The 56,168-nt window shown below is 74.9% G+C and carries 58 protein-coding genes and 2 tRNA genes (2 of these 60 only partly in view); 15 read left to right on the top strand and 45 right to left on the bottom strand.

The window, feature by feature from the left end:
- The 3 genes in view from rimM to rpsP are tightly spaced (at most 26 nt apart) and all read right to left on the bottom strand, a layout consistent with a single transcriptional unit that may run on beyond the window.
- Positions 1 to 278, bottom strand: partial view of a ribosome maturation factor RimM gene (gene rimM, locus ASG41_RS00285; protein WP_082556428.1) — the 5' portion only. Its footprint begins 265 nt before the window's first position; 278 of the gene's 543 nt are visible here — the first part of the coding sequence; its start codon is at positions 276 to 278; its stop codon lies off the left edge, out of view.
- Between the two features lie 26 nt (positions 279 to 304).
- A complete protein-coding gene (locus ASG41_RS00290; protein ID WP_056288107.1) occupies positions 305 to 541 on the bottom strand; it encodes an RNA-binding protein in 237 nt (78 codons plus the stop codon).
- 2 nt (positions 542 to 543) lie between these two features.
- Positions 544 to 1,017 (bottom strand): 30S ribosomal protein S16, encoded by a 474-nt coding sequence (rpsP, locus tag ASG41_RS00295; protein WP_056288112.1) that lies wholly within the window; start codon positions 1,015 to 1,017, stop codon positions 544 to 546.
- A gap of 143 nt (positions 1,018 to 1,160) precedes the next feature.
- On the opposite strand from rpsP, the gene ASG41_RS00300 reads away from it, so the two are divergent.
- Complete coding sequence (locus ASG41_RS00300) at positions 1,161 to 1,601, top strand: VOC family protein (protein WP_235564248.1); 441 nt, start codon at positions 1,161 to 1,163, stop codon at positions 1,599 to 1,601.
- Here the strand turns inward: ASG41_RS00300 and ASG41_RS00305 are convergent.
- From ASG41_RS00305 to ASG41_RS00330, 7 genes are all read right to left on the bottom strand, one after another.
- Positions 1,591 to 3,327: a proline--tRNA ligase gene (locus ASG41_RS00305; protein WP_235564252.1), complete on the bottom strand. Its 1,737-nt coding sequence runs from the start codon at positions 3,325 to 3,327 to the stop codon at positions 1,591 to 1,593. The two genes, ASG41_RS00300 and ASG41_RS00305, sit on opposite strands and share 11 nt — an antisense overlap.
- A 46-nt stretch (positions 3,328 to 3,373) precedes the next feature.
- Entirely contained in the window at positions 3,374 to 4,459 is a 1,086-nt protein-coding gene (locus ASG41_RS00310) for an amidohydrolase family protein (RefSeq protein ID WP_235564253.1), read from the bottom strand.
- A gap of 4 nt (positions 4,460 to 4,463) precedes the next feature.
- On the bottom strand, positions 4,464 to 6,014 hold the full coding sequence (ffh, locus tag ASG41_RS00315; RefSeq protein ID WP_056288119.1) for a signal recognition particle protein: 1,551 nt from the start codon (positions 6,012 to 6,014) through the stop codon (positions 4,464 to 4,466).
- Between the two features lie 73 nt (positions 6,015 to 6,087).
- Entirely contained in the window at positions 6,088 to 6,264 is a 177-nt protein-coding gene (locus ASG41_RS24050; RefSeq protein ID WP_200938663.1) for a hypothetical protein, read from the bottom strand.
- A 105-nt stretch (positions 6,265 to 6,369) separates the two neighbouring features.
- Complete coding sequence (locus ASG41_RS00320) at positions 6,370 to 8,736, bottom strand: [protein-PII] uridylyltransferase (protein ID WP_235564258.1); 2,367 nt, start codon at positions 8,734 to 8,736, stop codon at positions 6,370 to 6,372.
- Positions 8,737 to 8,850: 114 nt separating this feature from the next.
- On the bottom strand, positions 8,851 to 9,189 hold the full coding sequence (locus ASG41_RS00325; protein WP_056288122.1) for a P-II family nitrogen regulator: 339 nt from the start codon (positions 9,187 to 9,189) through the stop codon (positions 8,851 to 8,853).
- Positions 9,189 to 10,523, bottom strand: a complete 1,335-nt coding sequence (locus ASG41_RS00330; protein ID WP_200938664.1) for an ammonium transporter — start codon at positions 10,521 to 10,523, stop codon at positions 9,189 to 9,191. The genes ASG41_RS00325 and ASG41_RS00330 overlap by 1 nt, the downstream gene beginning before the upstream one ends.
- 360 nt (positions 10,524 to 10,883) lie before the next feature.
- Here ASG41_RS00330 and ASG41_RS00335 point away from each other — a divergent pair, with 360 nt between their 5' ends.
- A complete protein-coding gene (locus ASG41_RS00335; RefSeq protein ID WP_056288128.1) occupies positions 10,884 to 11,993 on the top strand; it encodes a HoxN/HupN/NixA family nickel/cobalt transporter in 1,110 nt (369 codons plus the stop codon).
- Between the two features lie 45 nt (positions 11,994 to 12,038).
- On the opposite strand, the gene ftsY is transcribed toward ASG41_RS00335, so the two are convergent.
- Positions 12,039 to 13,238: a signal recognition particle-docking protein FtsY gene (gene ftsY / locus ASG41_RS00340; protein ID WP_056288131.1), complete on the bottom strand. Its 1,200-nt coding sequence runs from the start codon at positions 13,236 to 13,238 to the stop codon at positions 12,039 to 12,041.
- A gap of 59 nt (positions 13,239 to 13,297) precedes the next feature.
- Between ftsY and ASG41_RS00345 the strand changes: the two genes are divergently transcribed.
- The gene (locus ASG41_RS00345) at positions 13,298 to 14,971 is read left to right on the top strand and encodes an alkaline phosphatase D family protein (RefSeq protein ID WP_056289963.1); all 1,674 of its coding nucleotides are present in this window, start codon (positions 13,298 to 13,300) and stop codon (positions 14,969 to 14,971) included.
- 1 nt (position 14,972) lies between these two features.
- Here the strand turns inward: ASG41_RS00345 and ASG41_RS00350 are convergent, their stop codons facing one another.
- Complete coding sequence (locus tag ASG41_RS00350; protein WP_056288134.1) at positions 14,973 to 15,869, bottom strand: NAD(P)-dependent oxidoreductase; 897 nt, start codon at positions 15,867 to 15,869, stop codon at positions 14,973 to 14,975.
- Between the two features lie 97 nt (positions 15,870 to 15,966).
- Here ASG41_RS00350 and ASG41_RS00355 point away from each other — a divergent pair, with 97 nt between their 5' ends.
- From ASG41_RS00355 to ASG41_RS00365, 3 genes are read left to right on the top strand one after another with little or no spacing between them, the layout of a single operon-like run.
- The gene (locus ASG41_RS00355) at positions 15,967 to 16,722 is read left to right on the top strand and encodes an endonuclease/exonuclease/phosphatase family protein (protein WP_056288137.1); all 756 of its coding nucleotides are present in this window, start codon (positions 15,967 to 15,969) and stop codon (positions 16,720 to 16,722) included.
- 5 nt (positions 16,723 to 16,727) lie between these two features.
- Complete coding sequence (locus ASG41_RS00360; protein ID WP_056288140.1) at positions 16,728 to 17,606, top strand: alpha/beta hydrolase; 879 nt, start codon at positions 16,728 to 16,730, stop codon at positions 17,604 to 17,606.
- Positions 17,603 to 17,962, top strand: coding sequence for a hypothetical protein (locus ASG41_RS00365; RefSeq protein ID WP_056288144.1), 360 nt, complete (start codon positions 17,603 to 17,605; stop codon positions 17,960 to 17,962). Before ASG41_RS00360 ends, ASG41_RS00365 begins: the two co-directional genes overlap by 4 nt.
- A gap of 2 nt (positions 17,963 to 17,964) precedes the next feature.
- Here the strand turns inward: ASG41_RS00365 and smc are convergent, their stop codons facing one another.
- The 12 genes from smc to ASG41_RS00420 form a co-directional block, all read right to left on the bottom strand.
- A complete protein-coding gene (gene smc, locus ASG41_RS00370; protein ID WP_056288148.1) occupies positions 17,965 to 21,528 on the bottom strand; it encodes a chromosome segregation protein SMC in 3,564 nt (1,187 codons plus the stop codon).
- A 79-nt stretch (positions 21,529 to 21,607) separates the two neighbouring features.
- On the bottom strand, positions 21,608 to 21,802 hold the full coding sequence (locus tag ASG41_RS00375; RefSeq protein ID WP_056288152.1) for a hypothetical protein: 195 nt from the start codon (positions 21,800 to 21,802) through the stop codon (positions 21,608 to 21,610).
- 269 nt (positions 21,803 to 22,071) lie between these two features.
- A complete protein-coding gene (locus ASG41_RS00380) occupies positions 22,072 to 22,341 on the bottom strand; it encodes an acylphosphatase (protein WP_235564262.1) in 270 nt (89 codons plus the stop codon).
- Complete coding sequence (gene mutM, locus ASG41_RS00385; RefSeq protein ID WP_056288156.1) at positions 22,338 to 23,213, bottom strand: bifunctional DNA-formamidopyrimidine glycosylase/DNA-(apurinic or apyrimidinic site) lyase; 876 nt, start codon at positions 23,211 to 23,213, stop codon at positions 22,338 to 22,340. Before mutM ends, ASG41_RS00380 begins: the two co-directional genes overlap by 4 nt.
- The gene (rnc, locus tag ASG41_RS00390) at positions 23,206 to 23,976 is read right to left on the bottom strand and encodes a ribonuclease III (protein WP_082556429.1); all 771 of its coding nucleotides are present in this window, start codon (positions 23,974 to 23,976) and stop codon (positions 23,206 to 23,208) included. Before rnc ends, mutM begins: the two co-directional genes overlap by 8 nt.
- A gap of 29 nt (positions 23,977 to 24,005) precedes the next feature.
- Positions 24,006 to 24,185: a 50S ribosomal protein L32 gene (gene rpmF / locus ASG41_RS22720; protein ID WP_082556430.1), complete on the bottom strand. Its 180-nt coding sequence runs from the start codon at positions 24,183 to 24,185 to the stop codon at positions 24,006 to 24,008.
- A 2-nt stretch (positions 24,186 to 24,187) separates the two neighbouring features.
- Complete coding sequence (locus tag ASG41_RS00395; protein WP_056288159.1) at positions 24,188 to 24,781, bottom strand: DUF177 domain-containing protein; 594 nt, start codon at positions 24,779 to 24,781, stop codon at positions 24,188 to 24,190.
- Between the two features lie 165 nt (positions 24,782 to 24,946).
- The gene (locus ASG41_RS00400; protein ID WP_056288163.1) at positions 24,947 to 25,636 is read right to left on the bottom strand and encodes a hypothetical protein; all 690 of its coding nucleotides are present in this window, start codon (positions 25,634 to 25,636) and stop codon (positions 24,947 to 24,949) included.
- Complete coding sequence (gene coaD, locus ASG41_RS00405) at positions 25,633 to 26,118, bottom strand: pantetheine-phosphate adenylyltransferase (protein ID WP_056288166.1); 486 nt, start codon at positions 26,116 to 26,118, stop codon at positions 25,633 to 25,635. The genes ASG41_RS00400 and coaD overlap by 4 nt, the downstream gene beginning before the upstream one ends.
- Positions 26,119 to 26,125: 7 nt before the next feature.
- Positions 26,126 to 26,680, bottom strand: coding sequence for a 16S rRNA (guanine(966)-N(2))-methyltransferase RsmD (rsmD, locus tag ASG41_RS00410; protein WP_056288168.1), 555 nt, complete (start codon positions 26,678 to 26,680; stop codon positions 26,126 to 26,128).
- Complete coding sequence (recG, locus tag ASG41_RS00415; RefSeq protein WP_082556431.1) at positions 26,677 to 28,881, bottom strand: ATP-dependent DNA helicase RecG; 2,205 nt, start codon at positions 28,879 to 28,881, stop codon at positions 26,677 to 26,679. The genes rsmD and recG overlap by 4 nt, the downstream gene beginning before the upstream one ends.
- 1 nt (position 28,882) lies before the next feature.
- Entirely contained in the window at positions 28,883 to 30,508 is a 1,626-nt protein-coding gene (locus ASG41_RS00420) for a DAK2 domain-containing protein (protein ID WP_056288173.1), read from the bottom strand.
- Between the two features lie 164 nt (positions 30,509 to 30,672).
- Between ASG41_RS00420 and rpmB the strand changes: the two genes are divergently transcribed.
- The gene (gene rpmB / locus ASG41_RS00425) at positions 30,673 to 30,864 is read left to right on the top strand and encodes a 50S ribosomal protein L28 (protein ID WP_056288178.1); all 192 of its coding nucleotides are present in this window, start codon (positions 30,673 to 30,675) and stop codon (positions 30,862 to 30,864) included.
- Between the two features lie 147 nt (positions 30,865 to 31,011).
- The gene (locus ASG41_RS00430; protein WP_056288180.1) at positions 31,012 to 31,617 is read left to right on the top strand and encodes a TetR/AcrR family transcriptional regulator; all 606 of its coding nucleotides are present in this window, start codon (positions 31,012 to 31,014) and stop codon (positions 31,615 to 31,617) included.
- Between the two features lie 26 nt (positions 31,618 to 31,643).
- Here the strand turns inward: ASG41_RS00430 and ASG41_RS00435 are convergent, their stop codons facing one another.
- Genes ASG41_RS00435 through ASG41_RS00445 form a run of 3 tightly spaced genes read right to left on the bottom strand, consistent with a single transcriptional unit; the run spans position 31,644 to position 33,800 of the window.
- The gene (locus ASG41_RS00435; protein ID WP_056288183.1) at positions 31,644 to 32,267 is read right to left on the bottom strand and encodes an AAA family ATPase; all 624 of its coding nucleotides are present in this window, start codon (positions 32,265 to 32,267) and stop codon (positions 31,644 to 31,646) included.
- Positions 32,267 to 32,815, bottom strand: coding sequence for a GNAT family N-acetyltransferase (locus ASG41_RS00440; RefSeq protein ID WP_056288185.1), 549 nt, complete (start codon positions 32,813 to 32,815; stop codon positions 32,267 to 32,269). The genes ASG41_RS00435 and ASG41_RS00440 overlap by 1 nt, the downstream gene beginning before the upstream one ends.
- Positions 32,799 to 33,800: a thiamine-phosphate kinase gene (locus tag ASG41_RS00445; protein ID WP_235564268.1), complete on the bottom strand. Its 1,002-nt coding sequence runs from the start codon at positions 33,798 to 33,800 to the stop codon at positions 32,799 to 32,801. The genes ASG41_RS00440 and ASG41_RS00445 overlap by 17 nt, the downstream gene beginning before the upstream one ends.
- Positions 33,801 to 33,940: 140 nt before the next feature.
- Here ASG41_RS00445 and ASG41_RS00450 point away from each other — a divergent pair, with 140 nt between their 5' ends.
- The 3 genes from ASG41_RS00450 to ASG41_RS00460 all read left to right on the top strand — a co-directional run bounded on the left by ASG41_RS00450 (position 33,941) and on the right by ASG41_RS00460 (position 35,209).
- Positions 33,941 to 34,174, top strand: coding sequence for an Lrp/AsnC family transcriptional regulator (locus ASG41_RS00450; RefSeq protein WP_056288192.1), 234 nt, complete (start codon positions 33,941 to 33,943; stop codon positions 34,172 to 34,174).
- Between the two features lie 166 nt (positions 34,175 to 34,340).
- Positions 34,341 to 34,838, top strand: coding sequence for a DUF3515 domain-containing protein (locus tag ASG41_RS00455; RefSeq protein ID WP_235564274.1), 498 nt, complete (start codon positions 34,341 to 34,343; stop codon positions 34,836 to 34,838).
- Positions 34,835 to 35,209 (top strand): YchJ family protein, encoded by a 375-nt coding sequence (locus ASG41_RS00460; RefSeq protein ID WP_056288197.1) that lies wholly within the window; start codon positions 34,835 to 34,837, stop codon positions 35,207 to 35,209. Before ASG41_RS00455 ends, ASG41_RS00460 begins: the two co-directional genes overlap by 4 nt.
- Before the next feature lie 16 nt (positions 35,210 to 35,225).
- Here ASG41_RS00460 and ASG41_RS00465 read toward each other — a convergent pair whose 3' ends face one another.
- From ASG41_RS00465 to ASG41_RS00485, 5 genes are read right to left on the bottom strand one after another with little or no spacing between them, the layout of a single operon-like run.
- Positions 35,226 to 35,870, bottom strand: coding sequence for a hypothetical protein (locus ASG41_RS00465; protein WP_056288201.1), 645 nt, complete (start codon positions 35,868 to 35,870; stop codon positions 35,226 to 35,228).
- Positions 35,867 to 36,973 carry a D-alanine--D-alanine ligase family protein gene (locus ASG41_RS00470; RefSeq protein WP_056288204.1) on the bottom strand — a complete coding sequence of 369 codons (1,107 nt, stop codon included), beginning with the start codon at positions 36,971 to 36,973 and terminating at the stop codon, positions 35,867 to 35,869. The genes ASG41_RS00465 and ASG41_RS00470 overlap by 4 nt, the downstream gene beginning before the upstream one ends.
- A gap of 26 nt (positions 36,974 to 36,999) precedes the next feature.
- Positions 37,000 to 38,136: a cystathionine gamma-lyase gene (locus ASG41_RS00475; protein ID WP_056288207.1), complete on the bottom strand. Its 1,137-nt coding sequence runs from the start codon at positions 38,134 to 38,136 to the stop codon at positions 37,000 to 37,002.
- Positions 38,133 to 39,128: an NAD(P)H-dependent glycerol-3-phosphate dehydrogenase gene (locus ASG41_RS00480; RefSeq protein ID WP_056288211.1), complete on the bottom strand. Its 996-nt coding sequence runs from the start codon at positions 39,126 to 39,128 to the stop codon at positions 38,133 to 38,135. Before ASG41_RS00480 ends, ASG41_RS00475 begins: the two co-directional genes overlap by 4 nt.
- Entirely contained in the window at positions 39,125 to 39,934 is an 810-nt protein-coding gene (locus tag ASG41_RS00485) for a 1-acyl-sn-glycerol-3-phosphate acyltransferase (protein WP_056288215.1), read from the bottom strand. Before ASG41_RS00485 ends, ASG41_RS00480 begins: the two co-directional genes overlap by 4 nt.
- Before the next feature lie 113 nt (positions 39,935 to 40,047).
- On the opposite strand from ASG41_RS00485, the gene cofC reads away from it, so the two are divergent.
- Genes cofC through ASG41_RS00500 form a run of 3 tightly spaced genes read left to right on the top strand, consistent with a single transcriptional unit; the run spans position 40,048 to position 43,682 of the window.
- Complete coding sequence (cofC, locus tag ASG41_RS00490; protein ID WP_082556514.1) at positions 40,048 to 40,671, top strand: 2-phospho-L-lactate guanylyltransferase; 624 nt, start codon at positions 40,048 to 40,050, stop codon at positions 40,669 to 40,671.
- A 37-nt stretch (positions 40,672 to 40,708) separates the two neighbouring features.
- Positions 40,709 to 42,769 carry an RNA degradosome polyphosphate kinase gene (locus ASG41_RS00495; RefSeq protein ID WP_200938665.1) on the top strand — a complete coding sequence of 687 codons (2,061 nt, stop codon included), beginning with the start codon at positions 40,709 to 40,711 and terminating at the stop codon, positions 42,767 to 42,769.
- Positions 42,753 to 43,682: a bifunctional NUDIX hydrolase/histidine phosphatase family protein gene (locus tag ASG41_RS00500; RefSeq protein ID WP_056288222.1), complete on the top strand. Its 930-nt coding sequence runs from the start codon at positions 42,753 to 42,755 to the stop codon at positions 43,680 to 43,682. Before ASG41_RS00495 ends, ASG41_RS00500 begins: the two co-directional genes overlap by 17 nt.
- A 19-nt stretch (positions 43,683 to 43,701) precedes the next feature.
- Here ASG41_RS00500 and ASG41_RS00505 read toward each other — a convergent pair whose 3' ends face one another.
- The 3 genes from ASG41_RS00505 to leuC all read right to left on the bottom strand — a co-directional run bounded on the left by ASG41_RS00505 (position 43,702) and on the right by leuC (position 46,439).
- On the bottom strand, positions 43,702 to 44,304 hold the full coding sequence (locus ASG41_RS00505; RefSeq protein WP_082556432.1) for a copper resistance CopC family protein: 603 nt from the start codon (positions 44,302 to 44,304) through the stop codon (positions 43,702 to 43,704).
- Positions 44,305 to 44,427: 123 nt separating this feature from the next.
- Positions 44,428 to 45,027, bottom strand: a complete 600-nt coding sequence (gene leuD, locus ASG41_RS00510) for a 3-isopropylmalate dehydratase small subunit (protein WP_056288227.1) — start codon at positions 45,025 to 45,027, stop codon at positions 44,428 to 44,430.
- Positions 45,027 to 46,439 (bottom strand): 3-isopropylmalate dehydratase large subunit, encoded by a 1,413-nt coding sequence (gene leuC, locus ASG41_RS00515; protein WP_056288231.1) that lies wholly within the window; start codon positions 46,437 to 46,439, stop codon positions 45,027 to 45,029. Before leuC ends, leuD begins: the two co-directional genes overlap by 1 nt.
- A 64-nt stretch (positions 46,440 to 46,503) precedes the next feature.
- Here leuC and ASG41_RS00520 point away from each other — a divergent pair, with 64 nt between their 5' ends.
- Positions 46,504 to 47,217: an IclR family transcriptional regulator gene (locus ASG41_RS00520; protein WP_056288235.1), complete on the top strand. Its 714-nt coding sequence runs from the start codon at positions 46,504 to 46,506 to the stop codon at positions 47,215 to 47,217.
- A 12-nt stretch (positions 47,218 to 47,229) separates the two neighbouring features.
- Here ASG41_RS00520 and galK read toward each other — a convergent pair whose 3' ends face one another.
- From galK to cimA, 10 genes are all read right to left on the bottom strand, one after another.
- Positions 47,230 to 48,327, bottom strand: coding sequence for a galactokinase (galK, locus tag ASG41_RS00525; RefSeq protein ID WP_056288240.1), 1,098 nt, complete (start codon positions 48,325 to 48,327; stop codon positions 47,230 to 47,232).
- Entirely contained in the window at positions 48,324 to 49,424 is a 1,101-nt protein-coding gene (gene galT, locus ASG41_RS00530; protein WP_056288242.1) for a galactose-1-phosphate uridylyltransferase, read from the bottom strand. The genes galK and galT overlap by 4 nt, the downstream gene beginning before the upstream one ends.
- A 57-nt stretch (positions 49,425 to 49,481) precedes the next feature.
- The gene (locus ASG41_RS00535; protein ID WP_056288244.1) at positions 49,482 to 50,273 is read right to left on the bottom strand and encodes an SDR family NAD(P)-dependent oxidoreductase; all 792 of its coding nucleotides are present in this window, start codon (positions 50,271 to 50,273) and stop codon (positions 49,482 to 49,484) included.
- A 91-nt stretch (positions 50,274 to 50,364) separates the two neighbouring features.
- Positions 50,365 to 51,543 carry an LLM class flavin-dependent oxidoreductase gene (locus ASG41_RS00540; RefSeq protein ID WP_056288247.1) on the bottom strand — a complete coding sequence of 393 codons (1,179 nt, stop codon included), beginning with the start codon at positions 51,541 to 51,543 and terminating at the stop codon, positions 50,365 to 50,367.
- Positions 51,544 to 51,665: 122 nt separating this feature from the next.
- A tRNA-Glu gene (locus tag ASG41_RS00545) sits at positions 51,666 to 51,738 on the bottom strand.
- Positions 51,739 to 51,791: 53 nt separating this feature from the next.
- Positions 51,792 to 51,863: transfer RNA gene (locus ASG41_RS00550), tRNA-Gln, on the bottom strand.
- A gap of 76 nt (positions 51,864 to 51,939) precedes the next feature.
- Positions 51,940 to 52,965, bottom strand: a complete 1,026-nt coding sequence (locus tag ASG41_RS00555; RefSeq protein WP_157518881.1) for a CPBP family intramembrane glutamic endopeptidase — start codon at positions 52,963 to 52,965, stop codon at positions 51,940 to 51,942.
- Positions 52,966 to 53,150: 185 nt separating this feature from the next.
- A complete protein-coding gene (gene gltX / locus ASG41_RS00560; RefSeq protein WP_056288253.1) occupies positions 53,151 to 54,638 on the bottom strand; it encodes a glutamate--tRNA ligase in 1,488 nt (495 codons plus the stop codon).
- On the bottom strand, positions 54,635 to 55,438 hold the full coding sequence (locus tag ASG41_RS00565) for a fumarylacetoacetate hydrolase family protein (RefSeq protein ID WP_082556433.1): 804 nt from the start codon (positions 55,436 to 55,438) through the stop codon (positions 54,635 to 54,637). The genes gltX and ASG41_RS00565 overlap by 4 nt, the downstream gene beginning before the upstream one ends.
- Positions 55,439 to 55,482: 44 nt before the next feature.
- Positions 55,483 to 56,168: the end of a citramalate synthase gene (cimA, locus tag ASG41_RS00570; protein WP_056288259.1), read on the bottom strand. The gene runs 922 nt beyond the window's last position; only the last 686 of its 1,608 coding nucleotides appear in the window; its start codon lies beyond the right edge, outside the window — the gene reads right to left on this strand; it ends in the stop codon at positions 55,483 to 55,485.

Below are 56,168 nucleotides of genomic sequence, written 5' to 3' on the forward strand. Positions count from 1 at the left end.
ACGAGCAGGGTGTTGCGGTAGGCGTCCGCGGCCTCGCGGTCGGCGAGCTCGATGCCGTCCACACCGGCGATCCGCAGCAGCAGCGTGCCGGAGTGCCAGCGCTTGCCCACCACGGTCAGCGGACCCCGCTCAGCGGGCTCGGTCCGCAGCGCGGTGCCGGGGGCGAACCGCAGGTCGGGGTCGTCGGTGCGCACGTCGACGGTGACCTCACCGCGGACACCGTGGGGCCGGCCGATGCGGCCGACCACCACGGTGTCCTCGGGTGCCTGGTGGGGCACGGGTCCCGGCGAGCGCGGGGTGGTGCTCAGCGCCCGTCGGTGTCGACGACGTCGACCCGCAGGCCACGTCCACCGACACCGGTCATCACCTGGCGCAGCGCCTTGGCGGTGCGCCCGCCGCGGCCGATGACCTTGCCGAGGTCCTCGGGGTGCACCCGGACCTCGAGGGTCTTGCCGCGGCGGCCGTTGACCAGGTCGACGGCGACGTCGTCGGGGTTGTCGACGATGCCCTTGACCAGGTGCTCGAGCGCTTCTTCGAGCACGGTTACTCGGCGGCCGTCTTGCCGGCGGAGCCGTCGGCAGGGGCGTCCTCGGCCAGCTTGGCCTCGGCCTCGGGAGCGGCCTCGTCCTTGACGGCGGCCTTCTTCTTCGGGGTGGTGGCGCCGGCGGCGGGCTCGTCGGCGGCAGCGCGGGCGGCGGCCTCGTAGGCGGCCTTCTTGTCCGGCTTGGGCTCGGCGACCCGCATCGGGGCGGGGGCGGGCTCGCCCTTGAACTTCTGCCAGTCACCGGTCACGCGCAGGATCGCGGCGACGGCCTCGGTCGGCTGGGCGCCGACGCCGAGCCAGTAGGCGGCGCGCTCGGCGTCGACCTCGATGAAGGAGGGGTCCTCCTTCGGGTGGTACTTGCCGATGGTCTCGATGGACCGGCCGTCCCGCTTGGTGCGGGCGTCGGCGACGACGATGCGGTAGTAGGGCGCGCGCATCTTGCCGAGACGCATGAGCTTGATCTTGGTGGCCACGGTGTGTGGTGTGCTCCTCGTACGAGATCGTGGGTGCCCGCCCGGAGGACGCGTGGGGGTACGCCTGGGCGGTGCGGCTGGACACGCGCGACGACGGAGAGAGGGCCGCCTGCCGACGTGTTCGACCAGCCATGATGCCAGACGTGAGCCACGACGTCGGACCCGCGCCCGGATCAGACCTCGTACCAGCACCCTCGGCGGTCGGGTTGCTGCACCACGTGGAGCTGTGGGTGCCCGACCTGGCCCGGGCGGAGCGCTCCTGGGGGTGGCTGCTCACCGAGCTCGGCGCCGCCTCGTTCCAGTCCTGGGAGCACGGGCGGTCCTGGCGGGCCGGGGACGTCTACGTCGTCCTGGAGCAGTCCCCCGACCTGACCGGCGACGTGCACGAGCGCCGTCGTCCGGGGCTGAACCACCTGGCCTTCCACGTACCGGGGGTCCGCCTGGACGCCGTGGTCGAGGCGGCCCCCCGGTACGGCTGGGCCCTGCTGTTCGGCGACCGGCACCCCTTCGCCGGCGGCCCGGGCCACCGGGCTGCCCACCTGGAGGACGCGGACGGCTTCGAGGTGGAGCTGGTCAGCTCCTGACGGCGGTGACCACCGCGGCGGCGGCGCCGTCGACGGCGATCTCGGTGCGCTCGCCGGTCGCCCGGTCGCGCAGCTCCAGCACGCCGTCGGCCAGGCCGCGGCCGACGGTGACGATGGTCGGCATGCCCAGCAGCTCGGCGTCCTTGAACTTGACCCCGGGGCTGACCTTGGGCCGGTCGTCGAGCAGCACGGTGAGCCCGGCGGCGACCAGCTCGGCGGCGAGGGACTCAGCGGCTTCGAGCACCGCGGCGTCCTTGCCGGTGGCCACGACGTGCACGTCGGCCGGGGCGATCTCGCGGGGCCAGACCAGACCGAGCTCGTCGTGCATGGACTCGGCGATGGCGGCGACGGCGCGGGAGACCCCGATGCCGTAGGAGCCCATGGTGACGGTGACGAGCTTGCCGTTCTCGTCGAGCACCTTGAGGTCCAGGGCCTCGGCGTACTTGCGGCCGAGCTGGAACACGTGGCCCATCTCGACGCCGCGGGCGAGCTCCAGGGGGCCCGAACCGTCGGGTGCCGGGTCGCCGGCGCGCACCTCGGCGGCCTCGATGGTGCCGTCCCAGGTGAAGTCCCGGCCGGCGACGAGGTCGAAGACGTGCTTGCCGTGCTCGTTGGCCCCGGTCACCCAGCGCGAGCCGGGGACGACGCGGGGATCGACCAGGTAGCGGATGCCCGAGGCGGACCCCTCCCCCAGCACCTGCGGCCCGATGTAGCCCTTGACCAGCGCGGGGTTGCCGGCGAAGTCGGTGAAGGGCTCCACCTCGGCGGGGGCGACCTGGGCCTCGAGCCGCTTGGTGTCGACCTCCCGGTCACCGGGCAGGCCGATGACGACCGGCTCGACCGTGCCGTCGGGGTGCCGCAGGGTCACCACGACGTTCTTGAGCGTGTGGGCCGCGGTGTAGCCGACATCGGGGAACCGCGCGACCGCGACCGCGACCAGGGTCTCGATGGTCGGGGTGTCCGGGGTGTCCTCGACGTGCGCGGCGGGCAGCCCCTCGAACGGCACCGACTCGGGCACCACGGTGGTGACGGCCTCGACGTTGGCGGCGTACCCGCCGGCCGAGCGGACGAAGGTGTCCTCACCGATGGGGGTGGGGTGCAGGAACTCCTCGGACCGCGAGCCGCCCATCGCCCCCGAGGTGGCGGAGACGATGACGTACTCCAGGCCCAGCCGGTCGAACACCCGGGTGTAGGCCTCGCGGTGCGCGGCGTAGGAGCGCTCCAGGCCGGCGTCGGAGACGTCGAAGCTGTAGCTGTCCTTCATCACGAACTCGCGGGTGCGGAACAGCCCGGCGCGGGGCCGCGCCTCGTCCCGGTACTTGGTCTGGATCTGGTACAGCGAGACGGGGAGGTCCTTGTAGGAGCCGTAGAGGTCCTTCACCAGGAGCGTGAACATCTCCTCGTGCGTGGGACCGAGCAGGAAGTCGCCACCGCGGCGGTCCTGGAGGCGGAAGAGGTTGTCGCCGTACTCGGTCCACCGGCCGGTGGTCTCGTAGGGCTCGCGGGGCAGCAGGGCCGGGAAGTGGACCTCCTGGGCGCCCATCGCGTCCATCTCCTCGCGGACGACGCGCTCGACGTTGCGGAACACCCGCCAGCCCAGCGGCAGCCAGGTGAAGCCACCGGGCGCCGAGCGCCGGATGTACCCGCCGCGCACGAGCAGGCGGTGGCTGGGGACCTCGGCGTCGGCCGGGTCGTCGCGCAGGGTGCGCAGGAACAGGGTGGACATCCGCAACAACACGGCGGTGAGTCTGGCAGGCCCCCGCGCCCGCCCCTCAGACGACCCGGCCGCGCAGCACCGTCAGCTGGGGGTCGTCCAGGGCCGACAGGTCCGCCCGGGGGTCCCGGTCGTAGCGGACCAGGTCGGCCGGGGCCCCTTCGGTGAGCCCGGGCAGCCCCAGCCACTCCCGGGCCGCCCAGGACCCCGCGGCCAGCGCTGCCTCCGCAGGCAGGCCGGCCGCGTGCAGGGCGCGGATCTCGTCGGCGATGACGCCGTGGTCGATGCCGCCGCCCGCGTCGGTGCCGGCGAAGACCGGCACCCCCGCCTCGTACGCAGCCCGGACGACGGCGCCCGAGGAGGCGTACAGCCGCCGCATGGTCGAGGCGTAGGAGGGGAACTTAGACTCCCCCGCCGCGGCGAACCCGGGGAAGTTCTCCACGTTCACCAGCGTCGGGACGACGGCGGTGCCCTGCTGCGCCATGGTGGCGACGAGGTCGTCGGTGAGCCCGGTGCCGTGCTCGATGCAGTCGATGCCGGCCCCGATCAGGTCGGGCAGCGCGTCGGTGCCGAACGTGTGCGCGGTGACCCGGGCGCCCTCGGCGTGCGCCGCGGCGATGGCTGCGGTGAGCGCCTCGGCCGGCCACAGCGGACCCAGGTCGCCCGCGCCGCGGTCGATCCAGTCCCCGACCAGCTTGACCCAGCCGTCCCCGGCGCGGGCCTGGGTGCGGACGGCCTCGACCAGGTCCTCGGGCTCGACCTCGACGGCCAGGCCCGGCAGGTAGCGGCGGCTGCGGGCCACGTGCCGGCCCGCGCGCAGGATCCGGGGCAGGTCCTCGTCGTCGTCCAGGGCGCGGGTGTCCACCGGGGAGCCGCAGTCCCGCAGCGCCAGGACACCGGCGGCCCGCTCGACCAGCGCCTGCTCCCGGGCCGCGGCCAGGTCCTCGACGTTGCCGCCGCCCCGGGCGATACCGACGTGGCAGTGCGCGTCGACCAGGCCGGGCAGCACGAACCCGCCCCGGGCCACGGTCTCGGCGCCGGGCACCGGTTCGGTGGTGAGCCGCCCGTCGCGCACCCACAGGTCACCGGTGACGCCGTCGGGCAGCATCACGACCCCGGACAGGTGCAGCGCGGGCGGCGTCACCGGGTCAGCGGCCCTGGTCCCGGAACTGGCTGAAGTCCAGCTTGCTCAGGTCCGGCAGTGCCTGGCCCGGCGGCAGGCCGGGGACCCCGCCGGGCGCTCCCCCGCCGGCGGACCCACCGGCCCCGGGCGCTCCGCCGATGGCCCGCCGGGCCGGGGGCTTCTTGCCCTTCTGCTTCTTCCCCTTGCGGGGGGCGGCCTGGATCTGCCGGCCGCGGGCCTTCTTCGACATCGGGCCCATGCCGGGCATGCCCATGCTGCCGGCCATCTGGCCCATCATCTTCTGGGCCTGGACGAAGCGCTCCAGCAGCGAGTTGACCTCGGTGACGGTGACCCCGGAGCCGTTGGCGATCCGGACCCGCCGCGAGGCGTTGATGATCTTGGGGGTGACCCGCTCGGCGGGGGTCATGGACCGGATGATGGCCGCGGTGCGGTCCAGGTCCCGGTCGTCGACCTGCTTGAGCTGCTCCTTCATCTGCCCGGCGCCCGGGAGCATGCCGAGCAGGTTCGCGATCGGGCCCATCTTGCGGATGGCCAGCATCTGCTCGAGGAAGTCCTCGAGGGTGAAGCCCTCCCGGCTGGCCAGCTTGCCGGCCATGGCCTCGGCCTGGTCGGCGTCGAAGGCCTGCTCGGCCTGCTCGATGAGGGTGAGGACGTCGCCCATGCCCAGGATGCGCGAGGCCATCCGCTCGGGGTGGAAGACGTCGAAGTCGGTGAGCTTCTCACCGGTGGAGGCGAACATGATCGGCTCGCCGGTCACGCCGCGGACGCTGAGCGCGGCGCCACCGCGGGCGTCGCCGTCGAGCTTGGTCAGCACGACGCCGGAGAACCCGACGCCCTCCTGGAAGGCGATCGCGGTGGTGACGGCGTCCTGGCCGATCATCGCGTCGACGACGAAGAGCGTCTCGTCGGGCTGGACGGCGTCCCGGATGCCGGCGGCCTGGGCCATCAGCTCGGCGTCGATGCCCAGCCGGCCGGCGGTGTCGACGACCACGACGTCGTGCATGGTGCGCCGGGCGTGGTCGATCGAGTCCCGGGCGACCTGGACCGGGTCGCCGACGCCGTTGCCCGGCTGCGGGGCGTACACGTCGACCCCGGCCTGGCCGGCGACGATGGACAGCTGGTTGACCGCGTTGGGGCGCTGCAGGTCGCAGGCCACCAGCAGCGGGGTGTGGCCCTGCGCCTTGAGCCAGCGCCCGAGCTTGCCGGCCAGGGTGGTCTTGCCGGCGCCCTGGAGGCCGGCCAGCATGATCACCGTCGGGGACTGCTTGGCGAAGCGGATCCGCCGGGTCTCCCCGCCGAGGACGCCGACGAGCTCCTCGTTGACGATCTTGATGATCTGCTGGGCCGGGTTCAGCGCCTGGCTGACCTCGGCACCGCGGGCGCGCTCCTTGACCGCGGTGATGAAGGACCGCACCACCGGCAGGGCGACGTCGGCCTCGAGCAGCGCGATGCGGATCTCGCGGGCGGTCGCGTCGATGTCGGCCTCGGACAGCCGGCCCTTGCCGCGCAGTCCGGTGAAGACCGCGTCGAGCCGGTCGGACAGGGTCTCGAACACAACACGTCCTCACGCAGGTGGATCAGGGACGGTCCCGACGCACGGGACCGCTCCCCAGGGTATCGAGCGACGCTCAGGCGGCCTGCTGCCACAGCGTGGCGGCACCCGGGGCGCCCAGCAGCAGCGCGTCGCCACAGCCCGTGCAGACCCACTCGGGGCAGTCCAGCCCGTCCTCGGCGTGCCCGTCGGCGCAGGGCGGCTGCTCCACCACGGTCTCCTCGGCACAGACGGCGCAGTCGTAGAGCTCCACGGTGACCTCCCGGTGTCGCGGCCGACGGCGTGCCCGTCGACCTGGGAGGGACCGTGCCACGGGGGTACGACAGGACCGCCCACGCCGAGGACGCGGCAGGGCCGGTCAGCCCGGGGACACCCCCGCGGCGGCCGACAGCAGCGCCTGCTCCGCCCGCGCCCGCTGGCCCGCGTCGACCGGCGTGCCGGAGGGGTCGGCCAGGTAGAAGGCGTCGACGGCGTCGGCACCCAGGGTCTCCACCGAGGCGGAGGTGACGTCCAGGCCCTCCCCCGCCAGGGCCGCAGTGAGCCGGTAGAGCAGCCCGGCCCGGTCACCGGCCCGGACCTCGACCAGGGTGTTCGCCGCCCCGGTCGCCTCGGCGTCGAACCAGGCCACCCGCGGCGGGGCACCCCGGACGCCGTCCTGGCTGTAGTCCTTCTCCCGCTGGGCCAGTCGCTGCGCCAGTGGGAGGCTGCCCTCCAGGGCGGCCCGCACGCCGTCGGCCAGGATCTCCGGGACCGGGGCCCGCCCGAAGCGGGGCCGGACGGCGAACACCTGCGTCGCGTGCCCGCCCTCCACGGTCACCCGGGCGGCGCGCACGTCGAGCTGGTTGAGCGCCAGGACCCCGGCGCACAGGCTGAACAGGCCGGGCCGGTCCGGGGCGCCGATGGTGACCTGCTGGCCGTCGACGACGTCCTCGATGCCGACGGTGACCGGCTGGGTCGGGCCCGGGATGGCCGGTGCGGGGACGGTGGCCAGCGGGTCGCTGGGCTCCAGCACCGGCTCGGGCACGGTGGTGCTCCCCAGCCGGGCGGCGACCCGGCCGACCAGCGCGGCGACCAGGTGCGCCTTCCACGGCGACCAGGCCGAGGTGGAGGTGGCGGCGCCGTCGGCCTGGGCCAGGGCGTGCAGCAGCTGCAGCAGGGCGGCGTCGCCGTCGATGGCCTCCACGACCCGGTCGACGGTCGCCGGGTCGTCGATGTCGCGGTGGGTGGCGACGTCGGGCAGCAGCAGGTGGCAGCGCACCATCGCCACCAGCATGTCCACGTCGGGCGGGGCGAACCCCATCCGGGTGGCCATCTCCCCGATCACGACCACCCCGACGTCGGTGTGGTCCCCGGGCCAGCCCTTGCCGATGTCGTGCAGCAGCGCGCCGACCAGCAGCAGGTCGGGGCGGTCGACGTCCCGGGTGAGCTCGGCGGCGGCCGCGGCGGCCTCCACCAGGTGCCGGTCGACGGTGAACCGGTGCCACGGGTGACGCTGGGGCAGCGACCGGACCCGGTCCCACTCCGGCAGCATCCGGGCCAGCAGTCCCTCCTGGTCCAGCTGCTCGAGCACCGGCACGGCACTGCGGCCACTGGCCAGCAGTCGCAGGAAGGACCAGCGCACCTCCGGCGGCCACGGCTCGGGCAGCGGCGGGGCGTGCACGGCGAGCACCTTGAGCGTGTAGGGCGACAGCAGCAGGTCCGCGCGGGCGGCGGCCGCGGCACCGCGCAGCACCAGGCCGGGGTCGACGGCGGGGCGGGCGTCACGGGCCAGCACGACCTCGTCGCCCTGGCGCACCAGGCCCTCGGCCAGCGGCTCCCGGCGGACCCGGCGGTAGCGGGTGCGCGGCCGGCGGACCAGGGCGGCGTCGACCCGGCGCCAGGTCTCGTCGGCGACGAAGGCCAGCCGGCGGCCGGCCAGGCTCACCTGGCGGATGAGGGCGTCGTCGTCGGCGAGCCCGAGGGCCTGGGCGACACCACGCTGCTCCTGTCGCACCAGCACGTCCGAGGCCCGGCGCGACCGCCGACGGAGCTCGTCGCGCACGTCGACCAGGAAGGCGTAGGCCTCCCCCGCGTCGGCCGGCGGCTCGTCGACCAGCTGGGCGGTGGACAGCGCGCGCAGCACCTGGCCCTCGCGGAGACCGCCGTAGGCCTCCTTGAGGTCGGGCTCCAGCAGGAAACCCAGCTCCCCCACGGTGCGGACCCGCCCGCGGCGGATGTCGCGCAGCTCGGGCAGCAACCGGGCGGCGTGCTGCCGCCAGCTGGCCAGCGTCGCGGTCCGCAGCCGGGCGGCCAGCTCGGCGTCCCCGGCCACGTGCCGGACGTCGAGCAGCCCGAGCCCGGCCTTCACGTCGGTCCCCGCCACCTGGACGGCCTCGGCGACGGTGCGCACGGAGTGGTCCAGCTTGTGGCCGGCGTCCCAGACGGGGTACCAGAGCGCGTCGGCCAGGGCGCCGATCTCGGGACGGCCGTCGTGCACCAGGACCAGGTCCAGGTCCCCGTACGGGGCCGGTTCCCGGCGGCCCAGGCTGCCGACCGCGACCAGCGCGACGCCGGTGCCGGCCGGGGCGGGGCTCTGCCCACGGCGCGGGGCCGGGCGGGGGGTGGCCGCGACGGCGGCGTCGAGCAGTCCGCCCAGCCAGGTGTCGAGGGCGGCGACCCGTCCGACGCGGGGCAGCGCGGCCAGCTCGGCGGGGTCGGGGGCCGTGACGGCCCGCAGCTCGGTCACGGGGGCACCTCGTTCCGTGCGGGGACGGCGTCCGTGCCGTCGCGGTGGGTGGAACGGCGTCGGCCGGGGCGGTGGGAGACCCACCACCCCGGCCGACGTCGACGGGCTGAGCGACTACAGGGCGTCGGCCCCGCGCTCGCCGGTGCGGACCCGGACGATCTCGTCGATCGTCGTCACCCAGACCTTGCCGTCACCGATCTGACCGGTGGAGGCGGACTCAACGACGGCGTCGACCACGCGGGCGGCGTCGGTCTCGCTGACGACGACCTCGATGCGCACCTTGGGGACGAAGTCCACCTGGTACTCCGCACCGCGGTAGACCTCGGTGTGGCCGCGCTGGCGGCCGAAGCCCTGGACCTCGCTGACCGTGAGGCCGGCGATGCCGATGAGCTCCAGGGCGTTCTTGACGTCGTCGAGCTTGAACGGCTTGACGATCGCGGTGACCAGCTTCATCAGTGGGAACCCTCCACGGTCTTGGCCGTCGTGGCCTGGTGCAGCGCGGAGCCGCTCCCGCCGCTCAGGCTGGTGAAGTCGTAGCCGGACTCGGCGTGCACGACGTTGTCGATCCCGGCGACCTCGTCCTCCTCGGTGATGCGGAAGCCCATCGTCTTCTCGATGACCAGCCCGATCACGTAGGTGAGGACGAAGGAGACGACCAGGACGGCGACGGCGCCGACGACCTGGCGCCACAGCTGGTCCACGCTACCGCCGAAGAAGAGGCTCTCCACGCCGGCGGGGGCGTCGGGGTCGGCCAGGAAGCCGATGGCGATGGTGCCCCAGAGGCCACCGACGAGGTGGACGCCGACGACGTCGAGGGAGTCGTCGTAGCCGAAGCGGTACTTCAGGCCCACGGCCAGGGCGCAGAGCACACCGGCCAGGACGCCGATGATGATCGCGCCGACCGGGGAGACGGCGGAGCAGGCGGGGGTGATCGCGACCAGGCCGGCGACGACGCCGGAGGCGCCACCCAGGGAGGTCGAGTGGCCGTCGCGGAGCTTCTCCGTCAGCAGCCAGCCCAGCACGGCGGCGCCGGTGGCGACCAGGGTGTTGACCCAGACCACCGCGGCGGTGTTGTTGGCGGCCAGGGCGGAGCCGGCGTTGAAGCCGAACCAGCCGAACCACAGCAGCCCGGCACCGATCATGACCAGCGGCAGGTTGTGCGGGCGCATGGCCTCGCGGCCGAAGCCGCGGCGCTTGCCGAGGACCAGGGCCAGGGCCAGGCCCGCGGCACCGGCGTTGATGTGCACCGCGGTGCCACCGGCGAAGTCGACCGCCTTCAGGGTGTTTGCGATCCAGCCACCGACGTGGGTGACGGTGCCGTCGTCGTCGGTGAGGGTGAAGTCGAAGACCCAGTGGGCGATCGGGAAGTAGACGATCGTGGCCCAGACGCCGGCGAAGACCATCCAGGCGCCGAACTTGGCCCGGTCGGCGATGGCACCGGAGATCAGCGCGACGGTGATGATCGCGAAGACGGCCTGGAAGCCGACGAACGCCATGACCGGCAGCCCGCCCTCGGCGGTGAGGTCCTCCATCAGGCCCTTGAGGCCGAAGAACTCCGTCGGGTCACCGAGCAGCCCGGCGCCGACGTCGTTGCCGAAGGCGATGGAGTAGCCGTAGAGCACCCAGAGCACGCTGATCAGCGCAGCCGCTCCGAAGCTCATCATCATCATGTTGAGGACGCTCTTCGCGCGGACCATGCCGCCGTAGAAGAGCGCGAGACCTGGCGTCATCAGCAGCACGAGAGCTGCGCTGGTGAGGATCCAGGCGGTGTCGCCGGTGTTGACCACGGCAACCTCCTGACATCGGTCGTCGGCCATCGGCCGCATCGGGGGCCCGGGAGGGCGGGGGCGGGGTGCCGGGCGCAGGCCCGGCAGAGCTGCGCGATCGGGCTGCGCGGTGGTGTGCGGTGGTGTGCGGTGGTGCGGTGCTGGTGTGGGGACACCGTGCCCAGACCGTGTTTCCGACGGGGTCCTGGACGTGTTTCGGGACCGTGAACACGTCCGCGCGTGTCGTCCCCCCGTGTTCCGGACGTGTTGCGTGGGCCCGACCGGCGCCGTCGGTGTGTCGATCGCCACCCCTCCCTGTGCGGTCCGGGTCCTTCTTGCGAACGCTGTGCAGGTGCCAGAGGAGTGCAATAAGGTCCGCCCGTGACGCTCACCGCACCGACCACCGCCGCCGACGGGCGCGCGGGGTTCACCCGCCCCGACCGCCGCCGGATCGCGGCCATGACCGCCGTCGTCGTGGTCCTGCACGTGGTCGGCTGGGGAGTGCTCGTCCTCGGGGTCGCCCCGCAGCGGCTGGACCTGGGCAGCGCCGGGGTCCTCGGGGTCGGCGTGGGCCTGACCGCCTACCTGCTCGGCGTGCGGCACGCCTTCGACGCCGACCACATCGCCACGATCGACAACACCACCCGCAAGCTCGTCGGCGAGGGACGCTCCGCCGTCGGCACCGGGTTCTGGTTCTCCCTGGGCCACTCCTCGGTGGTGCTGGTGGCCAGCGTGCTGCTCGCGGTCGGCGTGCAGTCCGTCGCCGGCGTCATCCAGGACGGCGACTCGAGCACCGCGCAGACCCTGGGGCTCATCGGCACCCTGGTCGCCGGGGGCTTCCTGCTGCTGATCGGCCTGATGAACCTGGCCTCCGTCGTCGGCATCGCGAAGGTCTTCCGCGGCATGCGGTCCGGCGAGCTCGACGAGGCCCAGCTGGAGCACCACCTGCACAACCGCGGGTTCCTGGCCCGACTGCTCAACCGGGTCACCCGCCGGGTCAGCAAGCCCTGGCACCTCTACCCGGTGGGCCTGCTGATGGGCCTGGGCTTCGACACCGCGACCCAGGTCGGGCTGCTGGTGCTCATCGCCGGCTCCGCGGCGTTCGTGCTGCCCTGGTACGCGATCGTCGTCCTGCCGGTGCTCTTCATGGCCGGGATGAGCCTGTTCGACACCGCCGACGGCATCCTGATGACCCGCGCCTACGGCTGGGCCCTGGTCAAGCCGGTCCGCAAGGTGTTCTACAACCTGACCGTCACGGTGCTGTCGGTGGTCGTCGCGCTCGTCGTCGGCACGATGGTGCTGATCGGCCTGCTGGTCGAGCGGCTGGGCATCGACAGCGGCCCGCTGGCCTGGATCGCCTCGCTGGACCTGGACTACGTCGGCTTCGCGATCGTCGGGCTGTTCGTCGTCACCTGGGGTCTGGCGCTGGCGGTCTGGCGCTACGGCCGCATCGAGGAACGCTGGCAGCCCGAGGCCGCCCCGCACCACTGAGGGCGCGGGGCGGAGGCTCGGGCGCGGGGGCCCAGGCCCAGGCGTTCAGGCGCCGACCAGTGCCTCGGCGAACGCCCGCGGCTCGAAGGGCGCCAGGTCGTCGGCCCCCTCGCCGAGCCCGATCAGCTTCACCGGGATGCCCAGCTCGCGCTGGACCGAGACCACGATGCCGCCCTTGGCGGTGCCGTCGAGCTTGGTGAGCACGATGCCGGTGACCGTCACGGCCTCGGTGAAGACCCGGGCCTGCACGATCCCGTTCTGCCCGGTGGTGGCGTCCAGCACCAGCAGCACCTCGTCGACCGGGCTCTGCTTCTCCACGACGCGCTTGACCTTGCCCAGCTCGTCCATCAGACCGCTCTTGGTGTGCAGCCGCCCGGCGGTGTCCACCAGCACGGCGTCCACGTCGGCCTCCCGACCGGCCTTGACCGCCTCGAAGGCCACCGAGGCGGGGTCCCCGCCCTCCCGGCCCCGGACGGTGACGACGCCGACGCGCTCGCCCCAGGTCTCCAGCTGGTCGGCGGCGGCGGCGCGGAAGGTGTCGGCCGCGCCCAGCAGCACGCTGCGACCGTCGCCCACCAGGACCCGGGCGATCTTGCCGCAGGTGGTGGTCTTGCCGGCGCCGTTGACCCCGACGACCAGGACGACGGCCGGGCGGTCCAGCTCGGCGTCGGTGGCCAGCGTGCGGTCCATGTCCGGGCCCAGCACCCCGACCAGCTCGCGGACCAGCAGCTCGCGCAGCGCGCCGGGGTCCCCGGTGGCCAGCACCATCGACTGGGTGCGCAGCCGGTCCACGATCTGGGTGGTGGCGGCGACGCCGACGTCGGCGGCCAGCAGGGTCTCCTCGACCTCCTCCCAGTCCTCCTCGGTCAGCCGCTCGCGGGCCAGCACGGTCAGCAGGCCGCGTCCCAGCGAGGACTGCGAGCGGGCCAGCCGGGACCGGAGCCGGACCAGGCGCCCGGCGGAGGGCAACGGCGTCTCGAAGACCAGCCCGGGCTCGGGCTCGGCCGGCGGGAGCTCCACCGGGGTGGCCGGGTCGACGTCGACGGGCGGGCCGGTCGAGGGCGGTGCGGGCGGGGCACTGGTCGAGGCGGTCGCGCCCGTGCCGGGGGCCGGCCGGGTGAGCGTGGTGCCCCGGGCGGCGTCGTCGTCCAGACGGACGGTGCGGCGGCCGCGGCTGACCAGCAGGCCGACGCCGGCGAGCAGCGCGACGACCACGATCGCCACGGCGATGACGATGAACTCCATGACAGGAGTCTCCCAGCTCCGGCTGGGCGGCACCTGGGGCGGTGCGGGACCCTGAGGACGTGCCGCCCAGCCCCAGCGCCAGCTCCTCCTCCGCCCCGTCCCTCGTCCTGGGTCCGCTGCTGCGCCACGTCGACCCGGTGTCGGCGACGGTGTGGGTGGAGACCGACGGGCCGTGCACCGTGCGGGTGCTGGACGCCTCGGCGCGGACCTTCTGCGTGGGCGGGCACCACTACGCCCTGGTGGTGATCACCGGTCTGGAGCCGGGCAGCGTCACGCCCTACGAGGTCCACCTGGACGGCGCCCGGGTGTGGCCGCCCCGGCACACGTCGTTCCCGCCCAGCCGGATCCGCACCCCCGGCGGTCCCGGGCCCTTCCGGATCGCCTTCGGGTCCTGCCGGTACGCGACGCCCTCGGCGGTCGACGTGCGGGACGGGATCGCCCCGGACGCGCTGGACTCCTACGCGGTGCAGCTGGCGGACACCCCGCAGCAGGAGTGGCCCGACGCGCTGGTGCTGCTGGGCGACCAGGTCTACGCCGACGAGACGACGCCGGCGACCCAGGCCTGGATGGCCACCCGCCGCGACCTGTCGCAGCCGCCGGGCGTACAGGCCGCGGACTACGAGGAGTACACCCGGCTCTACCGCGAGTCCTGGGGCGACCCGGAGGTGCGCTGGCTGCTGTCGACCATCCCGTCCTCGATGATCTTCGACGACCACGAGATGATCGACGACTGGAACACCTCGGCGGCCTGGCGCGCGGACACCGTCGGGCAGCCGTGGTGGCGGACCCGGATCACCGGTGGCCTGACCAGCTACTTCGTCTACCAGCACCTGGGCAACCTGTCCCCCGCCGAGCTGGCCGACAACCCCACCTGGGCGGCCATGCAGAGCGACGGTGCCTCCTCGGTGGACGCCGAGCCGATGCTCACCGCGATGGCCGAGGGAGCCGACGGGGACCCACAGGCCTTCCGCTGGAGCTACGTCCGGCACTGGGACCACGTCCGGCTGGTGATGGTCGACAGCCGCGCAGGCCGGGTGCTGGAGGAGGCCGACCGGCAGATCCTCGACGACACCGAGTTCACCTGGGTCGAGGACGCCCTGGGCGAGGCCGTCGCCGACGGCGTCTCCCACGTCCTGGTCGGGACGTCGCTGCCCTGGCTGCTGCCGCACGCGATCCACGACATCGAGCGGTGGAACGAGACGCTCAACGTGCGCCACCACCGCCGGCCGCTGGGCCGGCTGGCGGAGGCGGTGCGGCAGGGCGCGGACCTGGAGCACTGGGCCGCCTTCGGCCGGTCCTTCGAGCGGCTGGGCGCCGCCCTGGTGTCCATCGCCCGGGGAGAGGCCGGCCCCGCCCCGGCGACGGTGATGGTGCTGTCCGGGGACGTGCACCACGCCTACGCGGCGGAACTGGTGCACCCGGGCGACCTGACCAGCCGGGTGCACCAGCTGACGGTCTCCCCGCTGCACAACAAGGCCCCGCACGCCATCGAGATCGGCTTCCGGGTCGGCTGGAGCCGGTGGGCCCGGGCCGTGACCGGCGCCCTCACCCGGGTCGCCCGGGTCCCCCGCACGGGACTGGTCTGGGAGAAGCAGGCCGGGCCGTTCTTCGGCAACGAGCTCGGTGAGCTGGTGCTCGAGGGCGCCGACGCCCGCTTCCGGCTGTGGGCCACCAGCCGGGCCGACGACGGCACCCCGCAGTTCACCCGGGTGCTGGACACCGAGCTGTCCTGAGTCAGCCCTGTGGGTCGGCCAGCACGTCCCGCCATGAGTGCTGCGGGTCGAAGCCCAGCAGCCGGCGGGCCTTGTCGATCGAGTAGAACGTCTCGTGCGGCCCCATCGGACGCCGCAGCTCCACGCCGTCGTAGAACTGCTCCCGGACCTCGTCTGTGGTGGCAGCCACCGAGGAGTCGGCGTTGGCCACGTTGAAGACCTCGTAGCCCAGCCCGTCGGTCTCCAGGCACCGCTGCACGGCCTGCCCGAGGTCGCGGGTGTCGATGTAGGCGAACACGTTGCGGCGGCGCAGGGCCGGGTCGGCCAGGAACGCCGGGAAGAGCTGCTCGTACTCGTGCGGCTCGATGACGTTGTTGATCCGCAGGCCGTACACGTCGGCCCCGGTCCGGGCGTGGAAGGACCGCGCCGTCACCTCACCGGCGACCTTGCTCATCGCGTAGGAGTCCTCGGGCACCGTCGGGTGCTCCTCGTCCACGGGCAGGTACTGCGGACGGCGCTCCCCCTGGGCGAAGCAGATGCCGTAGGTGGTCTCCGAGGAGGCGAAGACGACCTTCCGGATGCCCAGCCGGGTGGCCGCCTCCAGCACGTTGTAGGTGCTCAGCACGTTGGTCGCGTACGTCGTCGCGTCGGCGGTCAGCAGGATCGCCGGCACCGCGGCGAAGTGCACCACCGCGTCGTAGGCCGGCACCGCGGGCAGGTCGAGCTCGGACGCCCGGGCCGCACCGGCCATCGCCGACCACGTCTGGCCCAGGTCGGTCAGGTCCACCCGCAGGTCGGCGATGCCCTCGTGCCGCAGCGGGGTGAGGTCGGCGTTGGTGACCTGGTGGCCCTGGTCGGCCAGGAAGGGCGCGACGTGGTGGCCGGCCTTGCCGGAGCCACCGGTGAAGAAGATGCGCATGCCCCCATGCAACCCCACCGCCCGGGCGGCTGCGACCGACGCGGGATGGCAGGGTGGGCGTCGTGCGCCACCCCTCCGCAGCCCACGGCGTCCGCCGGTGACCGCGCTGCGGCTGGTCACCTTCAACACCCACCACGGCGTCGGGGACGACGGCCGGCACGACCTGGTGCGGGTGGCCGAGCTGCTGCAGCGCACCGATGCCGACGTGGTGTGCCTGCAGGAGGTCGACCGGCACTTCGGGGAGCGCAGCGAGGGCGTCGACCAGGCCGAGCTGCTGGCCCGGGCGCTGGACCGCGAGCTCGTCTGGGGCTCGGCGATCAGCAAGCGGACCGCGGGCGCACCCGACCGGCAGTACGGCAACGCGCTGCTCACCCGTCTGCCGGTGCTCGACGACCACGTGACACCGCTGCCCGGGGACGGCGAGCCGCGGGGCGCCGTCCGGGTGCTGTTGGGCATCGGGGGCACCGCCGTCACCGTCGTCACCACGCACCTGTCCAGCCAGTCCGCGCGCGCCCGGGCCGCCCAGGCCCAGGCGCTGGCCGGGCTGCTGCCCGACGCCGGGGCCGCGGTCGTCGTCGGGGACCTCAACTGCGGGCCGGCCGCCGCCGAGCTGGCCCCGCTGCGGGCGCGGCTGCGGGACGGCTGGCAGGCCGCCGGCGCTCGGGCCGACCAGGCCCGCCGCTGGCAGCTGTGGAAGCGGGAGCAGGGGCTCACCCACCCGGCCCGACGTCCCCGGGTGCGGATCGACCAGGTGTGGGTCTCCCCCGAGGTCCGGGTGCGCAGCGCCGCGGTCCTGGACGGCTCGGCCTGCTCGGACCACCACCCCCTCCAGATCGACCTCGAGATCGGCTGACCGCGATGCCCCCGTTCCACCCCGACCTGGCCGACGCCCGCCGGCTCCCGCAGGTGTCGCTGGGTCCGCGTTCGCTGCGGGTGGTCCGCACGCTGGGCCGGCTGGCCCGGCCCGACGGCCGGGTGCCCGTCGTCCCGGTGTCGGCCGACGTCACGGTCCGGCTGTTCCGGCCCGCCGGGCCCGGTCCGTTCCCTGCGCTGCTCTGGGTGCACGGGGGCGGGCTCGTGCTCGGCTCGGCGGCGATGGACGACGCGTTCTGCCGCCGGGTCAGTGAGGAGCTGGGCGTGCTGGTCGCCGCGGTGGAGTACCGGCTGGCCCCCGAGCACCCCTACCCGGTGCCGCTCGAGGACTGCTGGACCGCGCTCACCTGGCTGGTCGGCCGCAGCGACGTCGACGCCACCCGGGTCGCCGTGGGCGGCGCCAGCGCCGGGGGCAACCTGGCCGCCGGGACGGCGCTGCTGGCCCGCGAGCGGGGCGTCGACCTGGCGTTCCAGCTGCTGGTCTACCCGATGCTCGACGACCGGACGACGACCCGCACCGACCTCGACGTCTCCTCGGTCCGGGTGTGGAGCCCGGGCTCCAACCGGTTCGGCTGGGCCGCCTACCTGGCCGGCCGGGCCGATGTGCCCGCGACCGCGGCGCCGGCCCGCGCGGAGGACCTGGCCGGCCTGCCCCCGGCCTGGGTGGGCGTCGGGACCAACGACCTGTTCCACGACGAGGACGTCACGTACGCCCGCCGGCTGCGCGCGGCCGGCGTCGACGTGCAGCTGGTCGAGGTGCCCGGGGCGTACCACGGGTTCGACGCGATCCAGCGCTCCGCTCCGGTGTCCCGGGACTTCACCGCGGCCCAGGTCGCGGCGCTGCGGGCGGCGCTGATCCGGTGACCGACGTCCACGTCGACCTCCCGGCCGGCCCCCGCGAGCTGACGGCCGACGAACGACGGCTGGTGACCGAGCTGGCGCAGGCCGCCGGGCTGGGCGACCAGGTCCCCGGCTGTCGGGTCACGGGCGCCTGCGCCTGCGGGTGCGCCTCGATCCGGCTGACCACCGAGAGCCCGCTCGAACCACCCTCCCACCGCGCGCTGGGCGCGACCGGGGTGCGGGCGGAGGGCGGACAGGTCGACGTCGTGCTGCACGTGCTGTCGGGCCGTCTCGCGGAGCTCGAGGTCGTCGACCCCGAGCACGGCGAGGGCCACCGGGTCGACCCCGCCGACGTCCTGGAGCTGACCGGACTGCACTGACCTCAGCCGGCGGGGCGCAGCCGCTGGCTGATCACCCCGGTGATGCCGTCCCCGCGCATGGAGACGCCGTAGAGGGCGTCGGCGATCTCCATCGTCCGCTTCTGGTGGGTGATGACGATGAGCTGCGAGGTGTCGCGCAGCTGCTCCACCAGGGTCAGCAGCCGGCCCAGGTTGACGTCGTCCAGGGCGGCCTCGACCTCGTCGAGCACGTAGAACGGCGAGGGCCGGGCCCGGAAGATCGCCACCAGCAGCGCGACGGCGGTGAGCGACCGCTCCCCGCCGGACAGCAGCGACAGCCGCTTGACCTTCTTGCCCGGCGGCCGGGCCTCGATCTCCACACCGGTGGTCAGCAGGTCGTCGGGGTCGGTGAGGGTGATCCGGCCCTCCCCGCCCGGGAAGAGGGTCTGGAAGACCTGCTCGAACTCCCGGGCGGTGTCGGCGAACGCGCTGGCGAACACCTCGTGGATCCGGTCGTCCACCTCCCGCACGACCGTCAGCAGGTCCCGCCGGGTGGCCCGCAGGTCCTCCAGCTGGGTGGCCAGGAACGTGCTGCGCTCCTCCAGGGCGGCGAACTCCTCCAACGCCAGCGGGTTCACCCGGCCCAGCGCGGCGAGGTCCTTCTCCGCGCGCGCCGCCCGGTGCTCCTGCTCGACCCGCACGTAGGGCACCGGCTCGGGCTCGGCGTCCCCCGCCGCCCGCGCCGCCGCCAGCTGCGGCGGGGTCGGGGGCACCGGCGCCTGCGGCCCGTACTCGGCGACCAGCACCTCCAGCTCGATGCCGTGCTCCTGGACCGCGCGGGCCTCCAGTGCCTCGATGCGCAGCCGCTGCTGCGCCCGGGCGACCTCGTCGCGGTGCACCTCGTCGGTGAGCCGGTCCAGCTCGGCGGTGTGCTCGCGCACCCTCGTCCGGACGACGAGCAGCTGTGCCTCCCGGCCGGTCCGGGCCGCCGCCAGCACGTCCCGCTCCCCCGCCGCGCGCTGCAGCGAACCGGCCAGCAGGACCGACGCGTCCTCCGCGGCCGACCGCACCTCCTCCGCGGTCGCTGCGCCCCGGGCCCGCGCCCGGCGGGCCACCTCGGCGCGCTCGCGGGCGGCCCGTTCCTGACGGGCCTGCCGGCGCAGCGCCTCGGCCCGGCCGTGCAGCGACCGGGCCCGCTCCTCCGCCGTCCGGACGCCGAGACGGGCCTCGGTCTCCGTCGTGCGCACGGCGGCCAGCTCGGCCCGCAGCCGGTCCCGCTCGGCCGGGGACGGCTCGTCCTCGACCGGGGCGGCCTCCGCGGCCGCGAGCCGGTCGGCCAGTCCGGACAGCGCGAGGGCAGCCTGCTCCAGCCCCTGCTCGGCGCGCACCCGGGCGGCGTCGGCGCGGTCGGCCTCGGCGGTCGCCGAGCGGGCGTCCGCGGCGAGCGCCGCCAGCTCGCGTCCCCGGGCGGCCTGCTCCTTCTCCGCCTCGCGCCGGGCCCGGGCCGCGGCCTCGGCGTCGGCGACAGCGACCCGGTGGGCGTCCCGGGCGCGGGCGAGCTCGGTGGCGAGCTCTGCGGCGCGGGCGGTCGCCGTCGCCAGCGCGCCGTCCGCCGCGTCGACCCGGGCCCGGACCTCCAGTCCCGAGGGCGCGTCGGGCTGCCCGCCCACGGCCCGGTCGCTGCCCAGCACGTCACCGGTGACGGTGACCGCTCGGACGGCGGGGTGCTCCGTGACCAGCGAGACGGCGGCGGCCAGGTCGGCGACCACGGCCACCCGGTCCAGGGCCCGCTGCACGGCGGCCGCGAGGTCGGCGGGGGCGTCGACGAGGTCGACCGCCCACCGGGCCCCGGCCGGCAGGGCCGGCCAGTCGGCCCGGTCACCGACGGCGGGGGCACCGGAGACCAGCACACCGACCCGCCCCGCGGCCTCGGCGGCCAGGTGCTCCAGCGCGTCCGCCGCTGCCCGGGGGCTGGTGACGACGACCGCCTCCGCGAGGCCGCCCAGCGCCGCCGCGACGGCGACCTCGTCCCCCGCGTGCACGGCCAGCCGCTCGGCGAGCGGGCCGGTGACCCCGCCCAGGACACCAGCCGCGGCGCCGGCGAGCACCGCGGCCGCTCCGTCGGCGGGGGCCAGACCCAGGGCGACGGCGTCGCGGTGCGCCTGGGCGGCCCCGCGCTCCCGCTCGGCGGTGCGCTCGGCGTCGGCGAGCTCGGCCACCACCCGGGCGGCGGCGGTCTGCGCGGCCAGGGCACGGTCGTGCGCGGCGGCCAGCGGCGAGGAGTCCCCGTCGTCGTCGGGCTGCTCGTGGGCAGCCAGCCGGTCGCCGGCCGCGTCGGCCCGGGCGGTGGCCTCCCGGGCCGCGGTCCCCAGCCGCTCCACCTCGGCCTCCCCCGCGGCGACCCGGGACCGTGCGGCAGCGACCTGGCCGCAGAGCCGGGCCAGGCCCTCGCGCCGGTCGGCCAGCGCACGGGCGGCGGCGACCAGCTCCCGCTCGGCGGCGGTGAGCGCGGCGTCCAGGGCGGTGCGGGCAGCGACGGCGGCGTCCAGCCGGCTCTGCTCCACCGCCAGCTGGGTGGCCAGCTCGGCCTCGGTGGCCTCGACCCGGGTCGCCTCGGCGTCCAGGGCATCGGGGTCCCGGCCCGAGGGGGCGGCCACCGGGGCGGACAGGTGCCGGTGCCGCTCGGCCGCCAGCTGCGCCGTGCCCCGGAACCGCTCCCCCAGCGTCGACAGTCGGAACCAGGTGTCCTGCGCGGCGGCCAGGGCCGGTGCGTCGGAGGCCAGCGCCGTCTCCAGGTCGGTCTGCTGGGCGGTCGCGGCAGCGAGGTCGACCTCGACCCGCGCGCGCTGCTCCCGGGCCGCGGTCTCGTCGGCGACGTCGGCGTCCAGCGCGGTGCGCAACGCCACCAGGTCGTCGGCGAGCAGCCGCAACCGGGCGTCCCGCAGGTCGGCCTGGACACCCGCGGCCCGGCGGGCGACCTCGGCCTGACGGCCCAGCGGCTTGAGCTGGCGGCGCAGCTCGGTGGTCAGGTCGGCCAGCCGGTCCAGGTTGGCCTGCATCGCGTCGAGCTTGCGGAGCGCCTTCTCCTTGCGCTTGCGGTGCTTGAGGACGCCGGCTGCCTCCTCGATGAAGCCGCGCCGGTCCTCGGGCCGGCCCGACAGCACGGCGTCGAGCTGCCCCTGCCCGACGATCACGTGCATCTCCCGGCCGATGCCGGAGTCGCTGAGCAGCTCCTGGACGTCGAGCAGGCGCACCTTGTCGCCGTTGATCTCGTACTCGCTCTCCCCGGACCGGTACATCCGCCGCGTGATCGAGACCTCGGTGTAGGCGATCGGCAGGGCACCGTCGGCGTTGTCGATCGTGAGCGTCACCTCGGCACGGCCCAGAGCCGCGCGGCCGGCGGTGCCGGCGAAGATGACGTCCTCCATCTTGCCGCCGCGCAGGCTCTTCGCGCCCTGCTCGCCGAGCACCCAGGCGATCGCGTCGACGACGTTGGACTTGCCCGAGCCGTTGGGCCCGACGACGGCGGTGATGCCCGGCTCCAGGCGCAGCGTCGTCGGCGACGCGAAGGACTTGAAGCCCTTCAGCGTCAGGGCCGACAGGTACACGGGGTCAGGCTAGCGACCGGGAGCGCCGGGACCTCCCCCTCGCACCGCCCGCGGAGCGTGGCGTGCGGGGTGCTGCCTCTCAGCGGGCGAGCGCGGGCTCCGCGTCGGCGCCGGCCATGGACAGCAGCTCGCGGGCGATGACCGCATCGCGCTCGGCGCGCAGCGTCGCGTTCTCGGACTCCAGCCGGGCGACCCGGGAGCGGAGCGAGGCGATCTCCTCGGCGATCCGCAGGTCGCGCGGGGCGACGACGTGACCGAACAGGGCCTTGGCCATGGCGCAGCAGCTTCTTTCCGTACGGCGGGGCCCGCGGCGACCTCGGGTCGACAGCGCCGGGGAGACCCGGGGCCGTGCGAGGCAGGCAGCGTGGGCTGGTGGGCCCAGGGTGACAGCCCCTGGGCCACCGGTCAACGGCTCCCCGGAGGCGCTGACGTGTCGGGGTGGTGTCGCCTTCGTCACCCGGGCGTCACCGCCGTGTGCCCGTCCCGTGCCCGCCCCGTGCCCGGGCTGTGCCCGCTGTGCGCCCGTCGTGTGCCCGCCGTGGCTCAGCCGGTGCGGAAGTCGGCGTCCCCGCGCGGGGCCTCGGTCTGCTGGTCCACGTCCCGTGGGGCGCCGGGTGCTCCCGGCCCGGTCAGCGCCGTGACGGCTGCGGCGACGGCGTCGTCCGGGCCCTCCAGGACCACCTCGACGCGACCGTCGGGCAGGTTGGTCGCCGACCCGGCGAGTCCGAGCTCGGCGGCCAGCCCGCGCACGAACCAGCGGTAGCCGACCCCCTGCACGTCCCCGGACACCAGGGCCCGCACCCGCGAGGTCACGAGCGGCGGGCGCGCGGTCGGGGCTGGCAGACCGGGCAGCTGTAGCTGGACCGGTTCATGAAGTGCTCCCGGCGGATTGGGGTGCCGCACCGCGGGCAGGGGCGGTCGAGCTGGCCGTAGACGGCCAGGGAGCGGGAGAAGTAGCCGCTCTGGCCGTTGACGTCGACGTAGAGGGAGTCGAAGGAGGTGCCGCCCTGCGCCAGGGACTGGGTCAGCACGTCCCGGACGCCCTCCAGCAGGTCGGCGACCTGGCCCCGGGTGAGCTTGTCGGTGGGCCGGGCCCCGTGCAGCCGGGCCCGCCACAGCGACTCGTCGGCGTAGATGTTGCCGACGCCCCCGATGAGCGTCTGGTCCAGCAGCGCCCGCTTGACCTCGGTCCTGCGCCGGCGCAGGGCGGCGGTGAAGGCCTCGGCGTCGAAGTCGTCCTCGAGCGGGTCGATCGCGATGTGCGCCAGCCGGGTCGGCACCGTGTCCGGGTCCGGCGTCTCCTCCACGGCCAGGCCGCCGAAGGTGCGCTGGTCGACGAAGCGCAGTTCGCGGCCGCCGTCGGTGAAGGTGAAGCGGGCCCGCAGGTGCTTCTCGGTGGGCTCCTCGGGCTTCTCGACCAGCAGCTGACCGCTCATGCCCAGGTGCCCGACCATCGCCGCGCCCGCCGGGACGCCCTCGCGGGCCAGCGGCAGCCAGAGGTACTTCCCCCGCCGGTGGGCGGCGGTGAAGGTCGCCCCGGTGAGGGCGGCGGTGAAGTCGTCCACACCCTCCAGGTGCCGGCGGACCGCCCGGGGGTGGTGCACCTCGACGGTGGCCACCGTGCGCCCGGCGACCCAGCGCTCCAGGCCGCGGCGGACCACCTCGACCTCGGGCAGCTCAGGCACGCACGCTGCCCATCGCCGGGCCGTCGCTGCCGTCGGTGGTGCCCGACAGTGCCCGCCAGGCGTCCTCGGCGGCCATCTGCTCGGCGGCCTTCTTGGTCCGGCCGGTGCCCCGGCCGTGCACGACGTCGGCCAGCAGCACCGCAGCGGTGAAGGTCTTGGCGTGGTCGGGGCCGTCGTCCTCGACGGCGTAGACCGGGGCGCCCAGCCCGCGGGCGGCGCCCAGTTCCTGCAGGCTGGTCTTCCAGTCCAGGCCGGCGCCGCGGGTGGCCGCCACCGACAGCAGCGGGTCGAAGAGCCGGTGCACCACCTCGGAGGCGGCGTCCAGGCCCAGCCCGAGGTGGATCGCGCCGATCAGTGCCTCCAGGGCGTCGGCCAGGATCGAGTCCTTGCCGCTGCCACCGGTCGTCGTCTCCCCACGGCCCAGCAGCAGGTGCGGACCCATGCCCCCCTCGCCCAGCTGGCGGGACACCCCGGCCAGGGAGGTCATGTTGACCACCGAGGCACGCAGCTTGGCCAGCTGCCCCTCCGGGAGGTCGGGGTGCCGGCGGTACAGCTCGTCGGTGACGACGAGACCCAGCACGGAGTCGCCGAGGAACTCCAGGCGCTCGTTGGTGGGCAGCCCGCCGTTCTCGTAGGCGTAGGACCGGTGGGTCAGGGCCAACGCCAACAGGCCGCCGGGCAGCGTGGTGCCGAGGGCACCACGCAGCCAGTCGGCGGCCCGGTCGGCGTGCTCGGCCCCACCGGGTGGAGTGGGTCCGTTCACGTCGGGAGTCGTGCTGGGGACTGCTGCGCTCAGACCGCGATGACCTGACGGCCGTCGTACTGGCCGCAGGTCGGGCACGCGATGTGCGGGGGCTTGAGCTCGCCGCACGCGCGGTTCGGGCACGGCGCGAGGGTGGGGGCCGTGGCCTTCCACTGCGAGCGACGCGAGCGGGTGTTCGAGCGCGACAGACGCCTCTTCGGGACAGCCACGGTCAGTTCTCCTTCGATGGGGTGAAACGGTCGGCGAGCCCGGCCCAACGTGGGTCGAGCACCTCGTGCGTGTGGTCCGCCGGGAGGTCGTCGAGCCGCAGTCCGCAGTCGACGCACAGACCCGAGCAGTCCGGCGTGCAGGTGGGCGAGAGCGGCAGCGTCAGGACGACGGTGTCCCGGACGAGCGGCGCGAGGTCGAGGAAGTCGCCGTCGATCCGGCGCACCTCGTCCTCCTCGCTGGTGGCTTCGGTGGTGCTGCCCTCGTAGGCGTAGAGCTCCTGGACGTCCAGGTGGACGGTGTCCTCGATCGGCTCGAGGCACCGGGCGCACTGGCCGGTGACGGGGACGTCGACCTCGCCGGAGACGAGCACGCCCTCCATGACCGACTCCAGCCGCAGGTGCAGCTCGACGTGGGCGCCCTCGGGCACGCCGATCATCTCGATGCCCCAGCCGGCCTGGGCCGGGACCGTCTTCTCCCAGTCGCGCATGGACCCGGCCCGGCGGCCGAGCTCACGGAGGTCGACCTTCCAGGGGTCGGCGGCCGGGCGCCGGCCGGAGGGCGCGGCGCCTCGGCGGTGCGAGGAGGCAGCAGGCATCAGGGTTCTTCGTCGCTCGGGGTCGGGGGTTCTCCGCGGGACAGCGCATGCGAGCAGGCGCATCTCGTCCGGGAGTCGCCAGGTTACCCCAGCCGGACCGGCCGGGTCACCGAGGGCGGGGTCACGCCGGGCCGCGTCACCACCGTCGGCGGTCGGCCGGCGGTGTCAGGGCTGGCGCAGCTGGCTGCGTGCCGCCTCGACCGAGCGGACCATGTGGCCCAGCGTGGTGCCGAAGTCGGCCAGCCGGCTGTCGACGTACTCGTCGACCTCGGCGCGCATCCGGGCCACCTCGACCGCGGTCTGCTCCCCCAGGGCGTCCGAGCGGGCGACCGCCCCCCGGTAGACGTCGGTCTCGCTGACCAGCCGGTCGTGCTCGGCCTGCCCGGCCGTCACGAGGGCGGCCTGCTGGGCGCGGCCCTCGGCGACCAGCTGCACCGCCTGCTGCTCGGCGTCGGCCAGGATCCGCTCCGCCTCCGCCTCGGCCCGGGCGAGCAGGTCCTCGACCTGGGCCTGGGCCTGGGTGACGACCTCGTCGCGCTGGCGCTTGGCGGTGCCGATCAGCTCGTCGCGCTGCCGCCGGGCGGTGGCGACGGTCTGCTCGGCCTCGGTCCGGGTGCGCCCGGTGAGGCGCTCGGCCTCGGCCTGGGCCTGCTCCAGGATCTCGGTGCGCTGCTCGACGATGGCCCCGGCCTGCTGGACCTCGTCGGGCAGGCCCTCGCGCAGGTCGTCGAGCAGGTCCAGCAGGTGGTCCCGCGGGACCATGCACGAGCTGGACATCGGGACGCTGCGGGCGTTCTCGATGACCGAGCTGAGCTCGTCGACGACCTCGTAGAGCCGGTACACGACCTCGGTCACGGTGTCTCCTCCTCGCGCTTGGCGACCAGCCGCTCGTTGACCGCCGCCGGGACCAGGTGCGCGACGTCGCCCCCGAACGCGGCGATCTGCTTGACCAGGCTGGAGGACAGGTGGCCCACCTGGGGTGCGGTCGGCACGAAGAGGGTCTCGATGCCGGCCAGCTCGCGGTTCATCTGCGCCATCTGCAGCTCGTACTCGAAGTCCCCCACCGCGCGCAGGCCCTTGACGATGACCGGCACGTCGTGGGCCTGGCACCACTGCACCAGCAGCCCGCTGAAGGAGTCGACCGTGACGTTGGGCAGGTGCGCGGTGGCCTCGCGCAGCAGCGCCATACGCTCCTCGACGTCGAAGAGCCCGGCCTTGCCGGGGTTGACCAGCACGGCCACGACCAGCTCGTCGTAGAGCGCCGCGGACCTGCTGATGACGTCGACGTGGCCGTTGGTCACCGGGTCGAAGGACCCCGGACAGACCGCGCGTCTCATGCTGCCCTCACGGAGCGCGACCGTACCGGAGCAGGGCCTCGCCGTAGCGCCGATCGCGCAGACCGACCAGCGGTGTCGGCCACTCCCACAGCTCGTCCCGCGAGGAACGCTCCACCACCACGACGGCGTCGGGGGCCAGCCAGCCGCGCTCGGCCAGCGAGCCCAGGACGCCCAGCACGGTGCCGGTCTCCACCGCGTAGGGCGGGTCCGCGACGACCAGGTCGAAGGCCTCCGGCGCCGGACCGGCCACGACGGTGGGCACCGAGCCGACCACCACCCGGCCGCCGCGCAGCCGGGTGGTGGCCAGGTTGGCCTCGATCACCCGGACCGCGCCCATCCCCTGCTCCACGAAGACCGCCTCGGCCGCGCCGCGGGACAGCGCCTCGATGCCGATCGCGCCGGACCCGGCGTACAGGTCGAGCACCCGGGCGCCCTCGACGTCCAGCAGCGAGGTCAGCGAGTTGAACAGCCCCTCGCGGGCCCGGTCGCCGGTGGGCCGGACGCCGGTGCGCGGGACGGTGAGCTGCCGGCCCCGGGCGGTCCCGGAGATGACCCTGGTCATGTGCGCTCCAGCCAGTCGGCGCGGTCGTCGGCGGTGAGCGCCTGGACGGCGGCCGCGAGCTCGGGGTGGTCGGACAGGTCGGGGTCGGCGGCCAGGATCGCCGACGCCTCGGCCCGGGCGGTGCTGATCAGCTCCTCGTCGCGCAGCAGGGACAGCAACCGGACGGTCGACCGGGACCCCGACTGGGCCTTGCCCAGCACGTCGCCCTCCCGTCGGGTCTCCAGGTCCAGCCGGGCCAGCTCGAAGCCGTCGGTGGTGGCCGCCACCTGGGCGAGCCGGGTGCCGGTCGGTGAGCTGGTGGGCGCCTCGGTGACGAGCAGGCAGAGCCCGGCGTGCGCGCCCCGGGCGACCCGGCCGCGCAGCTGGTGCAGCTGGCTGACCCCGAACCGGTCGGCGTCCATGACCACCATCACCGTCGCGTTGGGGACGTCGACGCCCACCTCGACCACCGTGGTGGCCACCAACACGTCGACCTCCCGGGCGGCGAAGGCCCGCATCCGGGCCTCCTTGTCCTCCGGGGTCATCTTCCCGTGCAGCACCTCGAGCCGGAGCCCGGCCAGCGGCCCGGCCCGCAGCTGCTCGGCGACGTCCAGCACGGCCAGCGGGGCGCGCTTGGCCGACCCGTCGTCGGGCGGGGCGCCCTCGTCGTCGAGCTCGGCGTCGGCACCGGCGTCGTCGGTCGGGTCCTCCCCGATCCGGGGGCACACCACGTAGGCCTGACGACCGGCGGCGACCTCCTCACGGACCCGCTGCCAGGCCCGGTCCAGCCAGGTCGGCTTCTCCTTGACCGGCACGACGGAGCTGGACACCCCGCCACGCCCGGCCGGGAGCTGGCGCAGGGTGAGGGTCTCCAGGTCGCCGTAGACGGTCATCGCGACCGTCCGCGGGATCGGCGTCGCGGTCATCACCAGCACGTGCGGGGGGCGGTTGCCCTTGGCCCGCAGCGCGTCGCGCTGCTCGACCCCGAAGCGGTGCTGCTCGTCGACGACGACGAGCCCCAGGTCGGCGAAGTCGACGCCCTCCTGCAGCAGCGCGTGGGTGCCGATGACGATGCCGGCCCGGCCGTCCGCGACCTCGGCCCGCCCGGCCCGCCGCACGGCGGCCTTCTGCGAGCCGGTGAGCAGGGTGACCCGGGTGCCGGCGGGGTCACCGTCGAGCTCGCCGGCCTTGCCCAGCGGACCGAGCAGGGCACCGATGCCACGGGCGTGCTGGGCGGCGAGCACCTCGGTGGGGGCCAGCAACGCAGCCTGTCCCCCGGCGTCGACGACCTGGGCCATCGCCCGCAGCGCGACGACGGTCTTGCCCGAGCCGACCTCGCCCTGCAGCAGCCGGTGCATGGGCTGCTCCCGGCCGATCTCGGCGGCCAGGGCGTCCCCGACCTCGCGCTGGCCGTCGGTCAGGGAGAAGGGCAGCGCGGCGTCGACGGCGTCGACCAGGCCACCGCTGCGCAGCGGGCGGGCGATGCCGGGCTCCCGGGTGGCGGCGATCCGGCGGGCACCCAGGGTCACCTGCAGGACGAGCGCCTCGTCCCACTTGAGCCGGGCGTCGGCGCGCTCGACGGCCTCGTCGGTCTCGGGGTGGTGCTTGTCCCAGATCGCCTGGGCCAGCGGCACCAGGTCGTACCGGCGGCGCAGCTCGGCCGGCAGCGGGTCGTCCTCGAGCAGGCCCTCCAGGGTGGCCCGGTCGTCGAAGACCAGCTGCAGCGACTTCTGCAGCACCCAGCTGGAGACCGTCCTGCTGGCCGGGTAGATCGGCAGCAGCTCGGTGGCCCAGCGCTCGGCGTCGGTGTGCGGGTCGGGGCTGTCGAGGACCTGGCAGTCCGGGTGGCTGAACTGCAGGTTGCCGTTCCACATCGAGACGGTGCCGGCGAACAGGCCCCAGGTGCCGACCCCGAGGTGGGCGTGCTTGTGGTTGAAGAAGACCAGCCGCATGGAGCCCGCGCCGTCCCCCACGGTGACCTCGGTGATCGAGCCCCGCTTCTGCTTCATCTGCCGCGTGCTCGACGTCTTCACCTGGCCGAGCACGGTGACCCGGTCCCCCACCTGCAGGTCGGTCAGCTTCGTCATGTCCCCGCGCCGGGCGTACCGGGCCGGGTAGTGCCGGACCAGGTCGCGCACGGTGCGCAGGGACAGCTGCTCGGCCATCGCCTTGGCGGTCTTGTCCCCCACGACGCGGGCCAGCGGGGTGTCCAGGGTAAGCACGTCACTCCACCCCGATCAGCAGCGGCCGGGCACCGGGACCGGCGGGGTGCCGGGTGACCTCCACGGTGGGGTGCTCGGCGGCCAGGTGCGCGGCGACGGCGTCCCCGAGCCGGCCACCGACCAGGGTGACCAGCTCCCCGCCGGTGGACAGCAGCCGGTCCAGCAGCTCGCAGGCCACCGTGAGCAGCGCCGGCCCGACCACCACCACCTCGCCCTCGACGACGCCCAGCGCGTCGCCGGGGTGGCACCGCCCGGCCAGGGTCAGTGCCTCGGTCTCGGCGACGGTGACCTCGGCCCAGCGGGTCGCCGCGGCGGCCTCGGTCATCCCGATGACGTCGTCGGCGAAGCGACGGTGCGGGTCGGCGACGGCGACCGCGGACAGCCCCTGCAACGGGGACCGGGTGGGCACGACGGCGACCTCGCGGCCCTCCTCGCGGGCGCGGGCCGCGGCCCGGGAGACCGGGGCGGTGAGCTCCCGGGCGTTGGGCAGCACGACGACGTCGGCGGCCCCGGTGGCCAGCACGGCGTCCAGCACGGCGGACTCCACCGCGGCCGGGCCGTCCCCGGCCGGGACGGTCAGCACCCGCACGCCCTCCCCGGCGAGGAGCGTCGACAGGCCCTCGGCGGCCTCCCCGGCCGGGACCAGGGCCACGACGGCGCGGGCCCCGGCGACCGGTGCCTCCATCCGCACCGGCGCCAGCGGGGTGACCGCGATGCGGTGCGGGCGGCCGGCCCGGATGCCGGCCTCGAGGGCGGCGCCGACGTCGGAGACGTGCACGTGCACGTTCCACTCCCGGCCGGTCGGGGTGTCCACGCCGACGACGACCAGGCAGTCGCCCAGCCAGGACAGCTCGGTCCGCAGCCGGTCGACGGCCGTCTCGGAGGAGTCGGCCAGCAGGAACTGGACCTCGCTGCCGGGGCCCTCGTGCGGCTGGTGCACCGCGTGGGCGTGCCCGTCGTGGGCCCCGGCACGCGGGACGTCGCGACGGGTGGCCAGGGGGGCACGGTCGGGCTCGACGCCGGTGACGGTGGTGACCAGGGCGTCGAGCACGACGCACCAGCCCGCACCCCCGGCGTCCACGACACCGGCCTCGCGCAGGGCGGCCAGCTGGGCGGTGGTGCCGTGCAGCGCGCGGCGGGCCCCGTCGGCGGCGGCCCGGACGACGTCGGCCAGTGCGGTGGTGCCGGCCTCGACCGCGGCGACCGCGGCCTCGCCGCCGGTCCGGGCCACGGTGAGGAAGGTGCCCTCGGCCGGGTCGGCCACGGCCTCGTAGGCGGTGCCGGCCGCGGACCGCAGCGCCGCGGCCAGGGCGACGCCGTCGACCGGGCCCCGCCCGGCGAGGGCGTCGGCCAGCCCGCGCAGCAGCTGGGCCAGGATCGCCCCGGAGTTGCCCCGGGCGCCGAGGACCGCGCCGCGGGCCAGCACCGACCAGACGGACTCCCCGTCGGTCCCGTCGGCCAGCGCGGCCGCCCCGGACTCGGCGGTGAGCAGCAGGTTGGTGCCGGTGTCGCCGTCGGGGACCGGGAAGACGTTCAACTCGTCGATCCGGCCGCGGGCAGCGCGCAACGACACCACGGCGGCGCGGCTCCACCGGCCGACCGCGGCCTCGTCCAGCGCCGTGAGCACGTGCCGGAGGATACGGGTGGGCACCGACACCCCGGCCCCGGCGGACGCCCGCCCGGGGGACGGGCTACAGTGGCCTGAGCAATCTGTGCGGGTGGACCACGTCTGGCTCTCAGATCGTGTCCCCGCTCTTCTTCTGAACGTCTTCTCCTAGGAGTGATCGACCCGTGGCTGCCGTGTGCGATGTGTGTGGCAAGGGGCCCGGTTTCGGCATGTCGGTGTCGCACTCGCACCGGCGGACGCCGCGCCGTTGGAACCCGAACATCCAGGCCGTGAAGGCCATCGTCGGTGCCGGCACCCGCCGTCGCATCAACGCCTGCACGAGCTGCATCCGGGCCGGCAAGGTCGTCCGCGGCTGAACCGCCCCAACCCCTGCTCCACACCGACCCCGGTCACCCCAGGTGACCGGGGTCGGTCGCGTCCCGGGCCCCTCCTCCGGGCGGGCGTCCCGGCCGAGTTCCGGGTCCCGACAGGTCGTCGCGACGGGACCGCCCTAAGGTGCGACGGTGCAGTACCGCCGTGAGAACGAGACCGCCGTGCGCCCGGGCCGCCGTCGCGACCCCGCCGTCGACGAGGCCGTGAAGGCCGCCGTGCTGGACTTGTTGACCGAACGCGGCTGGGACGGCGTCTCGATGGACGGCGTCGCAGCGCGCGCGAAGGTCGGCAAGGCCAGCATCTACCGCCGCTGGTCCTCCCGGGTCCAGATGGTCGCCGAGACCATCACCGAGCTGAACCGCGGCCAGATCGACCCGCCGGACACCGGGACCCTGCGTGGGGACCTGCTGGTGCTCTACCGGTCGATGACGACCGCCCTGCAGGGGCCGCTGGGCACCGCGTCCCGGGCGGTGCTGGGCGTGCTGCCGCACGAGCCCGACCTCGCCGAGGCCTTCCGGGCGGGACCGCTCGGGGTCTGGTCGCAGGCCTTCGGCGACGTCTTCACCGCGGCCGTGGTCCGGGGGGAGCTGGACCCGGCCCGGCTGGGGACGGTCGCCGGCGAGGCGGGCCCCGCCGTGCTGATGACCCGCTGGCTGGTGACCGGGCAGCCGTTGGACGACCAGCTCGCCCAGGACGTCGTGGACCTGGTGGCCATCCCGCTGCTCGCACCCCGCTGAGGTCCGCGGGGCCCGCCGCACCCGCCTCAGCCGATGCCCCGGGAGCGGGCCGCCCGCACCACCAGGTCCACGACCGTGGCGTGGTCCAGGGCGGTGCTGTCGACCACCAGGTGGTAGAGCCGGGAGTCCGCCGGGTCGGCCCGGTGGAAGTGCCGGACGTAGGCCGCCCGGGTGCGGTCGGCGGCCAGCAGCTCCCTGCGCACCTCGTCCTCGGGCCGGCCCAGGTGCGCCACCGCGGCAGCCAGCCGGCGCTCCTCGGGCCCGTCCAGCCGGACGTGCAGCGCGTCGGGCCGGTCCCGGAGCACCAGTGCAGCCGCCCGCCCGAGGACCACGCCACCGTCGCCGTCGGCGATCTCGGTGACCACCCGGTCGGTCTGCAGCCGGTAGGAGCGCTCGTCGGGCACCGAGGACGCCGGCAGCACGCCGCCCACCGGGTCGGGCATCGAGCCCAGCGAGGCCACCAGTCGCCACAGACCGCGCACGACGCTCTCGTCGTTGGCCTCGGCCTCCTCCACCGGCACCCCCAGCCGCAGGGCGACCCGGGCCGGGATCACCCGGTCGTGGAAGGGCAGGCCCAACTGCTCGGCGACCGCCGGGGCGATGTCCGCTCCCCCGCAGCCGAACGTGGCCGACACCGTGACGACGCCCATCAGGACTCCTCCGCACCCAGCACCGAGGGCAGCTGCTTGCCCAGGAAGACCGCCTCCGGGGCGCCTGCGTAGACGCCGTACCCGGGTACCGGTGTGTACCCGGCCCGGGCGTAGAGCGCCAGCGCCTCGGGCTGCCGGTCCCCGGAGTTGAGCACCACCCGGGTGTGGCCGGCCGCGGCCGCCGTCCGCTCCAGCTCGGCCAGCACCGCGGCGGCGACACCCCGCCGGCGGGCCCACGGCGCCACGTACATCCGCTTGAGCTCCACCGTGCGCTCCACCGTGCCCTCCCCCGCCCCGGCGTACCCGTGCCGCCGCCAGGCGCCGCAGCCGGCCGGCCGGCCGTCGATCTCGGCGACCAGGAAGAGGCCCTCGGGCGGGAGCACGTCGCCGGGCCGCACGACCATCTGGTCCCGGCCGCCGTAGCGCACCACGTACTCCTGCTGGACCGCCTCGACCAGCTCGACGACCACGGGGTCCTCCAGGCCGGCCGGGCGCAGCGTCAGCCCGGTCGTCCCGGGGCCCACGGGGAGGTCACCGGAAGTGCGCATGCCCGGTCCCCTCCGTCCCCAGCGCGGCGGCGATGTCGGCGGCCGGGACGCCGTCGACGGTCACCCCGGCCCGCCCCTCCGACACCACCCCGATGCGCACGAAGTCCGTGGGCAGGTCCGCCGTCGCCGGGAACGTGGCGAGCAGGGCGTGGTCCTCACCGCCGGTGAGCACCCAGCCCAGGGCGTCCCCGCCCAGTGCCGCGGCCACCTGGGCCAGCGGGCCCAGCGGGTCCACGAAGGAGGCCAGCGTCCCGCGGTCCAGCTCCAGGACCACCCCGCTGGCCTCGGCCAGGTGGCCGGCGTCGGCGAGCAGGCCGTCGCTCACGTCGCACATCGACGTCGCCCCGGCGTCGGCGGCAGCGGGGCCCGCCGCGTAGGGCGGCTCCGGGCGGCGGTGCGCGGCGACCGCGGCCAGTGGGGAGGTGAACCCCCGGCGCAGCACCGCCCAGCCGCAGGCCGACCAGCCCAGCCGGCCGGCGACCGCCACGACGTCACCGGGCCGGGCCCCGCCGCGGGTGACCGGGGCACGCCCCTGCAGGTCGCCCAGTGCGGTCACCGACAGCACCACCGAGGAGGAGTCCGGCGCGCTGGACACGGTGTCCCCGCCGACGACCGCGGCACCGTGCGGGGCACACTCGGCGGCCATCCCGGCGGCGACGCCCTCCAGCCAGCTCGCTGTCGTGCCCGCGGGGCAGGCCAGCCCGACCAGCAGCGCGGTGGGCACGGCCCCCATCGCGGCGACGTCGGCCAGGTTCGCCGCGGCGGCCTTGTGCCCGACGTCCTCGGCGGAGGACCAGTCCCGGCGGAAGTGCCGGCCCTCGACCAGCACGTCGGTGCACACGACGACCCGGGAGTCCGGCGTCCGGACGACGGCGGCGTCGTCACCGGGCCCGACGTCGGCCAGCCGGGCGGTCCCGGCGCGGGCCGTGACCCGGTCGATGACACCGAACTCCCCCACCACGGCGACGGTGTCCGCGCTGTCCACGGGGGGCACCAGGGGCCGCGGGCGGGTCACCGGGCACTCCCGGCCGCTGGGGTACGTTGCCGGTCTGTCCGCCGTCCGGCGGGGTGCACGTCCGCGCGTCGGCGCCCGCACCGACAGCTCAGTCCGAGGAAGGTCGTCCCGTGGTCCACGCCTACATCTTGATCCAGACCGAAGTCGGCAAGGCAGCCGCGGTCGCCTCGACCATCGCCGGGATCTCCGGGGTGACCAAGGCCGAGGACGTGACCGGCCCCTACGACGTCATCGTCCGGGCCGAGGCCAGCAGCGTCGACGAGCTCGGCCGCCTCGTGGTCGCCCGGGTGCAGTCGGTGGACGGGATCACCCGCACGCTGACGTGCCCCGTCGTCAACCTCTGAGGCGCCCCTCCTGAGCACCGACGAGCCCGACCGGCCCGAGCCCGACACCGAGCCCGACACGGAGCCCGCTGACGCCCCCGTCGAGCGGCCCACGGGCCCCGACCCCACCCGGCGGGCCGCCCTGCTGGCGACCGCGGTCGCCGTCCCGGTCGTCGTCGCGCTGCTGGTGCTGATCAACGTCTTCGGCCCTGGCTCCGACGACGGCGGGGACGGCGACGGCGCGGTCGCCGAGGTGTCCGGCACACCGGTCGCCCCGCGCGACGACAGCCCGGTCGAGGTGGACACCCCGCCGATCACCCCCGAGACCGACGCCGCCTGCCCGGCGCTGATGAGCCAGCTCCCGCTGGAGGTGGCGGGCGAGACCTCACGCCGGGTCGACTCGGACTCCCCCTACGCCTACGCCTGGGGCGACCCGGCCCAGGTCCTGGTCTGCGGTGCGGACCCGCCGGCCGGCTTCGTCGTGGGCGGTCAGCAGGCCTTCCAGATCAACGGGGTGACCTGGTTCGTGGACACCACCGACGCGACGGTCAACGTCTGGACGACGGTGGACCGCACGGTCCCCGTCCAGATCACCATCCCCTCCAGCACGGACGGGTCGGTGGCGACCGCGCTCAGCCCGACCATCGCGGGCGCCATCCCCTTCACCGAGCCCACCCCGCGGTGAGCCCCCGGCGCTGCCCGTGCGGCACCGGCCTGCCCACCGACGAGTGCTGCGGTCCGCTGCACGCCGGTGCGGGCACGGCGAGGACCGCGGAGCAGCTGATGCGCTCCCGGTACAGCGCCTTCGTCCTCGGCGAGACCGGGTACCTGCTGGCGACCTGGCACCCCGACACCCGCCCGGCCGACCTCGAGCTGGACCCCGACGTCCGGTGGACCGGGCTGGAGGTGCTGGCCACCAGCGGCGGCGGTCTGCTGGCCGCCGGGGGCACCGTGGAGTTCCGAGCCAGCCACACCCGGGGCGCCCAGCACGAGCGCAGCCGCTTCGACCGGGTCGGCGGCCGCTGGCTCTACCGGGACGGCGTCTCCCTGGACTGAGGGCCGGGCAGCCGCCTCAGCCGCGGGGCAGCAGCTCCAGCTGGGCCAGCACGACCGTCTGCACCCGGGCGGAGGCGTCGGTCAGGTCCGGGGCCACCACGGCCACCGAGACCGTGAACGGCCCGTGCGCGCACCAGACGAACGCCGACGGGCCGTCGAGCCCGGTCTCCTCCGGCGGGTCCTGGACCGCCAGCTGCGAGCAGCCCTCGGGCAGCCCGTCGGGGTCCCGGTCGGGGCTGCCGCCGTAGTAGGAGGCGTCGTTGCGCCGCAGGTCCGCGGCGTAGGCGGCGGCACCGGGCACCCCGTCGAACTGGTCGACGAAGACGGTGGTGAGGCCGCCCGCGGGGCGCCAGAAGCGCTCCCAGCCCCAGCGGTAGCCGTAGTCGGCGAGCACCTCGGCGTCACGGTCGGGGTCCTCGGAGTAGGCGGCGACGTCCTCGACGGTCTTGGCGCCGGCCGGCGGGTCCAGCTCGGCGTCGGGCACCGGGACCGTGCTGCCGGGCACCTCGGTGAGCACCAGCGCGCCCAGGCCGTCGACGTCCGAGGGCAGCCCGGCGGCCGCGGACGTGCCGGCGGCCGCGGTCGGCACCCCGTCCACCGGGGTGGCGCACGCGGTCAGCGCGGCGCACCCCGCTGCGGCGGCCAGCAGCCGGGCCCTCACCCCGCGAGGGCGCTGGCCACGAGCCGGTCGACCAGCTCGCGGTGGTCGACGCCGGCGGCGGCCCACATCCGCGGGAACATCGAGATGGGGGTGAACCCCGGCATCGTGTTCACCTCGTTGACCACGAGCACGTCGGCGCCGGTGTCCGGGTCGGTGCCCAGGAAGAAGTCCACCCGGGCCAGGCCGCGGCAGTCCATCGCCAGGTACGCCCGGCGCGACACGTCCTGCACGGCGGCGGTCTGCTCCGGGGTGAGCTGCGCGGGCACGTCGAAGTCGACGGCGTCGTCGAGGTACTTGGCGTCGAAGTCGTACCAGTCGACGCCCGGCTTGAGCCGGATCTCCGCAGGCAGGCTGGTGTGCGGCAGCCCACCGCCGGGCGCGGCCAGCACGCCGCACTCGACCTCGCGGCCGGGCACCGAGGCCTCGACCACGATCTTGGTGTCCACGGCGGCCGCGGTGGCGACGGCGGCGGCGAAGTCGGCCCAGTCGGCGACCTTGGTGATGCCGATGCTGGACCCGGCCCGGGAGGGCTTGACGAAGACCGGCAGCCCGAGCCGCTCGCGCTGGGCGGGGCTCAGCGCCGCGGGGTCGGTGGTGAGCGCCCCGTGACCGTCGCGCAGCACCACGTGGTCGCCCTGGGCGATCCCGGCCGCACTGAGCAGCTTCTTGGTGAACTCCTTGTCCATCGACGCCGCGGAGGCGAAGACGCCGGAGCCCACGTAGGGCAGCCCGCTCATCTCCAGCAGGCCCTGGATCGTGCCGTCCTCGCCGTAGGCGCCGTGCAGGACCGGGAAGACGACGTCCACGGGCACCAGCGGCGCCTGCCCACCCAGCTCGACCAGACCCCGGCCGGAGGGGTCCCCGACCAGGGTGACCGGCCGGCCGCCGGTCACCTCGGGGAGCCGGCCGTCGACGATGGCCAGCGGACCGCCGTCGTGCAGCACCCAGCCGCCGTCCCGGGTGATGCCCACGGCCACCACCTCGTAGCGGTCGGGGTCCAGCGCGGACATCACGCTGCCGGCCGACACGCAGGAGATCGAGTGCTCCGCGCTCCGCCCGCCGAAGACGACGGCGACCCTGGTCTTGCGTGGCTCCTCGGTCATCGGGACGGACCCTACTGGTGCCTGCGTCACCCGATCGCGTCCAACGCGGCGGCCAGGTCCGCGACCAGGTCGTCGGTGTCCTCGATGCCGCAGGAGAAGCGCACGAACCCCTCCGACACGGCGTCCCCACCCCACTGCGCGCGACGGTCCACGGTGGAGTGCACGCCGCCGAAGCTGGTGGCCGCCAGCCACAGCGAGCTGGCCCGCACCAGGGCGTGCACGGCCGCCTCGTCGGCGAGGGTGGCCGACACGATGCCGTTCATCCGGGTCATCTGCCGCTGCGCGAGGGCGTAGGACGGGTCCTCGGGGCGGCCGGGCCAGCGCACCCCGGTCGCGGCCGGGTGCGCGGCGAGCAGCTCGGCGACGGCGGCCGCGGTGGTCGCCTGCCGGGTCAGGCGCAGGTCCAGGGTGCCCATCGAACGGTGCGCCAGCCACGCCTCGAAGGCACCGGGCCCGTTGCCGGTGTGGTCCCGCCAGGCCCGCAGCCGGGTGTGCAGCTCGCGGCCGCGCTCGGTGGGGGCGCTGGACACGTGGCCCATCAGCAGGTCGCTGTGCCCGGTGAGCGCCTTGGTGTCCGACCCGACGGTGAGGTCCGCGCCCAGCGCCAGCGGCTGCTGGCCCAGCGGGGTGGCCGTGGTGTTGTCCACCGCCAGCACCGCCCCGGCGGCCTGCGTCGCACGGGCCACCGCGGCGATGTCGCAGACGTCCAGCTCGGGGTTGCTGGGGGTCTCCAGCAGCACGAAGGCCGCGCCCTCCAGGTCGCCCCGGGCGGCGACGTCGGCGATCTCCAGGGTCGGCACCTGCTCGACCCGGACGTCGAAGCGGGCCAGCTCCTCGACGGCCAGTGCGCGGGTCGCGTAGTAGCCGTCGCTGGGGATGACCAGCCGGTCCCCGGCCCGCACGACGGCGAACACCGCGGCGCTGATGGCGGCCATGCCGGTGGCGAAGGACAGGCAGTCCCCGCCGTCCAGCTCGCCGACGGCGCGCTCGAACACCCGCAGGGTGGGGTGGCCCGGGCGGGCGTAGAAGTCGGTGGCCTTCGGGTCCTCGCCCAGGTGGTAGGGGGCCGCGAACACCGGGGAGGGACGCAACGGGGTGCCGGGGACGACCGGCTCGTCGCCGGCGCGCACCACCCGGGTGCCGTCGCCTGGGGTGGGACTCACTCGCTCTTGGCCTCTCTGCTCATGATCTCGCGCACCATCTGCACCGGGGACTCCCCCTCGTGGCAGACCCGCACGACCGCCTCGGTGATCGGCACGTCCACGCCGTGGGCCCGTGCCAGGTCCAGCACCGACCGGCAGGACTTCACGCCCTCGGCGGTCTGCCGGGTGGTGGCCACGACCTCGGCCACGCTCATCCCCTGCCCCAGCCGCTCCCCGAAGGTGCGGTTGCGCGACAGCGGCGAGGAGCAGGTGGCGACCAGGTCGCCCAGGCCGGCCAGGCCGGCGAAGGTCAGCGGGTCCGCACCCAGTGCCAGGCCCAGCCGGGAGGTCTCGGCCAGTCCGCGGGTGATCAGCGAGGCACGGGTGTTGTCACCGAACCCCAGGCCCTCGGCGATGCCGGCGGCCAGCGCGATGACGTTCTTCACCGCCCCGCCCAGCTCGCAGCCCACCAGGTCGGGGTTGGTGTAGGGCCGGAAGTAGCGGGTGTGGCAGGCGGCCTGCAGCCGCTCGGCGCGCCCGGTGTCGGTGCAGGCGATCACCGTGGCGGCCGGCTGCTCCTCGGCGATCTCCCGGGCCAGGTTCGGCCCGGACAGCACCGCGACCCGGTCGGGGGTCGCCCCGGTGACCTCGCAGACCACCTCGCTCATCCGCCGGGTGCTGCCCAGCTCGATGCCCTTCATCAGCGACAGCAGCGTGGCGTCGGGCGGCAGCAGCGGCGTCCAGGCGGTGAGGTTCTCCCGCAGCGTCTGCGACGGGATGCTCAGCACGACGACGTCGGCCCCCTGCAGCGCCTCGGCCGGGTCGGCGGTGGCCCGCACCCGGTCGGGCAGCCGGACGCCGGGGAGGTAGTCGGCGTTCTCCCGGTCGGCGGTGATCGCCGCGGCGAGCTCGGGACGGCGGGCGTACAGCGTCACGTCGGACCCGGCGTCGGCGAGCACCTTGGCGAAGGTGGTGCCCCAGCTGCCCGCGCTCAGCACGGCGGCGCGGGTCACGCGACACCGGCCGCGCCGGGCAGGTCGCCCGGGGTGCGACGGGCGGGCCGCGGGTGCACCGCGACGGGCGGGGTCTCCCCGCGGATCTCGCCCAGCTGGTCCCGGACCCGGCCCATCAACCGGTCGGTGGTCTCGCGCAGCAGCTCGGTGGTGACCGGGCGGCCCTCCTGGACCCGGGCCCGGAGGTCCGCCAGGTCCACGGGCTCCCCGACCAGGTACTCGGCCCGGGTCCGCAGCCGCGGGTGGAACTGCTTGGCGTGGTAGTCGTGCACCCGCTGCGGCCCCCACTGGGCCAGCGGCACGACGACGGCGTCGGTGGCCAGCGCCAGCCGGGCCACCCCCGTGCGGGGCTGCATGGGCCACCAGTCGGGGTCGCGGGTGACCGAGCCCTCGGGGTAGATGACCACGACCTCCCCGGCTGCCAGCGCGCGCTCGGCGGCGCCCATCGAGGACTGGGCGGCGACGGTCCCGCGGTGGACCGGGATCTGGCCGGCGGCCCGCAGGATGGTGCCGGCCAGGCCGGTGAAGACCGAGTCCTTGGCCAGGAACCGCGGCACCCGGCCGGCGTCGTAGACCAGCATGGCGCAGGCCAGCGGGTCCAGCACCGAGACGTGGTTGGCCACCAGCAGCACCCCGCCCCGGGCCGGGATGCGGTCGGCGTGCCGCAGCCGGAGGTCGTAGACCAGCGCGGAGACCGGCCAGACCACGGCCAGTGACATCCGCAGGGCCCAGTTCAGCCGGGGGCGGGGGCGCCACCGCCGTCGGGGCCACTGCTCCCCGGGGCTGCGGACGACGTCGGGACTCACCCGTCCAGTGTGGACCGCCACCCCCGGGGTCCCGCGGACCGGCCCGTCCCCCGCTGCGCGACGGGGACGCCACGACCCGACGCCGGCCCTCGGGCTGTGGCAGCGTGCGGGTCGTGCAGGGGTGGTCCGTCGTCGTCCCGGCGAAGCGCCTGGCACTGGCGAAGACCCGGTTGGGCCCGGTCGGGGACCGGCGGGCCGACCACGAGGACCTGGTGCTGGCCCTGCTCGGGGACACCCTGGAGGCCGCTCTGGCCAGCCCCGCCGTGGGGGTGCTGTGGGTGGTCACCGACGAGCCCCGGGCCGCCGGGCTGGCCCGGGCGCTGGGCGCCCGGGTGGTCCCCGACGCACCCGCTGCCGGGCTGAACGCAGCCCTGGCGCACGGCGCGGCCGTGGCCGGGGGCGCACCGGTGGCGGCCCTGCACTCCGACCTGCCCGCGCTGCGCCCGGCCGAGTTGACCGGTGCCCTGCTGGCGGCAGCCGGACACGAGCGCTCCTCGGTGACCGACGCGGAGGGCACCGGCACCACCCTGCTGGCCGTCACCCGCGGGGAGCTGCGCCCGGCGTTCGGCGCCGGCTCCGCCACCGCCCACGCCGCGGGCGGGGCGGTGCCGCTGGCCGGGGACTGGCCGGGGCTGCGCCGCGACGTCGACACCGTGGCCCACCTGGCGGTCGCCCGGGCGCTGGGCACGGGGCCCCGGACGGCGGTCGCGCGGGCCGGACCCGACGCCTGCGCGTGATCATCTGCTGTTCACCCGCGTGCGGCACGATGGGCGGGTGAGCGAACCGACCACCGAGCCCCTGCACGACGCCGACCGCTTCCTCAACCGCGAGCTGTCCTGGCTGGACTTCAACGCCCGGGTGCTGGAGCTGGCCGAGGACGAGCACGCACCGCTGCTCGAGCGGGTCAAGTTCCTGTCGATCTTCGCCAGCAACCTCGACGAGTTCTACATGGTGCGGATCGCCGGGCTCAAGCGCCGGCAGAACACCGGCCTCACGGTCCGCTCCCCCGACGGGCTGACCATCCGGGAGCAGCTGGCCCGGATCACCGCGCGCACGCAGGAGCTCGTCGCCCGGCACGCACAGGTGTTCGTGGCCGACGTCGTGCCGCGGCTGGAGCAGCACGGCATCCGGATCGTGCACTGGGGCGAGGTCGCCGACGGCGAGGCCATGCGGCTGCGCGAGTACTTCCGCGACCAGGTGTTCCCGGTGCTCACCCCGCTGGCCGTGGACCCCGCGCACCCCTTCCCCTACATCTCCGGACTCTCGCTCAACCTGGCCGTGTCGGTGCGCGACCCCGAGACCGGCCGGCCCCGGTTCGCCCGGGTCAAGGTGCCCGACAACGTCCCGCGCTTCGTGCCGGTGCTGACCCAGGACGACCAGTCGGTGTTCCTCCCGCTGGAGGACCTGATCTCGGCGCACCTCAACCAGCTCTTCCCCGGCCTGGAGGTCATCGACCACCACCTGTTCCGGGTCACCCGCAACGCCGACGTCGAGGTGGAGGAGGACCGCGACGAGGACCTGCTGCAGGCCCTGGAGCGCGAGCTGGCCCGGCGCCGGTTCGGGCCCGCCGTCCGGCTCGAGGTCACCGACACGATGGACCCGGAGATCCTCGACGTCCTGCTGCACGAGCTGGAGGTCTCCCCCTCCGACGTGCTGCACGTGCCCGGACTGCTGGACCTGGCGGCGCTGATGGCGCTGTACGGCCTGGACCGGCCCGAGCTCAAGGACGACCCGTTCGTCCCGGCCACCCACCCGCGGCTGAGCGAGGGCGAGACGCCCAAGAGCGTCTTCGCCACCCTGCGCGAGGGCGACGTGCTGCTGCACCACCCCTACGACTCCTTCGCCACGAGCGTGCAGCGCTTCATCGAGCAGGCTGCCGCCGACCCGCTGGTGCTGGCCATCAAGCAGACGCTCTACCGCACCTCCGGTGACAGCCCGATCGTGCAGGCGCTGATCGAGGCCGCGACAGCTGGCAAGCAGGTCGTCGTCCTGGTGGAGATCAAGGCCCGCTTCGACGAGGAGGCCAACATCAGCTGGGCCCGCTCGCTGGAGCGCGCCGGCTGCCACGTCGTCTACGGCCTGGTCGGGCTCAAGACGCACTGCAAGACGGCGCTGGTGGTGCGTCGGGAGAACGGCGTGCTGCGCCGCTACTGCCACATCGGGACGGGCAACTACAACCCCAAGACCGCGCGGATCTACGAGGACCTCGGCATCCTCACCGCCGACCCCCGGGTGGGCGCGGACCTCACCGACCTGTTCAACACCCTCACCGGCTACTCCCGGCAGACCACCTACCGCTCGCTGCTGGTGGCCCCGCACGGCATCCGCGCCGGGCTGGTGGAGAAGATCCGCCGGGAGGCCCGGCACGCCCGTGAGGGCCGCGCCTCGGGCATCAGCATCAAGGTCAACTCCCTCGTCGACGAGGAGCTGATCGACGCCCTCTACGAGGCCTCGACCGCCGGCGTGCCGGTGCAGCTGTGGATCCGCGGCATCTGCTCGCTGCGCCCGGGGGTGCCCGGGATGAGCGAGAACATCCGGGTCCGTTCGATCGTGGGCCGCTTCCTGGAGCACTCCCGGGTCTGCCACTTCCTCAACGACGGGTCGCCGGAGTGGTGGCTGGGCAGCGCCGACCTGATGCACCGCAACCTGGACCGCCGGGTGGAGGTGCTGCTGCGGATCTCCGACGAGGCCGCCCAGGCGCAGCTGCAGCGGACCTTCGACCGCGCGTGGGCCGACGACGTCCGCAGCTGGCAGCTGCAGGCCGACGGCAGCTGGACCACGACCGGCGGGCTGGACTACCAGGCGCTCGTCATGGCCGGTGAGCTCGCTGGCTGACCGGCTGCAGCCGGCCGCGGGCGGCGCGGTCTGGCGGCTGGGGGACGGCGGGACGCTGGAGACCGCCGTCGTCCACCGGCCCAAGTACGACGACTGGTCGCTGCCCAAGGGCAAGCTGGACGCCGGGGAGCACCCCCTGCAGGCCGCGGTCCGCGAGGTCGGCGAGGAGACCAGCCTGCAGGTCGTCGTCGGCCGGCGCAGCGTGCAGACCCGGTACGCCCACCGGCACGGGCCCAAGCGGGTCGACTACTGGACGATGCAGCACGTCGCCGGGGACTTCGTGGTCAACGACGAGGTCGACGAGCTGCGCTGGCTGCCCGTGCCCGAGGCCTGCCGGCTGGTCACCCACGCCCACGACGCGGCGGTGCTGGAGGACCTGGCCCGCACCGACGTGCCCCGGACCCCGACGGTGCTGCTGGTGCGGCACGCCAGCGCCGGTGAACGGGAGGACTTCGACGGTCCCGACGACGCGCGGCCGCTGGACTCCCGCGGCCGCGCCCAGGCCCGGCGGCTGGCCACCGTGCTGCGCGCCTTCGCCCCCGACGAGGTGCTCGCCGCTCCCCCGGTGCGCTGCCGGCAGACCCTGACCCCGCTGGCGCAGGCGCTGGGCCTGCCGCTGGGCGAGGCGCCCGAGCTGGGCGAGGACGGCTTCGGCGCGGACCCGGCCGCCGGGGTGGCCACCGTGCAGCGCCTGCTGCAGCCCCGGGCGACCCCCGGGGTGACCGTGGTCTGCAGCCAGGGTGGGGCCATCCCGTCCGTGCTGATGGCCCTGGGCGTGCGTCACCCGGGCTCGGCGGGCGGGGTGTGGCCGCCCTCGGCCAAGGGCAGCGTGTGGGTGCTGGGCGGTCGCCCGGGCGCGCTTCTGGCCGACTACTACCGCGACTTCCCGGCCGACCCGGACGCTCCCGCCTGACGTCCCGGCGGGCCCGGGCTCAGCTGCGACGCCGCCGCAGGACCGCCCCGACGGCGACGCCGGCGGCCAGCAGCACGACCAGCACGGCGACGACGACACCGGCGCCGGCGCCCTCCTCGGTGGGCGAGGTGCCGGCGGCGTCGCTGGGCTCTGCCGCGGCGGGCGTGGAGGCCTCCTCGGTCGACTCCGGCGCAGCGGTCGTGGTGGGCGGCGTCGTCCCCGGCACGGCGGATGGCACGGGGAGCGGCACGGGGGGCGCCCAGTCGAAGGTGGTCGCGCCCTCCAGCCGGTGCCCGTCACCGGAGGTCACCGCCCAGTCGACCGTGTGCGTGCCGCCGGTGGTCAGCGTGACCGGCACGGTGACCACCGACCCGTCGACGGTGGCCTCGCCGCCCACCCCGACGCCGTCCGGGCCGGTGACTGTCACCCCGGGCCCGCGGACGGCCGCGGAGAACGACAGCGTCACCGTGGTCGGTGCCTCGGTGACGACCGCGCCGTCGGCGGGCAGGGTGCCCGAGAGCCCGGTGTGCGCCGACGCGGGGCCGGCGGTGAGCAGCACCGCGGTCAGGGTCAGCAGGGCGAGGGTGGCGGTCCGGGTCCAGGGCAGCACGGGGGTCCTCACGGTCGGGGGTCGGTCACCGGTGCTGTCGTCCGCCGGCGGCCGTGGGTTCCCGGGTGTGACGACGGCCGCCGTCCCCGGGTGGGGACGGCGGCCGTCGTGGGTCAGAGGTCGGTCAGAGGTCGGTCAGAGGACGGGCAGCGTGCGGGGCAGCCAGGCCGGGCGGGCCGCCTCGAACGCGGTGACGTCCTCGAGGTGCCTCTCGGTGAGCCCGACGTCGTCCAGGCCCTCCAGCAGCCGCCAGCGGGTGTAGTCGTCGATCTCGAAGGGCACGGCGGCGTCGGCCCAGCGGACCTGCTTGGCGACCAGGTCCACGGTCACCGGCAGCGCCGGGTCGGCCTCGCACGCGTCCTGCAGCGCCTCGACGTCGGCGGCGGGCAGCTGCACGGTGAGCAGCCCGGACTTGGTCGAGTTGTTGCGGAAGATGTCGGCGAACCGGGCGCTGACGACCACCCGGAACCCGCCGTCCAGCAGCGCCCAGTTGGCGTGCTCGCGGGAGGAGCCGGTGCCGAAGTCGGGGCCGGCGACCAGGATCGAGGCGCCGGCGTACTCGGGCTTGTTGAGCACGAAGTCGGGCTCGTTGGTGCGCCACGCGACGAACAGCCCGTCCTCGAACCCGGTGCGGGTGATCCGCTTGAGGTACTCGGCCGGGATGATCTGGTCGGTGTCGACGTTGGTGCGCCGCAGCGGGGCCGCGGTGCCGGTGTGCGTGGTGAAGGCGTCCATCAGGCGTCGGCTCCCTGCAGGGTCGCGGGAGCCGTCAGGCGCCCGGTGATCGCGGTGGCGGCAGCGACGGCCGGGGACACCAGGTGGGTGCGCCCGCCCTTGCCCTGCCGGCCCTGGAAGTTGCGGTTGGAGGTCGAGGCCGAGCGCTCGCCGGGCTTGAGCTGGTCGGGGTTCATGCCCAGGCACATCGAGCAGCCCGCCCCGCGCCACTCGGCGCCGGCGGCGGTGAAGACGTCGTCCAGGCCCTCCTCCTCGGCCTGCAGGCGCACGGCCACCGACCCGGGGACGACGAGCATCCGGGTGTCGGCGGCGACGTGCTGGCCGCGCAGCAGCTCGGCGGCCACCCGCAGGTCCTCGATCCGGCCGTTGGTGCACGAGCCGAGGAAGACGGTGTCCACGCTGATGTCGGTCAGCGGGGTGCCGGCGGTCAGCCCCATGTACTCCAGCGCGGACTCCGCGGCCGCGCGGTCACCGGCGTCGGCGATCTGGGCGGGGTCGGGCACCGAGGAGCCGATGGGCAGGCCCTGGCCGGGGTTGGTGCCCCAGGTGACGTAGGGCGTGAGGGTCGCGGCGTCGATGACGACCTCGCGGTCGAAGACGGCGTCCTCGTCGGTGCGCAGGGTGGCCCAGTGCGCGACGGCGGCGTCCCAGTCGGCGCCCTGGGGGGCGTGCGGGCGCCCGGCCAGGTAGTCGGCCGTGGTCTGGTCGGGGGCGATGAGCCCGGCGCGGGCACCGGCCTCGATCGACATGTTGCAGATCGTCATCCGGGACTCCATCGACAGCGCCTCGATCGCGCTGCCGCGGTACTCGATGACGTGGCCCTGACCGCCGCCGGTGCCGATCTCGGCGATGACGGCGAGGATGACGTCCTTGGCGCTGACGCCCACCGGCAGCTGGCCGTCGACGCGGACCGACATCTGCTTGGCGGGGCGCTGGGGCAGCGTCTGGGTGGCCAGCACGTGCTCGACCTCGCTGGTGCCGATGCCGAAGGCCAGCGCGCCGAAGGCGCCGTGCGTGGAGGTGTGGCTGTCCCCGCAGACGATGGTCATGCCCGGCTGGGTCAGGCCCAGCTGCGGGCCGATGACGTGCACGATGCCCTGGTCGCGGTCGCCCATCGGGGCGGTGCGCAGGCCGAACTCGGCGGTGTTGTCCCGCAGGGCCTGCACCTGGGCCCGGCTGACCGGGTCGGCGATGGGCGCGAGCAGGTCGGTCGTGGGGACGTTGTGGTCCTCGGTGGTCATCGTCAGGTCCGGACGGCGCACCGTGCGCCCGGCGGCCCGGAGGCCGTCGAAGGCCTGCGGGCTGGTGACCTCGTGCACCAGGTGCAGGTCGATGTAGAGCAGGTCCGGCTCGCCCTCGGTGCGTCGCACCACGTGCTGCTCGTAGACCTTCTGCGCCAGGGTCTGCCCCACGGCCGTGCCTCCTGTGTCCTCGGTGACCTTGCCATCTCAACTGGTGAGATGAGAGTGTCAGCTCGTGGGACAGCCTAACCCCGTTGCCGTGCTGGACAAAGCAGTCGCCATCCTGCACGCCGTCCGTGACGAACCCGCGACGCTCGCCGAGCTGGTGGAGCGCACCGGTCTGCCCCGGGCGACCACCCACCGGCTGGCCGTCGCCCTGGAGGGCCACCGGCTGGTCCGGCGCACGCCCGACGGCTCCTGGGCCCCGGGTCCGGCCCTGGCCGAGCTCGGCCGGGCCGGCGCGGACCTCACCGAGCAGCTGGCCGACGCCGCCACCCGGCACCTGGTGGCCCTGCGCGACGCCAGCGGGGAGAGCGCCCAGTTCTACGTCCGCGACGGCTCCACCCGGGTCTGCGTCGCCGCCGCCGAGCGGCTGTCGGGACTGCGCGACACCGTCCCGGTCGGGGCCCGCCTGCCGATGACCGCCGGCTCCGCGGCGCACGCCCTGCTCGCCTTCGCCCCCGCCGACGAGGTCACCCCGCTGCTGCCGGCGGCCAGCTTCACCGCCCGCACCCTGCTCGACGTCCGTCGGCGTGGCTGGGCGCACAGCATCGCCGAACGCGAGCCCGGCGTGGCCTCGCTGTCGGCCCCGGTCCGGGACGGCTCGGGTGCGGTGCTGGGCGCCGTCTCGGTGTCCGGCCCGGTCGAGCGGCTGGGCCGCCGTCCCAGCCCCGAGGTCGTCGGGGCCGTGCTGGACACCGCCGTCGCGATCTCCCGCGCCGTGCGCTGAGGGACGCCCGCGTCAGGAGACGCGGTGCGCCCCCGGCGACGGGACGGCGACGAAGGTCCGGTAGCTGCCGGCGGCCGGCTGCACGGCCGCGCTGACCGCGTCCAGGTCGGCGGTGTCGACCAGCACGACGGCGCTGCCGCCGAACCCGCCGCCGACCATCCGGGCACCGTGGGCGCCGGCGGCCAGCGCGGTCTCGACGACGGCGTCCAGCTCCGGGGTGGAGATCTCGAAGTCCTCGCGCAGCGACACGTGCCCGGCGGTGAGGACCGGCCCGATGGCGCGCGGGTGGCCGCCGCCGGTGAGCAGGTCCACGACCTGGAGGACGCGCGCGTCCTCGGTGACGATGTGCCGGGCGCGGCGGCGCAGCACGTCGTCGGCGAGGGTCTCGACGGTCTCCACCGTGGCGTCGCGCAGCGCCGGGACGCCCAGGGCCTCGGTGGCCCGCTCGCACTCCTTGCGCCGGTCGCCGTAGCCGCCGTCGGCGTGCGAGTGGGCGTGCCCGGTGTCCACGACCAGCAGCGCCAGCCCGGCCGCCGCCAGGTCCAGCGGCACCTGCCGGGTGGAGCGGTCCCGGGTGTCCAGGAACAGCGCGTGGCCGGCCCGGCACAGCAGCGAGGCCGACTGGTCCAGGATGCCGGTCGGCGCGCCGACGAAGTCGTTCTCCGAGCGCCGGGCGACGTCGACGAGCTCCTCGACGGACAGGTCGGGGCGCAGCAGGTCGCGCAGCGCCAGGGCCACCGAGCAGGTGACCGCCGCCGAGGAGGAGAGCCCGGCACCGGCCGGGACGTCGCCGTCGATGCGGACCGACAGCCCGCCCGGCAGGTCGAACTGGGTGACGACGCCGGCGACGTAGCCGGCCCACCCGGCCGGGTGCCCGGGGCGCAGGTCGGCCACCGGGACCTCGACCAGCACGCCGGGCTGCTGCGCGGAGGCCACGGCGAGCAGGCCGTCCGTGCGGCGGGCGACCTCGGCGCGCACCCGGTGCGGGAGCGCGATGGGCAGCACGAAGCCGTCGTTGTAGTCGGTGTGCTCACCGATGACGTTGGCCCGGCCCGGGGCCATCCAGGTGCCCTCGGGCTCGGTGCCGAAGAGGTCGGCGAAGGCGCTCACGGCAGGACCACCGCGCGCAGCTCCTCGGCGACGCCCTCGGGCGAGGTGTCGGAGACGAAGGCGCCCATCCCGGACTCCGAGCCGGCCAGGTACTTCAGCTTGCCGGGGGCGCGACGGAAGGAGAACAGCTGCAGGTGCAGCCACCAGTCCTCCCGGCCGGCGCCGTCGACGGTCTGGGAGACCGGGCCCTGGTTCCAGCTGGAGATGTAGTTCATCGGGGCGTCGAAGCGGTGCGCGAAGCGGCCCAGCACGTCGAGGTAGACCTCGACGAAGGCGTCCCGCTCGGCGTCGGTGAGCGCGGCGACGTCGGGCACCCGGCGGTGCGGGACCAGGGTCAGCTCGTAGGGCCAGCGGGCGGCACCGGGGACGAAGGCCGTCCAGTGCTCGTTGGCGGTGACCACGCGGGAGCCGGTGCGCTCGGCGTCGAAGACCTCGGCGAGCAGGTCGCCACCGGTGGCGGCCCGGTGCGCGGCGACCTGGGTGAGGACCCGCTGCACCCGCGGGGCGAGGAAGGGGTAGGCGTAGACCTGCCCGTGCGGGTGGGCCAGGGTCACCCCGATCTCCTCGCCGTGGTTCTCGAAGAGGAAGACCTGCTCGACGCCAGGCTCGGCGGAGAGGGCCTCGGTGCGCTGGGCCCAGGCGTCGACGACCAGCCGGGCGCGCTCGGCGCCCAGGTCGACGAAGGAGCGGTCGTGGTCGCTGGTGAACACGATGACCTCGCAGCGGCCCTCGCCGGGGCGCAGGGTGACCAGCGGGGTGCCGTCGGCGTTCGGCGGGACGTCCCGGTCGACCGACAGAGAGAGCGACGGGAAGCGGTTCTCGAACACCGCGACCTCGTACTCGGCCTCGGGCACCTCGGTGGCGCGCGCAGGCGTGGAGGCGCACAGCGGGCACTGGTCGGTGGGCGGCAGGAACGTCCGCGTCTGACGGTGCGCGGCGATGACCACCCACTCCCCCAGGAGGGGGTCCCAGCGGACCTGCGAGCGGGTCGCGACGGGCGGCAGGTCGCGGGTGTCGACGGCGTCACGGGGCCGCCGCGCGCTGTCGAAGTAGACGATCTCGCGGCCGTCGGCGAGGTGGCGGGTGGTGCTGATCACGATTGTGAACGCTAACACCGGCCCGGCCACGCGTCGGCGGCCGGGCCGGGAGCGCCCTCAGATCGTGGCGACGGACCCGGCGTCCACCCGGTAGTTGCTGCCGTTGACGAAGCTGGCGCGCTCCGAGCACAGGAAGGCGATCACGCCGGCGACCTCCTCGACCCGACCGCGTCGGCCCAGCTCCATCCCGGGCCGCTCCTCCTCCAGGAAGGACTCGACCGCCTCGTCGAAGGAGGTGCCGTTCTCCTCTGCCCGCTTGGTCATCATCGCGTCGGTCATCGGCGAGGCGATGAACGCCGGGGAGACCGCGTTGACCAGCACACCCTCGGAGCCGTAGCTCTTGGACAGGCCCTTGGTCAGGCTGAGGACGGCGGCCTTGGCCGCGCAGTAGGGCAGCTCGTCGACGTAGGGCTGGACGGCGTCCTCGCTGGCCAGCAGCACGATGCGGCCCCAGCCGGCCGAGCGCATGCCGTCCACGAACGCCCGGACGACGCGGACCACGGAGAAGAAGTCGATCTCCAGGGTGGACCGCCAACCCTCCTCGTCGATCTCGTGGAAGAGGCCCTGCGCGCCGGTGATGCCCGCGGCGTTGACCAGGATCGAGGGGTCACCGATCGCCTCGGTGACGGCTGCCTTCAGGCGGGCGACGTCCTCGGGGTCGGTCAGGTCGGCGGCGACGGCGGTGACGTCGCCGGTGAGCCCGGCGGCGGCGCCGTCGAGGGCCTCCTGGTCCACGTCGGTGATGACCACCCGGACACCCTCGGCCAGCAGCACCCGCGCGGTCTCCAGGCCGATGCCGGAGTCGGCTCCGGTCACGAGGGCGGTGCGTCCGCTGATGCCGAGGTCCATGGGTGCTCCTGTCGTGGGCACCCGGGCTGGGCGCGTCCGGGGGCTCTTGTCCCCCGGACGCACCAGGCTCAACCCAGGCGTGACCCGACGCTCAGCCCTTCGCGGCGACCTCTGCGGCGTAGCGCTCGGTCATCGTGGCCACGGCCTGCAGCTGCTGGGCCGCGTAGTCCTCCCGCTTGCCGCCGGCCCGCTCCGCGGCGCCCAGCGTCGCCTGGGCGTGTGTGGTCTGCCCGCCCTGGAAGTGCGGGAAGACGTGCTGGGCGATGAGCTCGTAGGAGCGCCGGGTCGCCTCGGGGTTCGCCCACTCGTGGGCCAGCAGCAGCATCGCGCCGAAGCCGCCGGACTGGTCCCACAGCTTCTGCACCTGGGCACGGGCGTCCTCGACGGTGCCGATCGCCCCGATGCCCGCGTCGTTGATGAAGTCGATCATCTCCTTGGCGTCGCCGCCCTCGACCGCCATCTGCGGGAAGGCCGCGGTCTTCTGGAAGTACCGGAACCAGCTCTCGATGCCGAACTGGACGTCGGCGTAGGCCTGCTCGCGCGTCTCGGCGACGTGCATGAGCCCGACCAGCCGCCAGTCGGCCCGGGACACGGTCTGCCCGTGCGCCTGTGCGCGCTCCTCGACGACCGACCAGTGGTGGGCGAGGGCGTCGAAGCCGTCCGGGGAGAGCGTGGCACCGATCGAGAGCAGCCCGATGCCGTGCGTACCGGCCTGCCGCGGTCCGGTGGGTGAGGCGACGGCGGCCACGGCGACGTCGAAGAGCGGTTCGCTGTAGGGGCGCAGGTGCAGCCGGGCGTCGACCAGGGTGTGCGTGCGGGTGGTCGCGGTGACGGTCTCCCCGTGCAGCAACCGCATGATGATGTCCAGGTTCTCGGCCAGCAGCTCACGCGTCGCCGTGGGGTCCAGCCCCAGCATCATCGAGTCCGTCGGCAGCGAGCCCGGGCCGCAGCCCAGCATCACCCGCCCGCGGGTCAGGTGGTCCAGCATCACCATCCGCTCGGCCACCCAGAGCGGGTTGTGGTAGCTGATCGAGGTCACCCCGGTGCCCAGCTTGATCCTCCGGGTCCGCTCGGCGGCCGCGGCGATGAAGATCTCCGGCGAGGCGATGATCTCGCTGCCGGCGGAGTGGTGCTCCCCGATCCAGGCCTCGTCGTAGTCCAGCCGGTCCAGGTGGGCGACCAGCTCCAGGTCGCGCTGGATGGCCGTCGTGGGGTTCTCCCCCGCCGGGTGGAAGGGGGCCAGGAAGATGCCGAACCGGAGCCTGCTCATGGGGGTGCCTCCGCGCTGAGGTGGGTGAGACCCCGATCACAACCCACCCGGGTGCCCGCGTCAACGCCCACCCAGGAACGCCGAGAGCCCCCGACCTATGCAGGTCGGGGGCTCTCGAGGTGTAGCCCCGAAGGGATTCGAACCCTCGCTACCGCCGTGAGAGGGCGGCGTCCTGGGCCGCTAGACGACGGGGCCAGAACTGGTGGTGCTGTGTGCAGATCTTACCGGAGGAGGTGGAGCGTTCCTCGCTGGGGTACCAGGACTCGAACCTAGACTAACGGAACCAGAAACCGTCGGGCTGCCAATTACCCCATACCCCATTGGCCGTTCAGCACCTCGCGGCGCCGTCGAAGACACTACCCGATGCCCTCCGGGGGGTCGCACACCCCCCTCGGGTCAGCCGCCGTGTCGCGACCAGCGGGGGTCCGGCGGGGGCGGTCCACCCACCCGGACGGCCGGCGGCAGCGGCGGTGCCGGGACCCAGCTGGGTGCCCACACCGGCACCCGCCGCAGGTCGACGGCGGGGCTCAGAGTCGCGGCGGCCAGGGTCTGCCGGGCCCGGGCCACCAGCCAGACGTAGGCCCCCATCACCAGCACGTCCAGCAGGGTGATGAGCAGCCCGACGCCGGCGGGCGGCACCGAGGAGGCCACGCCGTCCCCGAGCAGGCCGGCGACGGTGAAGACGACGACGTTGTTCACCGCGTGCAGCACGATCGCCGCCTCCAGGCCGCCGGTGAGCCAGGTGACGGCGGAGGCGGCCAGCCCGAAGACGAACCGGTCGAGGAACGTGAGCACGTCCGGCGGGGCGTGCGCGGCGGAGAACAGCGCGGCGGTGAGCACCGCGGCGACGACGGCGCCGGCCCGCTCGGTGCGCACCCAACCGGCGATCGTCTGGCTCAGGTACCCGCGGAAGACGTACTCCTCGGCCGCCGACTGCAGCGGCGTGGTGAGCAGCACGACCAGCAGCAGCCAGACGTAGGAGGAGTCCGGTCCGGTGATCCCGCCGCCGTCGGCGACCACGCTGATGCCGATGGTGAGGACCACCCCGACGCCCAGGGTGGCCAGTGCGCGCCACGTGAGGGGCCACAGCAGCCGCCAGCGCAACCGGCCGGTCACCGAGGAGGCCCACCCCGGACGGAGGCCGTGGGCGACCGCCCAGCAGGCCCACACGATCGGGATGGCCACGATCAGCGACAGGTTGGTCATCAGCAGGACGCCGGGGTCGGTGAGGTCCAGCAGGTTCGCCACCGGCACCACGCCGGTCACCAGCACCGCCAGGGTGACCACGACGGCGGCCACCAGGTACAGCACGGTGAACAGCAGCAGCCCCAGCAGCGGGCGCCACCAGGCCCAGTCCCGGGCCAGCATCAGCTGCAGGTAGGTGCGGGGGACGTCGAAGGGCGGCATCCCGGGCGGGGTCACCGGACGCCCACCGGCGGCGGGTGCCGGCGGTGGCGGCGGCGGGGCGGCCTGCACCCAGCCCCGGGGGACCTGGGGCGGTGCGTACCAGCGCCCCGTGGGCGGCGGACCGGCGTAGCCACCCTCGGGCCCGGCCTGTAGCTCGCCGGGCGGCGGCGGTGGTGCCGGCTGCCCCGCTCCCCCGGGCATCACGCCGCCGCGACCTCCCGGGCCGCGGCCAGCCGGGCCAGGGTGGTGTCCCGGCCCAGCAGCTCCATCGACTCGTAGAGCGGCGGGGACACCGTCCGGCCGCTGACCGCCACCCGGACCGGGCCGAAGGCCTGGCGCGGCTTGCGGCCCAGCTCCTCGACCAGCGCCTGCTTGAGCGCGGCCTCCAGGGCCGGCGTCGTCCAGTCGTCGAGGGCGGTCAGCGCAGCGGTCGCGGCGTCGAGCACCTCGACGGCGTCGGGGCCGGTCAGCTGCTTGGCGACGGCGGCCTCGTCGAAGACGACCTCGTCCACGAAGAGGAAGCCCAGCAGCCCGACGGCCTCGCTGAGCACGACCATCCGCTCCTGGGCCAGGGGGGCGATGGCGTCCAGCACCCGCTGCTGCTCCGGGGTCGGGGTGGCCTCCACCAGGCCGGCATCGGCCAGGTACGGCGTCACCCGGGTGACGAAGTCGGCGACCGGGAGCGCGCGCAGGTGCGTGGCGTTGATCGCCTCGGCCTTCTTCAGGTCGAAACGCGCCGGGTTGGGGCTGACCCGCCGGACGTCGAAGGCCTCGACCATCTCGGCCGGGGAGAAGACGTCCCGGTCCTCGGCGATCGCCCAGCCCAGCAGGGCCAGGTAGTTGACCAGGCCCTCGGGCAGGAAGCCGCGCTCGCGGTACAGGTCCAGGTTCGACGTGGGGTCCCGCTTGGACAGCTTCTTGGCGCCCTCGCCCATCACCAGGGGCAGGTGGCCGAAGCGGGGCGCGCCCGAGGCGAGGCCGACGTCGCTGAGGGCCTCGTAGAGCGCGAGCTGGCGGGGCGTGGAGGACAGCAGGTCCTCCCCGCGCAGCACGTCGGTGATGCCCATCAGGGCGTCGTCGACCGGGTTGACCAGCGGGTAGAGCGGCTGGCCGCCGGCGCGGGCCAGCACGAAGTCCGGGACGGCGCCGGCGGCGAAGGTGACCTCGCCGCGGACCAGGTCGGTCCAGGACAGGTCGTGGTCGGGCATCCGCAGCCGCAGGACCGGGGAGCGGCCCTGCGCCAGGTACGCGGCCCGCTGGGCGTCGGTGGTCTCCCGGTCGGCGCCGTCGTAGCCCTGCTTGGGGTCCTGCCCCGCCGCGACCCGGCGGGCGACGACTTCCTCGGGGGTGGAGAAGGACTCGTAGGCGTGCCCTGCCTCGACCAGCTTCGCGAGCACGTCGCGGTAGACCTCGCCGCGCTCGGACTGCCGGTACGGGCCGTGCGGGCCGCCGACCTCGGGGCCCTCGTCCCAGTCCAGGCCCAGCCAGCGCAGGCTGTCCAGCAGGTGCCGGTAAGACTCCTCGGTGTTGCGCGCGGCGTCGGTGTCCTCGATGCGGAAGACGAACTGACCGCCGGTGTGCTTGGCGTAGGCCCAGTTGAACAGCGCCGCACGCATGACCCCGACGTGCACGGTGCCGGTCGGCGAGGGGCAGAACCGGGTCCGGACAGCGCCCGTGGGGGCCGTCATCGGGCGGTCGAGACGGTGTCGGCGCCGGTGACGGTGTTGGTCAGCTCGCCCAGGCCCTCGATGGCACAGGTGACCGAGCCGCCGATGGTCAGCGGGCCGACGCCGGCCGGGGTGCCGGTGAGCACCACGTCGCCGGGCAGCAGGGTCATGACCTGCGAGATGTAGGAGATCAGCGTGGGGATGCCGAACAGCAGGGAGCTGGTGCGGCCGTCCTGGCGCAGCTCGCCGTCCACGGTGCAGGTGACCTGCAGGTCGGCCGGGTCCTTGCCGATGCCGGCCAGGTCGGTCTCGATCCACGGCCCGATCGGGCAGAAGGAGTCGAAGCCCTTGGCGCGGGTCCACTGGTTGTCGCTGCGCTGCATGTCCCGCTCGGTGACGTCGTTGCCGATCGTGTAGCCGAAGACGCTGGCCAGCGCCTGCTCCTCGGTGACGTGGCGGGCGCCGCGGGCACCGATCACGACGGCCAGCTCGGCCTCGTGGTGCACGTTGGTGCTGCCCGGCGGGATGCGGATCGCGTCGCCGGGACCGATCACCGAGGTGGAGGGCTTGAGGAAGAGCAGCGGCTCGCTCGGGGCGTCACCGGTCTTCATCTCGGCGACGTGGTCGGCGTAGTTCTTGCCGACGCACACCACCTTGCTGGGCAGGATCGGGGACAGCAGCCGGACGTCGGCCGCGGCGTGCCGCTGGCCGGTGAAGCTGATCTGGCCGAACGGGTGGCCCTCGATCTGGGCGACCTGACCGTCGCCGTCGAGGACGCCGAAGGACATGCCGGTGGGTGAGGCGTAACGGACGATGCGCACGGGACGAGGCTACTGGCGTGCGGTCGCGCCCGTGCCGGCGCTGATCAGCCGCGGAGCCGGACGGCGTAGGTGAGGGCGTCGACCATCGCCAGCCAGGAGGCCTCGACGACGTTCTCGTGCACCCCGACGGTGGTCCACTCCCCCGCCTTGTCCGCGGTGTCCACCAGCACCCGGGTGGTGGCGCTGGTGCCGCCGGTCCAGCCCAGGATGCGGACCTTGTAGTCGGCCAGCTCGACGTCGGCCAGCAGGGGCCACCGGCCCACCAGGGCCGTCCGCAGCGCGGTGTCCAGGGCGTTGACCGGCCCGTTGCCCTCGCCGACGGTGACCACCCGCTCGCTGCCGCCGACCCCGTCGGGCAGCAGCACCTTCACGACGGCCTCGCTGACCACCCGGCCGTCGGCCCGGTGCTCCACGGTGGTCCGCCAGCTCTCCAGCTCGAACAGCGGTACCGGGGCGCCGGGCAGCTCCCCGCGCAGCAGCAGCTCGAAGGAGGCGTCGGCGGCCTCGTAGGACCAGCCCCGGGCCTCGCGCTCCTTCACCGCGGCCACCACCCGGCCGACGGCGTCCCCCTGCCCGGCGAGGTCGACACCGAGCTCGCGGCCCTTGAGCTCGACCGAGGCCCGGCCGGCCATCTCGGTGACCAGGATGCGCATGTCGTTGCCGACCACCACCGGGTCCAGGTGGTTGTAGAGCTCCGGGCTGACCTTGATGGCGCTGGCGTGCAGACCCG

This window comes from Modestobacter sp. Leaf380 (assembly GCF_001424485.1).
Classification (GTDB): domain Bacteria; phylum Actinomycetota; class Actinomycetes; order Mycobacteriales; family Geodermatophilaceae; genus Klenkia.

Excerpts from the sequence above, each read along its gene's own strand:
- leuD (WP_056288227.1), bottom strand. The coding sequence starts at position 45,027 with ATGGACGCCTTCACCACGCACACCGGCACCGCGGCCCCGCTGCGGCGC.
- ASG41_RS00305 (WP_235564252.1), bottom strand. The coding sequence starts at position 3,327 with ATGTCCACCCTGTTCCTGCGCACCCTGCGCGACGACCCGGCCGACGCC.
- rsmD (WP_056288168.1), bottom strand. The coding sequence starts at position 26,680 with ATGACCAGGGTCATCTCCGGGACCGCCCGGGGCCGGCAGCTCACCGTC.
- ASG41_RS00350 (WP_056288134.1), bottom strand. The coding sequence starts at position 15,869 with ATGCGCATCTTCTTCACCGGTGGCTCCGGCAAGGCCGGCCACCACGTC.
- ASG41_RS00535 (WP_056288244.1), bottom strand. The coding sequence starts at position 50,273 with ATGGACCTCGGCATCAGCGGACGCACCGCCCTCGTGACCGGAGCCGAC.
- ASG41_RS00435 (WP_056288183.1), bottom strand. The coding sequence starts at position 32,267 with ATGGGCGTCGTCACGGTGTCGGCCACGTTCGGCTGCGGGGGAGCGGAC.
- ASG41_RS00360 (WP_056288140.1), top strand. The coding sequence starts at position 16,728 with ATGCCCCCGTTCCACCCCGACCTGGCCGACGCCCGCCGGCTCCCGCAG.
- ASG41_RS00470 (WP_056288204.1), bottom strand. The coding sequence starts at position 36,973 with ATGACCGAGGAGCCACGCAAGACCAGGGTCGCCGTCGTCTTCGGCGGG.
- ASG41_RS00325 (WP_056288122.1), bottom strand. The coding sequence starts at position 9,189 with ATGAAGCTGGTCACCGCGATCGTCAAGCCGTTCAAGCTCGACGACGTC.
- coaD (WP_056288166.1), bottom strand. The coding sequence starts at position 26,118 with ATGAGACGCGCGGTCTGTCCGGGGTCCTTCGACCCGGTGACCAACGGC.
- gltX (WP_056288253.1), bottom strand. The coding sequence starts at position 54,638 with ATGACGGCCCCCACGGGCGCTGTCCGGACCCGGTTCTGCCCCTCGCCG.
- ASG41_RS00375 (WP_056288152.1), bottom strand. The coding sequence starts at position 21,802 with ATGGCCAAGGCCCTGTTCGGTCACGTCGTCGCCCCGCGCGACCTGCGG.
- ASG41_RS00540 (WP_056288247.1), bottom strand. The coding sequence starts at position 51,543 with ATGAGCAGGCTCCGGTTCGGCATCTTCCTGGCCCCCTTCCACCCGGCG.
- ASG41_RS00440 (WP_056288185.1), bottom strand. The coding sequence starts at position 32,815 with ATGCGCACTTCCGGTGACCTCCCCGTGGGCCCCGGGACGACCGGGCTG.
- ASG41_RS00395 (WP_056288159.1), bottom strand. The coding sequence starts at position 24,781 with ATGCCTGCTGCCTCCTCGCACCGCCGAGGCGCCGCGCCCTCCGGCCGG.
- ftsY (WP_056288131.1), bottom strand. The coding sequence starts at position 13,238 with ATGGAGTTCATCGTCATCGCCGTGGCGATCGTGGTCGTCGCGCTGCTC.